The 56,257-nt window shown below is 71.6% G+C and carries 51 protein-coding genes (2 of these 51 only partly in view); 23 read left to right on the forward strand and 28 right to left on the reverse strand.

Annotation, left to right across the window (positions count from 1 at the left end; genetic code table 11):
• Positions 1-769: the 3' portion of a purine-cytosine permease family protein gene (locus OG948_RS30245; RefSeq protein WP_406299478.1), read on the forward strand. 599 nt of this gene lie to the left of the window's left edge; the window shows 769 of its 1,368 coding nt (coding positions 600-1,368); its start codon lies beyond the left edge, outside the window; the stop codon is at positions 767-769.
• A 142-nt stretch (positions 770-911) separates the two neighbouring features.
• Here OG948_RS30245 and OG948_RS30250 read toward each other — a convergent pair whose 3' ends face one another.
• Positions 912-1,235, reverse strand: coding sequence for a plasmid stabilization protein (locus tag OG948_RS30250; protein ID WP_395873915.1), 324 nt, complete (start codon positions 1,233-1,235; stop codon positions 912-914).
• Between the two features lie 161 nt (positions 1,236-1,396).
• On the opposite strand from OG948_RS30250, the gene OG948_RS30255 reads away from it, so the two are divergent.
• Positions 1,397-2,575, forward strand: coding sequence for a MerR family transcriptional regulator (locus OG948_RS30255; protein WP_406299479.1), 1,179 nt, complete (start codon positions 1,397-1,399; stop codon positions 2,573-2,575).
• A gap of 57 nt (positions 2,576-2,632) precedes the next feature.
• Here OG948_RS30255 and OG948_RS30260 read toward each other — a convergent pair whose 3' ends face one another.
• From OG948_RS30260 to OG948_RS30275, 4 genes are read right to left on the reverse strand one after another with little or no spacing between them, the layout of a single operon-like run.
• Positions 2,633-3,442: an amino acid ABC transporter permease gene (locus OG948_RS30260; RefSeq protein ID WP_406299480.1), complete on the reverse strand. Its 810-nt coding sequence runs from the start codon at positions 3,440-3,442 to the stop codon at positions 2,633-2,635.
• Positions 3,439-4,083, reverse strand: coding sequence for an amino acid ABC transporter permease (locus tag OG948_RS30265; protein ID WP_406299481.1), 645 nt, complete (start codon positions 4,081-4,083; stop codon positions 3,439-3,441). The genes OG948_RS30260 and OG948_RS30265 overlap by 4 nt, the downstream gene beginning before the upstream one ends.
• Positions 4,084-4,101: 18 nt before the next feature.
• A complete protein-coding gene (locus OG948_RS30270) occupies positions 4,102-5,088 on the reverse strand; it encodes a glutamate ABC transporter substrate-binding protein (protein ID WP_406299482.1) in 987 nt (328 codons plus the stop codon).
• A 13-nt stretch (positions 5,089-5,101) separates the two neighbouring features.
• Positions 5,102-5,848, reverse strand: a complete 747-nt coding sequence (locus tag OG948_RS30275) for an amino acid ABC transporter ATP-binding protein (protein WP_406299483.1) — start codon at positions 5,846-5,848, stop codon at positions 5,102-5,104.
• Positions 5,849-6,154: 306 nt separating this feature from the next.
• Here OG948_RS30275 and OG948_RS30280 point away from each other — a divergent pair, with 306 nt between their 5' ends.
• On the forward strand, positions 6,155-6,361 hold the full coding sequence (locus tag OG948_RS30280) for a DUF2191 domain-containing protein (protein WP_406299484.1): 207 nt from the start codon (positions 6,155-6,157) through the stop codon (positions 6,359-6,361).
• A gap of 236 nt (positions 6,362-6,597) precedes the next feature.
• A complete protein-coding gene (locus OG948_RS30285) occupies positions 6,598-6,984 on the forward strand; it encodes a hypothetical protein (RefSeq protein ID WP_406299485.1) in 387 nt (128 codons plus the stop codon).
• A 141-nt stretch (positions 6,985-7,125) separates the two neighbouring features.
• On the opposite strand, the gene OG948_RS30290 is transcribed toward OG948_RS30285, so the two are convergent.
• Positions 7,126-7,776 (reverse strand): GntR family transcriptional regulator, encoded by a 651-nt coding sequence (locus OG948_RS30290; RefSeq protein ID WP_406299486.1) that lies wholly within the window; start codon positions 7,774-7,776, stop codon positions 7,126-7,128.
• A gap of 317 nt (positions 7,777-8,093) precedes the next feature.
• On the opposite strand from OG948_RS30290, the gene aceE reads away from it, so the two are divergent.
• Together aceE and OG948_RS30300 are read left to right on the forward strand one after the other, a co-directional pair.
• The gene (aceE, locus tag OG948_RS30295; protein WP_406299487.1) at positions 8,094-10,862 is read left to right on the forward strand and encodes a pyruvate dehydrogenase (acetyl-transferring), homodimeric type; all 2,769 of its coding nucleotides are present in this window, start codon (positions 8,094-8,096) and stop codon (positions 10,860-10,862) included.
• 184 nt (positions 10,863-11,046) lie between these two features.
• Complete coding sequence (locus tag OG948_RS30300; protein WP_406299488.1) at positions 11,047-11,388, forward strand: VOC family protein; 342 nt, start codon at positions 11,047-11,049, stop codon at positions 11,386-11,388.
• Positions 11,389-11,451: 63 nt separating this feature from the next.
• Here OG948_RS30300 and OG948_RS30305 read toward each other — a convergent pair whose 3' ends face one another.
• Positions 11,452-13,122: an FG-GAP repeat domain-containing protein gene (locus OG948_RS30305; RefSeq protein WP_406299490.1), complete on the reverse strand. Its 1,671-nt coding sequence runs from the start codon at positions 13,120-13,122 to the stop codon at positions 11,452-11,454.
• A gap of 59 nt (positions 13,123-13,181) precedes the next feature.
• Positions 13,182-14,879 carry a hypothetical protein gene (locus OG948_RS30310; protein ID WP_406299491.1) on the reverse strand — a complete coding sequence of 566 codons (1,698 nt, stop codon included), beginning with the start codon at positions 14,877-14,879 and terminating at the stop codon, positions 13,182-13,184.
• Positions 14,880-15,175: 296 nt separating this feature from the next.
• Here OG948_RS30310 and OG948_RS30315 point away from each other — a divergent pair, with 296 nt between their 5' ends.
• Entirely contained in the window at positions 15,176-15,733 is a 558-nt protein-coding gene (locus OG948_RS30315) for a DUF4291 domain-containing protein (protein ID WP_406299492.1), read from the forward strand.
• 147 nt (positions 15,734-15,880) lie between these two features.
• Here OG948_RS30315 and OG948_RS30320 read toward each other — a convergent pair whose 3' ends face one another.
• Entirely contained in the window at positions 15,881-16,672 is a 792-nt protein-coding gene (locus OG948_RS30320; RefSeq protein ID WP_406299493.1) for an SDR family NAD(P)-dependent oxidoreductase, read from the reverse strand.
• A gap of 110 nt (positions 16,673-16,782) precedes the next feature.
• On the opposite strand from OG948_RS30320, the gene OG948_RS30325 reads away from it, so the two are divergent.
• On the forward strand, positions 16,783-17,484 hold the full coding sequence (locus tag OG948_RS30325; RefSeq protein WP_406299494.1) for a TetR family transcriptional regulator: 702 nt from the start codon (positions 16,783-16,785) through the stop codon (positions 17,482-17,484).
• Between the two features lie 263 nt (positions 17,485-17,747).
• Here OG948_RS30325 and OG948_RS30330 read toward each other — a convergent pair whose 3' ends face one another.
• The gene (locus tag OG948_RS30330) at positions 17,748-19,070 is read right to left on the reverse strand and encodes an ATP-binding protein (protein ID WP_406299495.1); all 1,323 of its coding nucleotides are present in this window, start codon (positions 19,068-19,070) and stop codon (positions 17,748-17,750) included.
• Positions 19,067-19,720, reverse strand: a complete 654-nt coding sequence (locus tag OG948_RS30335) for a response regulator transcription factor (RefSeq protein WP_395873940.1) — start codon at positions 19,718-19,720, stop codon at positions 19,067-19,069. The genes OG948_RS30330 and OG948_RS30335 overlap by 4 nt, the downstream gene beginning before the upstream one ends.
• Positions 19,721-19,995: 275 nt before the next feature.
• Here OG948_RS30335 and OG948_RS30340 point away from each other — a divergent pair, with 275 nt between their 5' ends.
• From OG948_RS30340 to OG948_RS30365, 6 genes are all read left to right on the forward strand, one after another.
• On the forward strand, positions 19,996-20,562 hold the full coding sequence (locus OG948_RS30340) for a hypothetical protein (protein ID WP_406299496.1): 567 nt from the start codon (positions 19,996-19,998) through the stop codon (positions 20,560-20,562).
• A 10-nt stretch (positions 20,563-20,572) separates the two neighbouring features.
• A complete protein-coding gene (locus OG948_RS30345) occupies positions 20,573-21,946 on the forward strand; it encodes a peptidoglycan-binding protein (protein WP_406299497.1) in 1,374 nt (457 codons plus the stop codon).
• Complete coding sequence (locus OG948_RS30350) at positions 21,943-22,719, forward strand: ABC transporter ATP-binding protein (protein WP_406299498.1); 777 nt, start codon at positions 21,943-21,945, stop codon at positions 22,717-22,719. Before OG948_RS30345 ends, OG948_RS30350 begins: the two co-directional genes overlap by 4 nt.
• A complete protein-coding gene (locus tag OG948_RS30355) occupies positions 22,716-23,957 on the forward strand; it encodes an ABC transporter permease (RefSeq protein WP_406293165.1) in 1,242 nt (413 codons plus the stop codon). The genes OG948_RS30350 and OG948_RS30355 overlap by 4 nt, the downstream gene beginning before the upstream one ends.
• A gap of 749 nt (positions 23,958-24,706) precedes the next feature.
• Positions 24,707-25,747, forward strand: coding sequence for a hypothetical protein (locus OG948_RS30360; RefSeq protein WP_406299499.1), 1,041 nt, complete (start codon positions 24,707-24,709; stop codon positions 25,745-25,747).
• Between the two features lie 254 nt (positions 25,748-26,001).
• Entirely contained in the window at positions 26,002-27,051 is a 1,050-nt protein-coding gene (locus tag OG948_RS30365) for an SIS domain-containing protein (protein ID WP_406299500.1), read from the forward strand.
• A gap of 79 nt (positions 27,052-27,130) precedes the next feature.
• Here OG948_RS30365 and OG948_RS30370 read toward each other — a convergent pair whose 3' ends face one another.
• On the reverse strand, positions 27,131-27,520 hold the full coding sequence (locus OG948_RS30370; protein WP_406299501.1) for a winged helix-turn-helix transcriptional regulator: 390 nt from the start codon (positions 27,518-27,520) through the stop codon (positions 27,131-27,133).
• A gap of 102 nt (positions 27,521-27,622) precedes the next feature.
• Here OG948_RS30370 and OG948_RS30375 point away from each other — a divergent pair, with 102 nt between their 5' ends.
• Both OG948_RS30375 and OG948_RS30380 read left to right on the forward strand, forming a co-directional pair.
• Positions 27,623-28,261: an NAD(P)-dependent oxidoreductase gene (locus tag OG948_RS30375; RefSeq protein WP_406299502.1), complete on the forward strand. Its 639-nt coding sequence runs from the start codon at positions 27,623-27,625 to the stop codon at positions 28,259-28,261.
• Positions 28,258-28,698, forward strand: a complete 441-nt coding sequence (locus tag OG948_RS30380) for a nitroreductase family deazaflavin-dependent oxidoreductase (protein ID WP_406299503.1) — start codon at positions 28,258-28,260, stop codon at positions 28,696-28,698. The genes OG948_RS30375 and OG948_RS30380 overlap by 4 nt, the downstream gene beginning before the upstream one ends.
• A 34-nt stretch (positions 28,699-28,732) precedes the next feature.
• On the opposite strand, the gene OG948_RS30385 is transcribed toward OG948_RS30380, so the two are convergent.
• The 3 genes from OG948_RS30385 to OG948_RS30395 all read right to left on the reverse strand — a co-directional run bounded on the left by OG948_RS30385 (position 28,733) and on the right by OG948_RS30395 (position 31,791).
• Positions 28,733-29,896, reverse strand: coding sequence for an ROK family protein (locus OG948_RS30385; protein ID WP_406299504.1), 1,164 nt, complete (start codon positions 29,894-29,896; stop codon positions 28,733-28,735).
• Positions 29,897-30,004: 108 nt separating this feature from the next.
• On the reverse strand, positions 30,005-30,748 hold the full coding sequence (locus OG948_RS30390) for a GntR family transcriptional regulator (RefSeq protein ID WP_406300369.1): 744 nt from the start codon (positions 30,746-30,748) through the stop codon (positions 30,005-30,007).
• Positions 30,749-31,269: 521 nt separating this feature from the next.
• Entirely contained in the window at positions 31,270-31,791 is a 522-nt protein-coding gene (locus OG948_RS30395; RefSeq protein ID WP_406299505.1) for a hypothetical protein, read from the reverse strand.
• A 244-nt stretch (positions 31,792-32,035) separates the two neighbouring features.
• Between OG948_RS30395 and OG948_RS30400 the strand changes: the two genes are divergently transcribed.
• The gene (locus OG948_RS30400) at positions 32,036-33,274 is read left to right on the forward strand and encodes a carbohydrate-binding protein (RefSeq protein ID WP_406299506.1); all 1,239 of its coding nucleotides are present in this window, start codon (positions 32,036-32,038) and stop codon (positions 33,272-33,274) included.
• A gap of 211 nt (positions 33,275-33,485) precedes the next feature.
• Here the strand turns inward: OG948_RS30400 and OG948_RS30405 are convergent, their stop codons facing one another.
• A complete protein-coding gene (locus OG948_RS30405) occupies positions 33,486-33,917 on the reverse strand; it encodes a GNAT family N-acetyltransferase (protein WP_406299507.1) in 432 nt (143 codons plus the stop codon).
• Between the two features lie 334 nt (positions 33,918-34,251).
• Here OG948_RS30405 and OG948_RS30410 point away from each other — a divergent pair, with 334 nt between their 5' ends.
• A complete protein-coding gene (locus tag OG948_RS30410) occupies positions 34,252-39,039 on the forward strand; it encodes a HEAT repeat domain-containing protein (protein WP_406299508.1) in 4,788 nt (1,595 codons plus the stop codon).
• Here OG948_RS30410 and OG948_RS30415 read toward each other — a convergent pair.
• The 3 genes from OG948_RS30415 to OG948_RS30425 all read right to left on the reverse strand — a co-directional run bounded on the left by OG948_RS30415 (position 38,997) and on the right by OG948_RS30425 (position 41,780).
• Positions 38,997-39,533, reverse strand: coding sequence for a hypothetical protein (locus tag OG948_RS30415; protein ID WP_406299509.1), 537 nt, complete (start codon positions 39,531-39,533; stop codon positions 38,997-38,999). The two genes, OG948_RS30410 and OG948_RS30415, sit on opposite strands and share 43 nt — an antisense overlap.
• Before the next feature lie 71 nt (positions 39,534-39,604).
• The gene (locus OG948_RS30420) at positions 39,605-40,177 is read right to left on the reverse strand and encodes a GNAT family N-acetyltransferase (protein WP_406299510.1); all 573 of its coding nucleotides are present in this window, start codon (positions 40,175-40,177) and stop codon (positions 39,605-39,607) included.
• A 136-nt stretch (positions 40,178-40,313) separates the two neighbouring features.
• On the reverse strand, positions 40,314-41,780 hold the full coding sequence (locus tag OG948_RS30425) for an APC family permease (protein ID WP_406299511.1): 1,467 nt from the start codon (positions 41,778-41,780) through the stop codon (positions 40,314-40,316).
• A gap of 282 nt (positions 41,781-42,062) precedes the next feature.
• On the opposite strand from OG948_RS30425, the gene OG948_RS30430 reads away from it, so the two are divergent.
• The 3 genes from OG948_RS30430 to OG948_RS30440 all read left to right on the forward strand — a co-directional run bounded on the left by OG948_RS30430 (position 42,063) and on the right by OG948_RS30440 (position 45,658).
• Positions 42,063-43,511: an aldehyde dehydrogenase family protein gene (locus OG948_RS30430; protein ID WP_395865872.1), complete on the forward strand. Its 1,449-nt coding sequence runs from the start codon at positions 42,063-42,065 to the stop codon at positions 43,509-43,511.
• A 93-nt stretch (positions 43,512-43,604) separates the two neighbouring features.
• On the forward strand, positions 43,605-45,002 hold the full coding sequence (locus OG948_RS30435; RefSeq protein ID WP_406299512.1) for an NAD(P)/FAD-dependent oxidoreductase: 1,398 nt from the start codon (positions 43,605-43,607) through the stop codon (positions 45,000-45,002).
• Positions 45,003-45,124: 122 nt separating this feature from the next.
• Positions 45,125-45,658: an Lrp/AsnC family transcriptional regulator gene (locus tag OG948_RS30440; protein ID WP_395865868.1), complete on the forward strand. Its 534-nt coding sequence runs from the start codon at positions 45,125-45,127 to the stop codon at positions 45,656-45,658.
• Positions 45,659-45,815: 157 nt separating this feature from the next.
• On the opposite strand, the gene OG948_RS30445 is transcribed toward OG948_RS30440, so the two are convergent.
• The 3 genes from OG948_RS30445 to OG948_RS30455 all read right to left on the reverse strand — a co-directional run bounded on the left by OG948_RS30445 (position 45,816) and on the right by OG948_RS30455 (position 47,614).
• On the reverse strand, positions 45,816-46,310 hold the full coding sequence (locus OG948_RS30445; protein WP_406299513.1) for a hypothetical protein: 495 nt from the start codon (positions 46,308-46,310) through the stop codon (positions 45,816-45,818).
• 244 nt (positions 46,311-46,554) lie between these two features.
• Complete coding sequence (locus OG948_RS30450; protein ID WP_406299514.1) at positions 46,555-47,307, reverse strand: CbtA family protein; 753 nt, start codon at positions 47,305-47,307, stop codon at positions 46,555-46,557.
• 94 nt (positions 47,308-47,401) lie between these two features.
• Positions 47,402-47,614 carry a CbtB-domain containing protein gene (locus OG948_RS30455; RefSeq protein WP_406299515.1) on the reverse strand — a complete coding sequence of 71 codons (213 nt, stop codon included), beginning with the start codon at positions 47,612-47,614 and terminating at the stop codon, positions 47,402-47,404.
• A gap of 344 nt (positions 47,615-47,958) precedes the next feature.
• On the opposite strand from OG948_RS30455, the gene OG948_RS30460 reads away from it, so the two are divergent.
• Positions 47,959-48,540 carry a histidine phosphatase family protein gene (locus OG948_RS30460; protein ID WP_406299516.1) on the forward strand — a complete coding sequence of 194 codons (582 nt, stop codon included), beginning with the start codon at positions 47,959-47,961 and terminating at the stop codon, positions 48,538-48,540.
• A 36-nt stretch (positions 48,541-48,576) separates the two neighbouring features.
• On the opposite strand, the gene OG948_RS30465 is transcribed toward OG948_RS30460, so the two are convergent.
• From OG948_RS30465 to OG948_RS30490, 6 genes are all read right to left on the reverse strand, one after another.
• The gene (locus tag OG948_RS30465) at positions 48,577-48,987 is read right to left on the reverse strand and encodes a PPOX class F420-dependent oxidoreductase (protein WP_406299517.1); all 411 of its coding nucleotides are present in this window, start codon (positions 48,985-48,987) and stop codon (positions 48,577-48,579) included.
• Between the two features lie 64 nt (positions 48,988-49,051).
• A complete protein-coding gene (locus OG948_RS30470) occupies positions 49,052-49,957 on the reverse strand; it encodes an alcohol dehydrogenase catalytic domain-containing protein (RefSeq protein ID WP_406299518.1) in 906 nt (301 codons plus the stop codon).
• 71 nt (positions 49,958-50,028) lie between these two features.
• Positions 50,029-51,417 (reverse strand): aspartate aminotransferase family protein, encoded by a 1,389-nt coding sequence (locus OG948_RS30475; RefSeq protein ID WP_406299519.1) that lies wholly within the window; start codon positions 51,415-51,417, stop codon positions 50,029-50,031.
• Entirely contained in the window at positions 51,410-52,846 is a 1,437-nt protein-coding gene (locus tag OG948_RS30480; protein ID WP_406299520.1) for a trehalose-6-phosphate synthase, read from the reverse strand. The genes OG948_RS30475 and OG948_RS30480 overlap by 8 nt, the downstream gene beginning before the upstream one ends.
• Positions 52,846-53,853 (reverse strand): SDR family oxidoreductase, encoded by a 1,008-nt coding sequence (locus OG948_RS30485; protein WP_406299521.1) that lies wholly within the window; start codon positions 53,851-53,853, stop codon positions 52,846-52,848. The genes OG948_RS30480 and OG948_RS30485 overlap by 1 nt, the downstream gene beginning before the upstream one ends.
• A complete protein-coding gene (locus OG948_RS30490; RefSeq protein WP_406299522.1) occupies positions 53,850-55,205 on the reverse strand; it encodes an MFS transporter in 1,356 nt (451 codons plus the stop codon). Before OG948_RS30490 ends, OG948_RS30485 begins: the two co-directional genes overlap by 4 nt.
• A gap of 133 nt (positions 55,206-55,338) precedes the next feature.
• Here OG948_RS30490 and OG948_RS30495 point away from each other — a divergent pair, with 133 nt between their 5' ends.
• Positions 55,339-56,257, forward strand: the 5' portion of a protein-coding gene (locus OG948_RS30495) for a BadF/BadG/BcrA/BcrD ATPase family protein (protein WP_406299523.1). Its footprint extends 5 nt past the window's final position; only the first 919 of its 924 coding nucleotides appear in the window; its start codon is at positions 55,339-55,341; the stop codon falls past the right edge of the window.

Here is a 56,257-nt window from a genome sequence, read left to right on the forward strand (position 1 = left end):
GATGACCGAGGGTTCGTGGTCCGGGTTCTTCCCGGCGATGGACGCGGCGCTCGCGGTCGCGGTCTCCTGGGTTCCGCTCGCGTCCGACTACACCCGCCACTCGCGCGGTACCAAGCCCGCGTTCTGGGCGGCGTTCAGCGGATTCTCGATCACCAGCATCTGGTGCTACCTGCTCGGCCTGGTCGCGCTGGCCCAGGTCGGCGGCGACGCGGACAAGATCTTCGACTCGTTCCTGGGCGTCACCGCCGGGTGGGTGTTCTTCGCCGTGCTGGTCGTGCGCGAGGTGGACCAGAGCTTCGCCAACGTCTACAGCACCGCGATGTCGATCCAGAACCTCGCGCCGCGCGTGGACCGCCGGGTGTTGTGCCTGGGTGTGGGCGCGCTGGTCACCGCGTTCGCGCTGATGGTGAACGACTTCGACACCTACGCGAGCTTCCTGTCGCTGATCGGCTCGATCTTCATCCCGTTGCTCGGTGTGCTCGCGGTGGACCTGTTCGCCGGACGCGGTCGGGCCGGCTGGGACCTGGGGGACCGCGCGCCGGCCCGCTGGGTGATGGTCGTGCCGTGGGTGCTGGGGTTCTGCATGTACCAGATGATCAACCCGGGTTCGGTCGAGTGGTGGGCGAAGTTCTGGGGCCGGCTCCAGGACGCGCTGCACGTCCACGCGCAGACGTGGACCTCGGCCTCACTGTTCTCGTTCGCGCTCGCGGGCGTGACCGCGTACCTCGCGGTCGCGTGGGACCGGCGGCGGGCGGTCGCGGCGCGTTGAGGTGGGCCGGCCGCGTCGGTGGGTGCCTCCTCCCGACGCGGCCGCGATCCACCACCCGGGCGGCCCCGGTGTCCCGGAGCGGAACGCAGGCGCCCCGACCCACGCCGCCCCGAGCCGACCAGCCCCGCCCCGACCGGGTCGCCTAGCTGCCCAGGGCCTTGGCCAACTGCGCCTTGTTCATCGACGAGCGGCCCTTGATGTTGCGGCGCTTGGCGTCCGCGTAGAGCTGGTCGTACGTGGGTGCCTGCGAACCCTTGTGCGAGTTCTTGCCGCCCCGCTTCGCCGAGGACATGTCGTGCAGCGACGAGCGACTCGCGGTCTTGGCCTCGCCCGAGCGGGCGCGCTCCTTGTTGACCGTGCGGGCGGCGATCTCCTCGGCCCGCTTCTCACCGGTGCCGCGCTGCTTGGCGCTCTCCTTGATGTGCTCGTACTGACGTTCGCGCTTGGGGCTGGATCCGCGTGGCATGGTCGTCCACCTCACTTGTAATACTCGCCACTCGATGCCATGTCGGCCTCATCCGCAGCCGCCTTCATCGGCCTGTTTCGGCTACCCACACTCGCGTCGATCACCCGCGCCGGCCGACCGCAGTTGACCTTCGAGCAGGTCGAAGCCGCAGACTCGCCGCCATGGACGACGACACGAACGACGAGGTACGGGACGCACTGGTGGGCATCGGCGCGTTCGCGCGGCGGGTCGGGCTGAGCCCGAGCGCGTTGCGCTACTACGACGACTGCGGCGTGTTGCGGCCCGCGTCGGTGGACCCGGGGACGGGCTACCGCTCCTACGCGCCGGAGCAGGAGGCGCGAGCACTGCGGCTGCGGGCCTTGCGCGAGGCGGAGGTGCCGCTGCCGGAGGCGGTCGCCGTACTCGACGGTCCGCCGGAGCACGCCGAGGCGTTGCTGCGCACCCACCTGGACCGCATGCGCGAACGCGCCGACACCGCGCGGGTCGTGGTCGAGGGCGTGCTGCGCTCGCTGACCACGGCCGGTACGCGGGTGAGCATCGGCGGCGCCGAATGGGCGAGCGCGGTGCGCCAGGTGGTGCCGGCGGCGGGCACGGGGGAGCCGGCGGTGCTCGGGTGTGTGCTGGTCGAGGTGGCCGACGGGGAGGTGCGCCTGGTGGCGACGGATCGCTACCGGCTGTCCGTTCGTACGCTGCGCCCGGGTCGGATCGAGGGCGGGCCGGGACAGGCGCTGGTCCGGGTGGGTGACCTGATCACACTCGGCCCCTGGGCGACCCGACACCGCGAGATCGACCTCGAACTCGACGCCGACGGCTTCCGCCTGCGCGCCGGCGACGAGGTCCACGAGCCGGCGACGTCCGCCGACACCTACCCGGCCTACCGCGACATGCTCGCCGCATTGGCCGCGCCGCAGACCCGCGTCGTGGTGGACCGCGCGGCCTTGCGCGAAGCGCTGCTCGGCGAGGGCCGGGGCCTGGGTCGGGGTCGGGGTCGGGGCGAAGGCGAGGACCACGACCGGGGCGAGGACCAGGACCGAGGCCGGGAAGAGGGCCAAGGCCGAGACCCGAGCCTCAGCCGGAGCCCGGTCCGAGTGTTGACCACGACCCTCGACGGGATCCGAGTCGGCGCCGGCGCCCTGCCCGCGATCTGTGCCGGCCCCGCGACCCGACTCGCGTTCGACCCGGGCACACTCGTACCCGCCCTGGACGCCGGCGTCGGCCCGGACGTCCTCCTCGACATCGCCGCCCCCGACCTACCGATCCTGATCCGCTCCGCCGACCAGGGCAGCTTCACCACATTGGTAATGCCCACGGCCCTCCCCGAAGCCGGGAACCCGAAATAGGGCCGGTCTCGTTCGCCGGCCGCGGGCGGGCCGAAGCATCGATCGGCCGACGTGGCGTCAGGCGCCCTTGTGGCGGCGGCGTCCGCTGCTTTCCAGGTAGCGGGCAAGGCCGGAGAGGAGCATGCACATGCCGATGTAGATCGGGGCGATGACGATGACGACCGGGATGAAGGGGAGGCTGTAGTCGAGGTTGGTGGCGATCTGCTTGCCGGCGTAGAGGAATTCCTCGTAGGAGATCAGGTAGCCCAGCGAGGTGTCCTTGAGCGTGACCACCAACTGGCTGATGATCGTGGGCAACATGGTGCGGACCGCCTGGGGGATCAGGATGTGCACCATCACCGAGGTCTTGCGCATGCCCAGCGCGTAGGCCGCCTCGCTCTGGCCCTTGGGGACCGCGTTGACGCCGCCGCGGAAGACCTCGGCCAGGACCGAACCGTTGTACAGGGTCAGGCCCGCGATCAGGGCCAGACGGGGTTCGACCTTCATCGCGATGAAGATGAAGAAGATCATCACCAGCACGGGCATGGCCCGGAAGAACTCCACCACCAGGCCCGCGCCCCAGCGGACCACCCGGTGATCGGAGAGCCGACCGGCCGCGAAGAAGGCGCCGAAGGCCAGCGAGAGCACCGCCGCCCACGCGAAGACCTCGAGCGTGTTCCTCAGGCCGCGCAACAACAGCTTCTGCACGCCCACGTATTCGAAGGGTGCCCACTTGTCGTGGGCGAACTGTCCGGTGTCGATCAGCTTGTAGATCACCCACGCCAGCACACAGATCAACAGCGCGGTGACGATCCAGCCGTAAGTGCGATGCCGGGCCAGGGCCTTCGGGCCGGGGACGTCGTACAGCGCCGAGGTCTCGATGCTCATCGGGCCACCTCCAGGCGCTTCTCCAGGAAGCGGAACAGGGCGCTGATGGACAGCGTGATGATCAGGTAGCCCACCGCGATCCACAGGAACGTGACGACGATGTCGTAGCCGAGTTCGTTGAGGGTGCGGTACGTGCCGAGCAGTTCGGTGACGCTGAACGAACCGGCGATCGCGGTGTTCTTGGCGAGCGCGATCAGCGTGCTGCCCACCGGTGGGATCACCGCGCGCCCCGCCTGTGGCAGCACGATCAGTTGGAGCGTCTGGCCGAAGTTCATGCCCAGACTGCGGGCCGCCTCGCCCTGGCCGACCGGCACGGTGTTGATGCCGGCGCGGACCGCCTCGCAGATGAACGCCGAGGTGTAGCAGCCCAGGGCGAGCACCGCGAGGGTGAAGAAGGGGAGCACCACGCCGAATCGCGGCAGACCCAACACGACCGCGAAGAACAGCAGGGTGAGCGGGGTGTTGCGGAGCACGGTCACCCACGCGCCGCCGATGATCCGCAGCGGACGGACCGGGGAGACCCGGCAGGAGGCCATCAGCACGCCCACCACGAGCGCGATCGCCGAGGCGGCCAGGGTCAGTTCGACCGTACCCACGAAGCCCTTGCGAAACAGGGCGAAGTTGTCGAGCAGTACATTCATCGTCGTCGACGCCCTCCGCTAGTACCGGTCCACCGGCGGCGGCTGGGGAGCCGGAACGCCGGAGAGACCGAGGGTCGAGTCGTAGGCGCGCTTCCAGTCGCCGTTCGCCTCGTGCGCGACGATCGCGTCGTCGATCGCGAGGCGGAAGTTCCGGTCGCCGCGCGGAACACCGATCCCGTACGGCTCCTGGGAGAACGGCTCGCCGGCGAGCCGGAGTTGGTCGGGCACCTTCGCGGCGTAGCCCTTGAGGATGGTGTCGTCGGTGGTGACCGCGTCGACCTGAAGGCTGATCAGGTTGTCCACGCAGACCGAATAGCTGTCGTAGGCGACGGCGGTGGCCTTGGGATAGTTGGCCACCAGTCGCTGGTACGGCGTGGAGCCGGAGACCGAACAGACCTTCTTGCCGGCCAGGTCCTGCGGGCCGTTGATGTCCTTGTCGTTCTTGCGGACCAGGAGCGCCTGGCCGGCCATGTAGTACGGCCCGGCGAAGCCGACCAGCTTCTTGCGGTTGTCGTTGATCGTGTACGTCCCGACGTAGTAGTCGACTTCGCCGTTCTGCAAGGACGTCTCGCGGTTGGCGGAGGTGATCGTCTTGAACTCGACCCGGTCCGCCGGAAAGCCCAGTGACGCGGCCACCATCTTGGCGATCTCGATGTCGAAGCCCGAGTAGTAGCCGCTCGCCGGGTCCTGCGCGGCGACGTAGGGCTGATCGGCCTTGGTGCCGACGATCAACCGGCCGCGCGACTTGGCCGCGCGGAAGGTGGGCGAGTCGATGTCGACATCGGTGGCGACCTGGTAGGAGGGCAGGTCCTTGGGCTTGGGGCCCTTGGGCGGGGGCGTACCGGACTTGCCGCAGGCGGCGAGGAGGACGGCCGCGAGGAGGAGGGTGAGCAGGGTGGCTGCTCGGGGGGTGTTTCGGAGGGTGGCGCGGGCGCGGGTGTTGGCGTAGGCGTAGGCGTGGGGGCCGGGGCCGGCGTGTGTGCCGGTGCGGGCGTGGGTGCGCATGTGCGATCCCCCGTCAGTGCTTGAGGATCTTGGACAGGAAGTCCTTGGCCCGGTCGGTCTCCGGGTGGTCGAAGAAGTCCTCGGGCCTGCGTGTCTCCATGATCCGACCGTCCGCCATGAACACCACACGATTGGCCGCCGAGCGGGCGAAGCCCATCTCGTGGGTGACCACGACCATCGTCATGCCCTCGACCGCGAGCGTCCGCATGACCTCCAGGACCTCGTTGATCATCTCCGGGTCGAGCGCGGACGTCGGCTCGTCGAACAACATCACCTTGGGATCCATCGCCAGTGATCGGGCGATGGCGACCCGCTGCTGCTGACCGCCGGAGAGTTGCGCCGGGTACTTGGGCGCCTGGTCGGCGAGGCCGACCCGGTCCAGGAGTTCGCGCGCCTTCTTCTCCGCCTCGGCCTTGCTGCGCTTGCGCACCTTGATCTGCGCGAGGGTCAGGTTCTCCAGTACCGACTTGTGCGCGAAGAGGTTGAACGACTGGAACACCATGCCGACATCGGAGCGCAGCCGGGCCAGTCCGCGACCCTCGGCGGGCAGGGGCCGGCCGTCGATGGTGATGCTGCCGGAGTCGATAGTCTCCAACCGATTGATCGTGCGGCACAGCGTCGACTTGCCGGAGCCGGAGGGGCCGATCAGGACGACCACCTCGTTGCGCGCCACGGTCAGGTCGATGTCACGCAGGACGTGCAGCGACCCGAAGTGCTTGTTCACACCGGAGAGAACGACGAGCGGGTCTTCCGAGGTCACAGGTATCCGACTCGCCTTCGACACGGGGGCGGGGGCCGTGCGCGAGCGCACGTGCCCGGTGCATCCACCTCGACGGGTGGGTTCAGTCGCATCGCCACCGCCAACCCCTCTAACGGCCGATAGAGTCCCCTCGCGTGGATGACGCACGGGTGACACGTGCGTGGTCGGCGGCGGGGCCGGGGCCCGGCGGGCCGGTCGCGCGGGCGTGTGAACGTGTGGAGGTGCCGTTGTGTGGTCGCGTGGTCCTGTGGTCGCGCCGGCGGGTGTCGGGTTCGGATGGAGCGGGTCGAGTCGAGGGAGCGGTCGATGGCGAAGGTCAACATCAGCCTGGACGCGAACATCGTGATCGAGGTCATGGTCCTGTCCGGCGTGCGCAACGCGCAGGACGCGATCGAGGCGATCGTGCTCGACTACATCGCGCGTGGGCACCGTACCGAGGCGCTGACCGGCAACGTCGAGGAGCACCGGCGCACGGTCGAGGAGCGCGAGCGGCGCAACCCGGTCACCGACTAGGCCCTGTCCGGCGGGCCCACCGGGATTCGCCGGACAGGGCCCAGGCGGTTCGGCCCGGTCGGTTCGCACCTGGACCGGCCCGGTATTCGCCGAGTTGTGCTGCCCGGCCGGTCTGCTTGTGCCGAGCCGCTGCGTGCGTCCGGAAGGTTCTGCGCGAGAATGATCCCGACCCCGTGTGGCGCTGAGCCGCTGGTCGGGGTCGAGGTCCGGGTCGGCGGGGGACGAGGTGCTTACGCATGCGGTTGTGGCTGAGTTATTTCGCGTTCATGTCCTCGATAGGCCTGACCAATCGCACCACCGACATCTGGCGCAGCGCGCGGGTGGCCGACGACATCGTGCTCGCGTTTCGTTCGTTGCCGCTCGGTGACCCGGCCCGGCGTGGGCTCGTCCGCGCGATGGCGCTGGTGGCGATCCAGATGTGGTGCGTGTCCGTCGTGATCGCGGTGTCGCCGTGGTTCGCGGCGGAGGGGGAGAGCCCGGCCGCGTTCTGGGGTTATCTGTCGATGGTCGCGATCCTGGTGCTGCTGGCCGTCGCGGTGGTCGAGGCGACGGTGATCCTGTTCAATCGGCCGCGCAACGTGGTCGCGCCGCATATGCGGGCGGAGCGCGGGTTGCTGCGCTGAGGGTGCGGCGGGACGGACGGGCCGGCGCACGCTGAGCGTCCGGCGGGCGGTTCCGCGGATCGGGCCCTGCGCCGCGGTCGACCCGGCGGGTGGGTGTGGGTGTCAGTGCGGATGTGGGCGCGGGTACGGGTGCGGTCGGGCCTACGGCAGCAGCGCGCAGGCGCCGTAGCCGAGTACGTGTTCGCGCAGCAGGTCGCTCGTGGCCGGGTCACGGCGGCGGAAGGCGGCGACGATCGGCTCGTGGTCGGCGGCGTTCTCGTGCAGGTCCATCCGGTAGACCCGGATCGACAGCGTCGTCCAGACCTCGATGCCCAGCGCCTCCCAGACCGAGCGCAGCAGCGCGTTGCCGGACGCGGCGACGATCTCGCGATGGAAGGCCACCCCGTGCCGGATCTGGGCGCCCGCGTCGCCCGCCGCCGAGGCCGCGTGCAGCGCGGCGACGTGCCGATCGAGCGCGTCGAGCCGCTCGTCGTCGATCCGGGGCAGCGCGAGCCGCGCCGCGGTCTCCTCCAGGCCGGCCCGTACCGGATAGATCTCGCGTAGGTCGCTCTCGCTGAACGAGCGCACGCGTACGCCCTTGTTGGGCTCCGACTCGACCAGGCCCAGTTGTTCCAGCTCGCGCAGCGCCTCGCGTACGGGTGCCTGGCTGACGCCCAGTTCCACCGCCACGCGACGCTCGACGATGCGCTCGCCGGGCGCCCAGCGGCCGGCGACCACGGCCTCGGTGACGTACTGGCGGATCTGCTCGCGGAGCGGGCGGCGTTCCAGGGTCGGGCGAGGGGGCTCGGTCATCGGGTCAGTCTAGGGCGCGGGAGGCGTTTTTGCGCAATGATCGATCATTGCGCAGAATGAAGGCGCAATGAGGACGCGATGAAGAGGCTTCGCCGCGGGGCTTCACCCGGAAGTCCGTCTCGGAAGTTCCCACCTGGGGAGTCGGCACCGGACGTCCCGACCTGGGGAGTCCGCACCTGACGTCCCGACTCGGGAGGTCCGCACCGGACCTCCCGCGGGTCCGCACCGGACCTCCCCATCGGGAAGTCCGTACCCGGAAGTTCCACCCGGGGAGTTCGCGCCCGGCGGCCTCACCGACACGAAGGAGGGCGGCCCCGATGTCACACCACACGTCGAGCCGTACCCCGAGCGGGCAGCTCGACCAGCTCCCCGACCGGGACCCCGAGGAAACCGCGGAATGGATCGAGTCGCTCGACGCCGTCGTACGCGCAGGCGGACCCGGTCGCGCCCGCCTGCTGCTGGCCCGCCTGCTCGAACACGGCGCACACCGCGGCCTGGGCCTACCGCCCGTGACGCGCACGCCGTACGTCAACACCGTGCCCACCGCTGCCGAGCCGAGCTACCCCGGCGACCCGGACCTGGAGGAGCGGATCACCGCGTACAACCGGTGGAACGCGGCGGCGATGGTGACCCGGGCGAGCCGGTACGGGCTGGGCGGGCACATGGCCACGTACGCGTCGGCGGCCTGGCTGTACGAGGTCGGCTTCCAACACTTCTTCCGGGGGCGGGCCGACGGCGGGTCCGGCGATCAGATCTACTTCCAGGGGCACGCGTCGCCCGGGGTGTACGCCCGGGCCTTCCTGGAAGGGCGCCTGACGGTCGATCAGCTCGACCGGTTCCGGCGCGAGGTGGGCGGCGGTGGGCTGCCGTCCTATCCGCATCCGCGATCCCTCGGCGGCTTCTGGGAGTTCCCGACGGTGTCGATGGGATTGGGACCGCTGGCCGCGGTGTACCAGGCGCGGTTCAACCGCTACCTGCACAACCGGGGCCTGGAGGACACCTCGGGCAGCCGGGTGTGGGCCTTCCTCGGCGACGGCGAGATGGACGAACCCGAGGCCACCGCGGCGCTCACCCTCGCCGCGCGCGAGGGGCTGGACAACCTGGTCTTCGTGATCAACTGCAATCTCCAGCGACTGGACGGCCCGGTGCGCGGAAACGGGCGCGTGGTCCAGGAGCTGGAGAGCGTGTTCGCGGGCGCCGGATGGCATGTGGTCAAGGCGCTGTGGGGCCGGGACTGGGACGAGCTGTTCGCGCGCGACCACGACGGCGAGCTGATCCGCCGGTTGGAGCACACGCCCGACGGCCAGTTCCAGACCTACTCGGCCGCCGACGGCGGGTACATCCGGGACAACCTGCTCGGCGGCGACCCCGACCTGCGCGGCGTGGCGGCGCACTTGGACGACGCGCGGCTCGCGGAGCTGATCGGGTTCTCCCGCGCGGGCCACGAACCGCGCAAGGTGTACGCGGCCTACCGCGCGGCGATCGAGCACCGGGGCGGGCCCAGCGTGGTGTTGGTGCAGACGGTCAAGGGTTGGACGCTCGGGCCGGGCTTCGAGGCGCGCAACGCCAACCACCAGATGAAGAAGCTGCGCCGGGACGAGTTCCGGGAGATGCGCGACCGGCTCGACCTGCCGGTGGCGGACGCCGACCTCGACGGCGAGCTGCCGCCGTACCTGCACCCGGGCCCGGACTCGCGCGAGGCCCGCTACCTGGCCGACCGCCGCCGCGCGCTGGGCGGCCCGGTACCCGCGCGTCGCGTCGCGTTCACCCCGCTTCCGGAGCCGCCGGCGTTGACCGAGGCGCCGTTCGCCGCGCTGCTCAAGGGGGCCGGCAAGCAGGAGATCGCCACCACGATGGCGTTCGTGCGACTGGCCAGGGAGCTGATGCGCGATCCGGTCGTGGGTCGGAGTTGGGTGCCGATCGTGCCGGACGAGGCGCGCACGTTCGGGATGGAGTCGATGTTCCCGACCGCCGGGATCTACTCGCCGCACGGGCAGACCTACGACGCGGTGGACCGCGAACTGCTGCTGTCGTACCGGGAGGCGGTGGACGGACAGATCCTCAACGAGGGCATCACCGAGGCCGGCGCGGTCGCCTCGTTCACGGCGGCGGCCACCGCGTACGCCACGCACGGGCGGCCGATGATCCCGTTCTACGTTTTCTACTCGATGTTCGGCTGGCAGCGGGTCGCCGACCAACTGTGGGCACTGGCCGACCAGATGGGCCGGGGCTTCCTGATCGGTGCGACCGCGGGCCGCACCACGATGACCGGTGAGGGGTTGCAACACGCGGACGGGCACTCGCAGTTGATCGCGTCGACGAATCCGGCGTGCGTGTCCTACGACCCGGCCTTCGCGTACGAGATCGCGGTCATCGTGCGGGACGGCCTGCGCCGGATGCTGACCGCGACGCCGGGACACCCGAGCGGCGAGGATGTCTTCTACTACCTCACCGTGTACAACGAACCGCTTCCGCAACCGCCGATGCCGAGCCCGGACGCGGCCGAGGGGATCCTGCGGGGCATCCACCGCTGCGCGCCTGTCCTCGACGTGGGTGCCGGGACGGGGATTGGCGCGGGTGTCGGCGGGGCTGCCCGCGCGGGTGCCGACGTGAGTGCCGGCGCGGACACCGGTGCCGGCGCCGACGCCGAACTGCTCGCGAGTGGGACGGCGGTGCGGTGGGCGCTGGAGGCGCAACGGTTGCTCGCCGAGGAGTGGGGGGTGTCGGCGCAGGTGTGGTCGGTGACCTCCTGGACCGAGCTTCGCCGCGAGGCGCTTGCCGCCGGGGAGGACCAAGTCCCGTATATCGTAAGGGTTTTGGCGGAGGCAACCGGGCCGGTGGTGGCGGTGAGCGACTGGATGCGCGCCGTGCCCGACCAGATCGCGCCGTGGGTTCGGCAGGACTGGACCTCACTCGGCACGGACGGCTTCGGCCTCTCCGACACCCGAGCCGCCACCCGCACCCATTTCGCGGTGGACGCCCCATCGATCGCGATCCGCACGCTGAGCGCGCTGGCCCGCCAGGGCAAGGCGAAGCCGGAAGTGGTGAGGGAGGCGATGGAGCGGTATGGACGCACGGAGGGGTGATGCGTGGCGGGTGCGCCCCTCGCGGGGGCGCATTGCGGTGCCTGTTGCGGGGTGTCGGGTGGGCGCGGCGGGGTGGTGCGGCGGGGTAGCGCGGGAGGTGGGCGTGGGGGGTTGGTGCGTTGCGCGAGAGCGCCTCGCGGGTACACCTCGCGAGTGCCTCGGGCGTATGCGTGAGACTGTGTCCATGACGATCACATCGGTGACAGTGCGCCGACACGTACCGGACCTGGACGCGGCGATCACGTTCTACGAGCGGCTGACCGGCGAACCGGCGACCCGATTCGCTTTCGCCGGACTGGAGTTGGCGGCCACCGGCCCGTTCCTGGTCTTCACCGGCCCGCCCGAGGCGGCGGCCCGCTTCAGCGGCGTGGCCGCCACCCTCGGCGTCGAGGATGTGGACGCGACGTTCGCCGACCTGATCGCCCACGGCGCCGAACCCATCGCCGAGCCGACACCCACCCCGAATGGCCGCCGCGCGGTGCTCCGCCACCCGGACGGCGCCGTCTTCGAGTACGTCAGCCGCTGACGCCGACCCTGGCCGGATCGGGGCCGCCACCGCCATCGGCGGCGGCCCCGACCGTCCTTCGGCTCAGCTACCGGCGATGAGTTGTGCGGGCCCGAACACGTTGCCGTTGCTGTCGGGGGCTTGTCCGGGGAAGGTGTAGACGTTGCCGTTGGCGGTGCGGGCCCAGAGGTCGGCCTTGCCGTCGGCGTCGAAGTCTCCGTCGGAGGACACCTGGGGGTAGGCGGCGGTGTCGAATCCGGTGGCGATCAGGGTGGGGGTGCGGCTGTAGGCGCCGAGGTCGACAGTGCCGTCCGCGTTCTTGGCGGAGGTGTATTGGTAGACCTTGCCGTCGGTGCGGTCGCGGGCCCACAGGTCGGCGAGGCCGTCACCGTTGATGTCACCGGGGGAGGAGAGCTCCTGGTTACGGCGGTCGATGCCGTCGAGGGCGGTGGCTCGGGGGCTGTTGCGGGAGTGCAACCACAGGCGGTGTATGCCCGTTGTTTCCTCTTCGACGGTGAAGAATTCCGAACGCGCGTCGTTGACGGCGAGGAGTTGCTTCACCTGGGACCAGTTCTGCCGGTAGCCGACGCAGACGCGATCGGCCCGGTCGAGATCGATGCATCGGGGTGCGCGGTTGACGACCAGGACCTGGTCTTTGCGGAAGTAGCTCGTGGTCGGGTCCAAGGTGTTGCGGTACAGCGAAATGGCCCTGCCGTCGTAGACGTAGAGGTCGTCCGCACGCCCTCCGCCGCCACGGTGGCTGACGAGCGCACCGGTCCAGGTCCGTCCGCCGTCGGGCCGGGCCATTGCCCCTTCGTTCGTTGCCGAAGCGAGTACGCCGCCCGATCCGGATTGAGTCGCCGAGCTGTAACCCTTGAGGGCACCATCGGCGTCTACGACGAGGACATCCACGTTGCCGTCGCCGGTGACGTCACCGGGCTTGGGCGCGGGTGGATTCGGATTGCTCGGTGCGTAGAACGAATAGGTCGTCTGCTGCGAGCGGTTGCCCGCCCGGTCGACGGTCCGTGCGAACAGGTTGTTGGTGCCCCACTGCGGCACGGTCAGAGCCGGGGTTCGCCATGTGCCGGATGGCGCGTCGTAGGTCGCCCGTGCCGCTCCGCCGACCGGGATCGGCCCGTTGAGGGAGTATTCGACGGCGGTGACGTCGGGTCCGGCGGTGCTGGTGTCGAAGATGAAGACGCCTTGTTGTCCGGCGTATTTGCCGCCGCCGTTGGTCGGGAAGTCCTGGCTCGTGACGACGGGAGTACCCGGTGGGGTTTTGTCGAAGGTGAAGGTGCAGCCCGTGGCGCGGATCGGGTCGGGTTGGTTCGCGGAGCCGGACTCGACGGTCCATGCGTAGGTCTTGCCGTCGGTCAGTGCGCTGCCGGGGATTTGGGACTGTGCCTCGTGGGTGCCGTATGCCTCCGAGCCCCAACCGCTGTCCCAGGTGGTCGGGTTGCCGTTGCCGACTTCGTGGAGTTCGAAGTGTGCGCCGACGAGTGGCCCGTTCGATTCGCCGACGGTCGCGAAGAGGTCGACGGTGCCGGTGGTGGGGTCGAGCGCACCGATGTAGCCGCAACTGTCGGCCGAGCCGTTGATCGGGACCGGGTTCATCCGAAGGTTGGTGGGGCCGGCGGTCGTTGAGGCGGCGGTGGCCGGTGCGGTCAGCAGGCCGCAGGCCAGGGCGCCGGCGACGAGGCCGCCGGCGAGGGTGGCAAGCCGGCGGCCGTGTGGGAAGGGTTTCTTACGGGACATGGGTGTACTCCTCGTGTCGCCGGGGTCAGCGGACTGATGGAGATGTGTCGCAGGTGGGCTCAGCTACCGGCGATGAGTTGTGCGGGCCCGAACACGTTGCCGTTGCTGTCGGGGGCTTGTCCGGGGAAGGTGTAGACGTTGCCGTTGGCGGTGCGGGCCCAGAGGTCGGCCTTGCCGTCGGCGTCGAAGTCTCCGTCGGAGGACACCTGGGGGTAGGCGGCGGTGTCGAATCCGGTGGCGATCAGGGTGGGGGTGCGGCTGTAGGCGCCGAGGTCGACAGTGCCGTCCGCGTTCTTGGCGGAGGCGTACTGGTAGAGCTTGCCGTCGGTGCGGTCGCGGGCCCAGAGCTCGGGGATGCCGTCACCCGTGACGTCGCCGGGGACGATGATGTCCTGGTTCTGCCGGTCGGCGGGACCGATCGGGGTTGCCTGGTCGAAGGCGCCCGTGGTCAGGCTGCCCGTGAACAGCCACAGTCGCGAGTGGCCCGTGGCGTCCTCCTCGATGGTGAAGAGGTCGTTCGTGTAGTCACCGAAATCGCCGATGGGCACACCGTCCACGTCGCCGGCCGCGATGATCTGTTTCACCCGGTCCCAGTTCCTCGCATACGACGCGCAGGTTCCTTGAGCGGAGGGACCGTCGGTGCAAGTGCTCGGACGAGGCATGACCACTTGCCGGCTCGTGTTGAAGTAGCCGTCGGCGGGTCGTGAACCGGGCGAATTGAGGTACAGGTACAGCGATCGTCCTGCGAACGTGTAGAGGTCGTCGGCTCGGTCACCGCCACGGTGGCTGACCAAGGCGCCGGTCCAGGTGTAGTCGTCCATCGGCCCCTCGTCAGCCGACGCAGCGACTCGACCACCTGCCGCGGGATCGTCCCCCGCGCTGTAGAACCGAAGGCCCCCGGCCGCGTCGGTACCGAGTATGTCCACCTTCCCGTCGCGGTTGATGTCACCAGGCTTGGGTGCGGGCGGGTTGGGGTCGCTCGGCGCGAAGAAGGCATAGAGCCTCGGCTGCGAGGTGTTTCCCGCTCGATCGACGGTCTGCGCGGAGAGTGTGTTGGAGCCCCAGTCGGTGACTGTCAGGGCGGGGGTCCGCCAGGTACCGGAAGGTGCGTCGTAGATCGCGCGTGCCGCTCCGCCGACCGGGATCGGCCCGTTGAGGGAGTATTCGACGGCGATGATGTCGGGTCCGGCGGTGCTGGTGTCGAAGATGAAGACGCCTTGTTGTCCGGCGTATTTGCCGCCGCCGTTGGTCGGGAAGTCCTGGCTCGTGACGACCGGCAGTCCCGGTGGGGTTTTGTCGAAGGTGAAGGTGCAGCCCGTGGCGCGGATCGGGTCGGGTTGGTTTGCGCGGCCGGACTCGACGCTCCACGCGTAGGTCTTGCCGTCGGTGAGCGTGGTACTGGGAATCCGCGCCTGGGCCACGTGGGTGCCGTATGCCTCCGAGCCCCAACCACTGTCCCAGGTGGTCGGGTTGCCGTTGCCGATTTCGTGGAGTTCGAAGTGGGCGCCGACGAGTGGCCCGTTCGGATCGCCGACGGTGGCGAACAGGTCGATGGTGCCGACGGTGGGGTTCAGGGCGCCGACGTAACCGCAGCTGTCTGCCGAGCCGTTGACCGGGACCGGGTTCATCCGCAGGTTTGTGGGGCCCGAGGTGGCGCCTGCGGCGGAAGCGGGTCCGGTCAGCAGGCCGCAGGCGAGGGCGCCGGCGGCCAGGGCGGAGAGTCGACGGCCGTTGGTGCGGGGTTTCCTACGGGGCATGGGTGTACTCCTCGTGTCGCCGGGATCACCGGACTGCGGTAGGCAACCAGGCGACTGGGACACCCGCAACGGGTATGAGGGGCAGCGGACTTGCCGTGGTGACGGAAGGTGGCGGGAGGGAGGCGTGAAGTTATGTTTGGCTTCCGGGATTTCCTGCTGTGCCCGGGTTGGCGGTGGGCGAGACACTTGGCACGGCCAACAGGTTGTAGTGAGAGATGGCACATTGTGGTGGTGGGTCGGCGGTGGGCGGGAAAACCCGTGGCCGGGGGTGGGGGCGGCCGGCAACGTGTCGGGGCATGGTGATGTTGCGTCAGATTCGGGCCGATTTCGATGCCGCGTCGATTGTGGTGTATCAGGCCTACGCGCCGGCTATTGCCGAACCCGCTTTGCGGGAGGGGCGGTTCGTGGCACCGTTTTCGTTCGGACGGATGACGTGGGTCAAGCCGTCGTTCCGGTGGCTGATGCACCGTAGTGATTGGGCGCGAAAGGCGGGCCAGGAGCGGGTGTTGGCCGTGCGGATCAGTCGGGCGGGGTTCGAGGACGCGCTCGGGCGGGCGGTGTCGACCGAGGGTTCGGTGGCCGGTGCCGACGTGCATGTGCAGTGGGATCCGGAACGGTCTTTGCGTGGGGCGGCGTTGAATCACTACAGCATTCAGGTCGGGATCGGGCGGGATGTGATCCGGACCTTCAACGACGAGTGGATCGTCGGAATCGCCGACCTGACGCCGGTGGTGCGGCGGGTGGCGGGGCTGCTCAAGGAGGGCCGAGTGGCGCAGGCTCAGCGGTTGTTGCCAGTCGAGAGGCCGTACCCGCTGGCCGCGTCGCCGGCTCGACGGGTTGGGGCGGACGGCTGAGGTTTGTGTGCGAGCGGCGTGCGGGATTCGCCGCGGGTGCGGGTGCGGGTGCGGGTGCGGGTGCGGGTGCGGTGGCTGAGCTGGGCTGGTTTGGGGTGCGGGGCCGGGTACGCGGGTGCCGGGAGGCGCGCGCGTACCCGGATGCCGTCAGGCGTGGGTGCCGCCGTCTACTCGGATTTCGGTGCCGGTGATGAAGGCGCCGTCTTCGGAGGCGAGCATCGCGATGACGCCGGCGATGGCGTCGGGGCCGGCCATCGGGGCGCCGCCGGACTCGAGGTCGGTGGCCAGGATGGGGGAGAGCTTGGCGAACAGCTCCCAGTCGGTGTCCGCCGGGAGGTAGCCCGAAGTCGCGTCGGTGATACCGGACTTGATGCTGCCGGGGGCGACGTTGACGGCGCGCAGACCCTGCTTGCCGTATTCGAGGGCCAGGGCGTGGGTGAAGGACTGGATGCCGCCCTTGCTCGCCGCGTAGGCCGCCATGTACGGGTGGGCGAAGGCTGCCGAGGTCGAGCTGAAGTTGACCACGACGCCGTTGCCGGTGGCCAGGAGGGCGGGCAGCGCCTCGCGGGTGACCAGGAACGTACCGGTGAGGTTGACCGTGATGATCCTGTTCCACAGGTCGAGCGAGGTGGCGTGGGTGTGTTCGGCGCGCAGGATGCCGGCGGCGTTGACCAGGACGTCCAAGCCGCCGAGCTCGGTGACGGCGGTACGGACGCCTGCGACGACCGAGGCCTCGTCGGCGATGTCGACCACGAGGGTGGTGAGGCGGTCGGCGATGCCCTCGTCGGTGGCGAGTTCGCGGGTGCGGTCGAGTCCGTCGGGGATCACGTCGGCCGCGACGACCCGGCCGCCTTCGCGGAGCAGCCGGAGGGCCGTTGCCTGGCCGATGCCGGAGCCGGCGCCGGTGACCAGGATGCGGCGGGTGTCGAAGCGGTTCATGGGGGCCTTCTTCCGGGCGAGTGGGGGATTGGTGGGTGTATTTTTATTGCACGCTACGCCTAACCTGCGCGTTGTGCCATTAATTCCCTGCGGGGCATTAGGCTGGGTGGATGGATGCTGCTTCTACCGGCTCGGATCCGGATCTGAACTCGGTGCCGCGGGTGCGTGTCGCGCGTGCCGCGCGGGTCGGGCGGCCTTCGTTGACCGAGCGGCGGAAGGCCGATACGCGGACCGAGGTGTCGCGGGCGGCGGTTCGGTTGTTCGCGGAGCGGGGGTTCGACGAGACGACCGTCGAGGACATCGCCGAGGCATCCGGGATGGCGTTGCGGACGTTCTACCGCTACTTCCGGAGCAAGGAGGAGACCGTCGCGCCGGTGTTGTCGGCCGGGATCGCGGACTGGGTCGGCCGGTTGGCGGCGTGCGACCCGGCGGTGGGGCTGTTGGAGGCGATGACGACCAGCTATCGCGCGGCGATGCGGCACGCGCGGGAGGTGGACGGGGTCGACGACGCGCAATTGCGGGTGGTGCTGCGGACGGCGGACGGGCATCCGGCGTTGCGGGCGGTGTGGTTGGCGGTGCACCAAGACTGCGAGGAACGGTTGCGGCCGGTCATCGCGGAGCGGGTGGGGGCGGAGGCGGACGGGTTGGCCGTGCGGTTGGCCGCGGGCGCGGCGAACGTTGCGGTTCGGGTGGCGATGCAGCGGTGGGCGGCGGCGTCGTCGTCGGGGCGGGCGGGTGTGGGGGGCGATGCGGCGGATCAGGTGGCGGTGGCGTTGGCGCGGGTCGCGGACGGTGGCCTTCTCCGCGCGTGACGGGTGGCCTCAGGCGCCGGCCGGGCTGGGTGGCCTCAGGCGCCGGCCGGGCTGGGTGGCCTCAGGCGCCGGCCGGGCTGGGTGGCCTCAGGCGCCGGCCGGGCTGGGTGGCCTCAGGTGCCGGCCGGGCTGGGTGGCCTCAGGTGCCGGCCGGGCTGGGTGGCCTCAGGTGCCGGCCGGGCTGGGTGGCCTCAGGTGCCGGCCGGGCTGGGTGGCCTAGCCAACCGTCCAAGTACCCCCGTTGGGACCGTCGCTCGGCGGGCTCAGAGAGTTGCCGTCGTTGAGGCCGTCTGTGCTGGTTCGGGGCTCGAGTGGGGGGAGAGGGTTGGTGGCGTGGGTCTTGGAGGGTGGGGGGTTCGGGGGAGGGTTATGGCTATGGTGAGGCCGCCGTGGTGGTTGGCGGTGGTGGTGATTTGGGCTGCGTGGGCGTGGACTATCGCTTGGACTATGGACAGGCCCAGGCCGGAGCCCTTGGAGGAGCCTGTGCGGTTGGGGCGGAAGCGGCGGAAGGGTTCGAAGAGTTCGGGGATGTGGTCGGCGGGGATGACCGGGCCGGTGTTGCGGACGCGGAGGGAGCCGGCCGAGACGCCGACCGTGACGAAGCCGCCCGCGTGGTTGTGACGTACCGCGTTCTCGACCAGGTTGGTGACCAACTGGCGCAGCAGCAGCGGGTCGCCGGCGACCATGCTGCCGGCGAGGTTCGCGTCGACTCGTACGCCCGCCCGTTCGGCCGCCGGGCGGGTCTGGCGCAGGACGTCGGCGGTCAGTTCGTCGAGGGCGACCGGGGACGCCTGGACGTTGCCGCGTTCGCTCACGGCGAGGTTCAGCAGTCCGTCGATCAGGTGCTCGGTGCGACGGTTCAGTGCGAGGAGTTGTTCGCGCGTCGCCACGATGTCTTCCGGGGAGTGCGGGTCGGCCAGGCCGATCTCGATCGCCGTGCGTTGGATGGTCAGCGGCGTACGCAACTCGTGTGAGGCGTTGGCGACGAACAGGCGCCTGCTGTCGAAGGACTTCTCCAGGCGATCGAGCATTCCGTCGAACGTGTCGGCGAGTTGCTTGAGTTCGTCGTCCGGGCCCGGCATGGCGATTCGCTCGTGCAGGTTGTGTTCGGACAAGCGGCGTGCCGTCGCGGTGATTCCGTGGACCGGGCGCAGCACCCTGCCGGACATCCACCAGCCGACCAGGATCGAGGCCGCCGCGAGCAGGAGTAGCGCGGCGCCGAGCACGGTGAGGAGTTGACTCATCGTCACGTCCTGGCCGGTGGTGGTCAGGCGACGCATCGTCTCGGAGGGGATCATGTTGAGTTGGGCCGGCATACCGGGTGCCGGGTAGGCCGGCTGGGCCTCGCCCGTAATCGGCATGGCCGTGCCGTAGGTGGCCGCGGGATCTGTCGCGACCGTCCTGGCCAGTGCGGTCGGCAGCCGCTGCGACAGCCGCTGGTCGACGAACCAGTACACGATGCCCAGCAGCACCGTGCCGACGACGAGCGACATGCCGCCGTACAGGAGCGCGAGTCGGGCTCGGGCCGACGGGCGGCGGAACACGGCTTGGGAGAGCAGTCGAAGATCCCCCGCCCTGCCGCTCATATCAGGTACCCCGAGCCGGGCACGGTCCGGATGACCTGGGGGTCGCCCAGTTTGGCGCGCAGTTTGGACATGGTCACGCGCACGGTGTTGGAGAAGGGGTCGATGTTCTCGTCCCAGACGCGTTCCAGCAGTTCCTCGGCGCTGACCACCGCGCCGTCGGCGGCCATCAGGGTGGCGAGCACGGCGAACTCCTTGTGCGCGAGGCGGACGTACTCGCCGTTGCGGGTGACCTGGCGGCGGGCGCTGTCCAGCACGATGCCGTGCTTCTCCAGCACCGGCGGGACGGCCGGGGTGGCACGCCGGCCCAGGGCCTGGACGCGCGCCAGCAACTCGGCGAACTCGAACGGCTTGGGCAGGTAGTCGTCCGCGCCCAGGCGCAGCCCCGCGACCCGCTCGGGGACCGTACCGGCGGCGGTCAACATCAGGATGCGGGTGCGCAGCCGACCGGCCACGACCGCCTGGCAGACATCGTCGCCGTGCGTGCCGGGCAGGTCGCGGTCCAGCACCAGGACGTCGTAGTCGTTGACCATCAGCCGCTCCAGCGCGCTGTCGCCGTCGTACGCGACGTCCACCGCGATCGCCGCCCGGCGCAGTCCTCGGGCTATCAGATCGGCCAGTAGTTCCTCGTCCTCGGTCACCAGGACTCGCAAGGTCTCGTCGCTCCGCTTCGGCCAGGGGTGGGGTGGGGCGGGGTGGGGCGGGTGGGAGACGTACTCCACCGCCATGGATGGGGATGGGGCCAACCCCACTGTTTATACGCGAGCCCGTGTTAGCTCCGGATAACCAATTCGGGAGACGGCCCGGTAACGCGCTGCCGCGTAGACCTGCTGTCGCACGCCTCGACTTCGACTTCGACGCCGACATCGGTCGACGACGTCGGGGCGGGCACGACCACAGGCCCTACGAACAGGCGGGAGCGGCAGTGATGACGAGGTTTGGGCGCACGGGATCGGGACGACCCCTGGCGCTGCGGTTGGCGGTCGGGGTGGTTCTGGCGAGTGGCCTCGCCTTGAGCACGGCCGGGTGCGGTGACGACGGCGGCGGCTCGGCGAAGAACAAGGTGGCCTCGGGCGGTGGCGGCGGCGAGAAGGCCGGCGGCCAGTCGGATTCGGGCAAGAAGGGTGACGCCTCGGACCGCGAGCAGATGGTCAAGTTCGCGGGCTGTATGCGTGAGCACGGCATCGACATGCCGGACCCGGAGCCCGGCGAGGGCGGTGCGATGAGTGCGATGGGCGTCCCCGCGGACGGCGACATGTCCAAGACCGAGAACGCGCTCAAGGCGTGCGAGAAGTACCAGCCGAAGAGCGACTTCGACCCCAACGACCCCAAGTTCAAGGAGTGGCAGGCCAAGAACGCGGAGTGCATGCGCGAGAACGGCGTCGACATGGGCGACGGCACGGGCATGGTGACGCTCGAAGCGGGTGACGAGAAGACCACCAAGGCGCTCGAAGTGTGCAACAAGAAGGTTCCGCCGTTCGAGAAGAAGAAGTAGGGGCGGCGACGTGGTTTCGATCGACACCCCACAGCACTACGAGTACGAGGACGGAGCCGCGCCGGCCCCGGCGGAGCCGGACCGTTCGGCGTATCCGCGGGAGCGTCGGCGGCGCCGTCGGCGGCGCGCACTCGCGGCGGCCCTGGTGCTCGCCTCGGCGGGCGGCGCGGCGGCCGTTCTGCTCGCGGACGGCGGCGGCGACGCCGAGGCATCCGCGAACCGCACCAAGTTGGACGCGGTGCCGGTGACCCGGGTGGACCTGGTCGAGCGGCAGAACGTGGACGGCAAGCTCGGATACGCGGGCACGTACTCCGTGAACGCGGCCGCGCCCGGTCCGGAGAAGGAGACCCCGCCCCCGGGCGGCGGGAACAAGCCGCAGGGCGGCGGCACTCCGCCGCCGTCGCAGGGCCCGGGTGGCGGCAATCAGCCCCAGGGTTCGGGTGGAGGGTCGGGTTCGGGTGGAGGGTCGGGTTCGGGTGGGGGTTCCGGTCAGGGTGGTTCGCCGCCGGATGCCGGGAACAACGCGGGGCCCGGGACCGTCACCTGGCTTCCGGGTGTGGGCGACACGTTGTCGCGTGGTGATCGGGTGTACGGGCGGGACGGGACGAAGGTGCCGTTGTTCTACGGCGAGACGCCGTTCTGGCGGGCGCTGTACGTCGGGGTGGACAAGGGTGCGGACGTCCGCGAGTTGGAGCAGAACCTCCAGGCCCTGGGGTACGGCGGGTTCACCGTGGACGAGAAGTTCACCGACACCACCGCCGCCGCGGTGAAGAAGTGGCAGAAGGACATGGGGCACAGGCAGACCGGCCGGTTCGATCCCGGCGACGCGGTCGTGCTGCCCGACTCGGTCCGGGTCGGCGAGGTGACCGCGGTCCTGGGCGCGGGTTCGCAGGGGCCGCTGTTCAAGGCGAGCGGCACCGGCCGCCGGGTCACCGTCAACCTGCCGGTCAACAAGCAGACGCTGGCGAACAAGGACGCCAAGGTCCAGGTCACCCTCCCCGGCGGGAGGACCGCGACCGGGACCGTCACCCGGGTCGGCACCGTGGCCAAGGAGGGCGAGCAGTCCCAGGGCGGCGCACCGCAGGGTCAGGACAAGGCCACCATCCCGGTCGACATCGCCCTCGACCAGCCCAAGGACGCGGGCACCCTGGACGGCGCGCCGGTCACCGTCGGGTTCACCGGCAAGGAGCGCAAGGGCGTGCTCACCGTCCCGGTCAACGCGCTGCTCGCGCTCGCCGAGGGCGGCTACGGCGTCGAGGCCCTCGAACCCGACGGCGGCACCCGACTGCTGAAGGTCGAACTCGGGATGTTCGCGAACGGGCGGGTCGAGGTGACCGGCGACGGCGTGACCGAGGGCCTGAAGGTCGGGGTGCCCAAGGCATGAGGAGACATCGCAGAACGCCGCGCAAGACGGCCGAACCGGGACCACCCGGCGTTCACGGCCCGGTGCCCGTGATCGAACTCGACGGGGTCGGCCGGTCCTACCCCGGCGGCGTGCGGGCGCTGATCGACGCGAACCTGACCGTCGGGGCGGGCGAACTCCTCGCGGTGGTCGGGCCGTCCGGGTCCGGGAAGTCGACCATGCTCCAGTTGATGGGCACCCTGGACCGGCCGACCCAGGGGGTGGTGCGCCTCCTCGGGCACGACGTCGCGCGGCTGAGGGACCGTCAACTCTCCGGCGTGCGGGCCAACTGGATCGGCTTCGTGTTCCAGCAGTTCTTCCTCACCGAGCACTTCACCGCGGTCGACAACGTGGCCAACGGCCTCTACTACCACGGCATCCCGGTCCGCGAACGCCGCGAACGCGCCGCCGACGCGCTGGCCCGGGTCGGCCTGGGCAGCCGACTCGACCACGTCCCCCGCGAATTGTCCGGCGGCGAACGCCAACGCGTCGCCATCGCCCGCGCGCTGGTCGCCCGACCCGCACTGGTCCTGGCCGACGAACCCACCGGCGCACTCGACTCCCGCTCCGGAGCGACGGTGATGCGACTGCTGCACGAACTGCACACGGACGGCACCACCATCGTCGTGATCACCCACGACCCCGGGATCGCCCGATCGCTGCCCCGCCGGGTGGAGATCCTCGACGGCCGCATCCACGCCGACAGCGGCGCGAGCGGCGTATCGGCAGACCAGCCGGTGGGGGTGCCCGGATGACGACGCGCGATCACGACACCGCCCCCCGACCGGCACCGGCACCGGTGCCGCTGCCGGGGACGGCCCGGCTCGGGCCCGTCGACGTGGTGCGGGTCGGCCTGCTCGGAGTGCGCGGCCGACCGATGCGCGCGGTCCTGTCCGGCCTGGGCATCGCGATCGGGATCGCCGCGATGGTCGCGGTCCTGGGCATCGGCACCGCCAGCCAGGCCCGACTCATGGACCAGATCCGGAGCCTGGGCACCAACATGCTCTCGGTCGGACCCGGCGACTCCATGTTCGGCGGCAAGGTACCCCTGCCCGAGGACGCCGTCGACATGGTCCGCCGCATCGGCCCCGTCACCTCCGCCAGCGCCACCGCACAACTCGACGGCCGCAGCGTCCGACGCACCGACCGCATCGACCCCCGCGAGACCAAGGGCATCACCGTCGCCGCCACCCGCGAGGACCTGCTCGACACCATCGGCGGCCGGGTGGCGAAGGGGCAGTGGTTCAACGCCGCCACCTCCCGCTACCCCACCGTCGTGCTCGGCGCGCGGGCGGCGGAGTTGCTCGGCGTCGACGGGCCGAACCGACAGGTGTGGATCGGCGAACGGTGGTTCACCGTCATCGGCGTCCTGGCTCCGGTGCCGCTGGCCCCCGAGGTGGACCTCTCCGCACTGGTCGGCTGGTCGGCGGCGCGGGAGGTGCTCGGCTTCGACGGACACCCCACCCGGATCTACGAACGCTCCGCCGAGGACGCGGTCGACGACGTACGCAACGTCCTCGCCGCGACCGCCAACCCGGCCGACCCCGCCGGCGTCAAGGTCAGCCGCCCCTCCGACGCCCTGGAGGCACAACTCGCCGCCAAGAACACCTTCACCGGACTGTTCGTCGGCCTCGGCGCGGTCGCCCTCCTCGTCGGCGGCGTCGGAGTCGCCAACACCATGGTCATCTCCGTACTCGAACGCCGCCAGGAAATCGGACTGCGCCGAGCCCTGGGCGCCGGACGCGGCCAGATCCGCCTCCAATTCCTCACCGAGGCCGTCACACTCTCCGGCATGGGCGGCATCGCCGGCGTCCTCCTCGGACTGATCGTCACCAGCGCATACGCCCACGCCCAGGGATGGCCACTCGTACTCCCCTGGCCCGCCATCCTCGGCGGCGTCGCCGCATCCGTGGCCATCGGCGCACTCGCCGGCCTCTACCCGGCCGGCCGCGCCGCACGACTACCACCAACCGAGGCACTCAGCTCCGGCTGAGGACGGGACGCAGGCGGCGTCGCGAGGCCCGGGCGCCGAGTGCCAAGTGCCGAAGGCACGTCGCGGATGGGCCGGTTCGGGCCCGAGCCGGGTGACACCGGCTCGGGTCGGGGCCGGCCGCGGCGTCGGCTCGACTCTCGACGCCGCCTTAACAGAACCTGGGCAAAACCTGGGCACCAGCTGGGCAAGACTTGACCGCGTTCGCCCCTCGACGGCCCGGGGTACGCGTCCCGCGCCCGACCACTCGACGCGATGCTCGAAGCCGCCCGACCACGGATCTCACCATCCGCGATCGGATGGATTCGGTACGTCACGGGCGTGAATTTCGTACGCCGCACGCCCGTTCCGCCTACCAGCCGTCGAACCAACCGCCGAGCGAGCGGTTGTCGGCGTACCGGGTCGCATCCGGCGCCCTGGGCATCGGTGCAGGTCGGCAGGGCGTGGGGAGGGATTTCATACGACCAGATGATGACCTCGGCATGGTGAAGTCATCGATTCGGTTGACGATGGCCGGCGCCGGCAGTCGGTAATCTTTGGTGTGGAAAGCGGTTCACCACCTACCGCATCGCCCGGCCGACCGGAATCTGTCGCAACCGCGGAGCGTCCGCCCAGCGTCAACACTCCGACCGGTGTGTCGTGTCCTCGTCCTACGATGGCGCAGCTGAGGGCAGGACGTGGTGAATGCCACAACGCCACCGGCCCGGGTCCGTGGCTGTCGGACTCGACGAGTCGTTGGGGGTTGGTCAGCAGTGTTGCGCGTTCTCGACGATCGCCGGGACGACGGCGACGACTGCGCCGGCGGGTCCGCCCCGGCGGGGACGCTCACCCGGGCTCGGGTGCCCGACAGTGCCGAGTCGATGGCCCAGGACACCGTGCGGAAGCCGGTCGGCGAAGGTTCGTCCGCCGCACCGCGCGGCTGGCGCGGCCGGTTGTGGTCCGCGCCCTTGCAACTGCTTCTCTTCCTGTGGCGGACCCTGTGCGGTGAGTGGCGCGGGATCGTCGCCGATCCGGTCCGGCAACTGTGGCGCACCCGCGGCAAGGGGCTCACGCTCGCGGTGGTGGCCAGCTCCGCGGTGATCTTCTTCCACGCGATCGGGCAGACCCCCACCGGCAAGACCGCGGTGCGCCTCCTCGGCGGTGTGAGTGCCGACCTGCCGCTGTGGCTGGCGCTGCTGCGGACGCCGATCTCGCTGTTCGTGCCCGCCTTGAACCTGCCGGTCTGGGCGGGCATCACGCAGTTGTTCCTCGCCTTCGCCATCGCCCAGCTCTCGCTCGGGGCGGGCCGCACGCTGATGGTCGCCTACGTGACCACGCTCGCGGGCACGATGGGTGCCCGGATCATGATCGCGATCGGCCCGGACCACGCGATCGGGCTGCCCTCGTCGGCCGCGCACGTGCTGGACACGGGTCCGTCGGCGGCCGTGGTGGGCTTGTTCACGTACCTCTCGATCATTCACCGCGCACCCATACTCTTCACCATCACCGGCGGGTCGATGGTCCTGGAGTCGCTCGTCCTGCCCAACCTGGCCGGCCGGGAACACCTGATCGCGGTGGGCGCGGCGATCGTCCTGGGTCTGCTCGCGGGGCGTACGCGCCCGCGGTGGTTGGCCTGGACGGACGGCCCTCGGGCGAGGATGGCCGCACTGAGTTCGGGCCCTCGGGCGCGGGCGCGGGTGTTGTGGGCGATGCCGGGTACGTGGGTTCGCGGGATGTTGCCTCCGGGGCGGTCGGGGCGGAGGGCCGAGTCCGACCCGGAGGTCGTTCCCGAGCGAACACGCGAGAACGCCTGATTCGGCTGGATGGTCACCCGCCCGCTCGGCCCGTTGTGGTTGGTGCGGAGGTCGGGGTTTCAAGGCATGGGCGTGGCCTGCTCCGGCCCCTCGGCGTTTTGTGGTTCGAGAGGGAGTGGTCCAGACCAATATTGCGTCTCGTTCGGCGTGGTGGATACCTTCGGTCCACCGCGCCACGCCCTGTTTCGGCGCGGGTCGAGGCACGTCGGGATCACCTCGTGCTCCGCTTCGTCGCAGCCGGAGGTACCGCCGTCATGACCGTTTCCCTCGTGCCCGGGTCGGTGATGGCCGGTGAGATCGCGGCCCAGCCCGCAGGGTTGGCTCGGATCCTGACCGAGGGGCTCGGGGCGATCCGCGCCGTCGCCGAGGAGATCCGGGCGCGCGATCCGAGGTTCGTGCTGTTCACCGGGCGAGGGACCTCCGACAACGCGGGGCTGTACGCGCGTTACCTCACCGAGGTGCTGCTCGGCCTGCCGGCGGGCCTGACCTCGATGTCCACCACGACCGCCTACCGTGCACGGCAACGTCTGGCCGGCTGCCTGGTGGTGACGGTGAGTCAGTCCGGTGGCTCCCCGGACCTGATCGCCTCCGCCCGGCAGGCCCGCGCGGACGGCGCGCTCACCCTCGCGGTGACCAACAACGCCGACTCGGTGCTCGCGCGCGAGTCCGACCTGCATCTGGACGTGCTCGCCGGCCCGGAACTCGCGCTGCCCGCGACCAAGACCTACACCGCCGAGTTGCTCACCCTGTTCCTGCTGGTGGACCACCTTCGGGGCGGCACCGGCGAGGCGGCGCGGACGCTGCCCGAGGCGGCCCGCGCGATCCTGGAGCGGCAGGGCGAGATCGAGGCGCCCGCCGAGCGGTACCGGTTCGCGGACCGACTCGTGGTCACCGCGCGCGGCTACGGGTACCCGACCGCGCGCGAGGCGGCGCTCAAGATCATGGAGACCAGCTACATCGGCGCGCAGGCGTTCTCCGGCGCGGACCTGATGCACGGCCCGCTCGCGATCGTCGACCGGGCCTGGCCGGTGCTCGCGGTGGCACCGGACGGCGCGGGCGGGACCGCGCTGCGGCCGGTGCTGGACCGGCTGCGCGAACGCGGCGCGGATCTGTACGTGATCGGGTCCGCCGAAGCGGTGGCCGAGTACGGTCGGGGCTTCGTGTTGCCGACCGGGGTCGCCGAGGAGGTGTCGCCGATCCTGGAGATCCTGCCGCTGCAACTGCTCGCGCGCGAGGTCGCGCTGGGACGCGGCTGCGACCCGGACGCGCCTCGGGCACTGGCGAAGGTCACCGAGACGCGGTAGTCGACCGGGACGCGGGAGTCGACCGGGACGCGGTGGTCGACCGGGACGCGGGAGTCGCCGAGCCCGTCGGTGGGCGCTGTCAGGCCGTGCGGTCCAGGTCGGTCGCGGCCTCGCGGGCGTCCAGGAGTTCGTCCCAGTTCGCCGCCGCCCAATCGCACGCGGCGGCCATCGGGACCAGCATGCTGCGGCCCAGCGGGGTGAGGGCGTAGGTGACCCGGCGGACCGGGGCGTCGTGGGCGGTGCGGCTGATCAGCCCGTCGCGTTCGAGCGTGCGCAGCGACCGGGTGAGCACCTTCGCGGTGACGCCGCGCATGGGCACGCGCAGTTCGGAGAAGCGCCGCGGACCGCCCTCCAGACAGCGGATGATCATCGCCGCCCATTTGTCGCCGAACCGGATCGGGGACAGGTTCGACGGGCAGACGGGGTCGAACATGTCCGCGGACAGGGGTTCCGTGGTCGCCTCGCTCATGGGCCCAGCGTAGTTGGTATCCGGGAGGTAACCAGGGCCCTGGGTAGCGTTCGCGGCGGTGGTCGAGACAAGGCATCGACCCGGACGAGCGGGGTGGCATCCATGAGCGACATCATCGTTTTCGGCGCGGGTGGTCGGACCGGACGCACGGCCGTCGCGGAGGCGTTGCGCCGGGGGCACCGGGTCACCGCCGTGGTGCGCGATCCGGCGAAGTACCCGGATTTGGCCGACTCGGACGTACGGGTGGTCGCGGGCGACGTGACCGACGCGGACGCGGTGGCCGAACTCGCGGCGGGCCACGACGCGGCGGTCGCGGCGGTGTACGACCCGGCGGCGCCGGTGGGCGACTTCTTCGGGCGGGCGGTGCGGGCGCTGTTGGACGGGCTGTCCCGGGCGGATGTGGGGCGATTGGTGTGGGTGGGCCTGGCCTCGGTGTTGCCGACCGAGTCCGGCGAGTTGCTGATGGATACGCCGGGATACCCGCAGGAGTACCGGGCGTTCTTCCTCGCGCACGCCGAGGGCAACGCTGCGTTGAGCGCGTCGCAGGCCGGGCCGGAGTGGGTCGTGCTGAGCCCGGCGGGCGACTTCGACCACGAGGGCGTCCGTACCGGGCACCATCGCGTCGCGCCCGCCGACGCGGAAAGCCGGGTGTCCTACCCGGACTTCGCGATCGCGCTGCTGGACGAGATCGACACGCCGAAGCTGCGCGGGGTGCACGTCGGGATCGAGGACGGGCGATGAGCGGGTCGGTCGTGGACAGCCCCGATCCGTGGGTGGCGGATCACATCCGGCGCTTCGTGGAGAGCGACGGGCAGGCTCGGGAAGGGATCGACGACCTCCTGTTGACCACCCGCGGGCGCCGGTCGGGGCTGCTGCGGCGGACCGCGTTGGTGTACGCGCGCGACGGTGATCGATGGATCGTGGCCGGTTCGAACCGGGGCGGCGAGCGGCATCCGGCGTGGTACCTGAACCTGGTCGCCGATCCGGCCGTGACGATCAGGATCGGGGCCACGGACGTGCCGGCCCACGCGCGCACCGCGACGGCGGCGGAGAAGCCGAGGTTGTGGGGGCTGATGGTGGCGGCGATGCCGTCGTACCAGGCGTATCAGGAGGGCACGACCAGGGACATCCCGGTGGTGATCATCGAGCGGGCGGCGGCGCTCGCGGGCATCGGGTGAGGGTGCGGGCCGGCCGGGCTCCCCCGGGCAGGCCCTACGCTCTCGCGGAGCCGGTGTGTTCGACCGCGAACAGGCGGTGCTCGACCCGGTCGAGGGCCACCCGTACGGCGCCGAGCGCGACGCCGTCGGCGCCCAGGGCGGACAGTTCGACGCGTGGCATGCGCAGGCACAGCCGGCGCAGTTCGCTGGTCAGCGGCGGAACGGCGTCGGCGAGGCCCGCCGCCCAGCCGCCGATCACGACGATCTCCGGATCGAGCGCCAGCACGAGCGCGGTGACGTCGTGGATCAGGCGCTGGACGAACCGGTCCACCGCCTCGGTCGCGGTCGGGTCGCCCGCGGCCGCGTGCCGGAACACCTCGCCGACGGCCGCCTCGTCCAGCGGCGGCAGCGGTGTGCCGGTGGTGGACAACAGGTTCTCCGGGGTGACCTGCCGGCCGAGCAGGTGCAGCGCGCCGATCTCGCCGGCGGCGCCGCCGAAGCCGCGGTGCAGGCGGCCGTTGATGAACGAGCCGGCGCCCGGGCTGAGGCCGGCCATCACGTAGACGATGTCGTCGGAGCCGACCGCGACGCCCTTCCAACGCTCGCCGATCGCGGCCAGGTTGGCGTCGTTCTCCACCTGGACCGGACAACTGAACGAGCGGCCGAGTCGGCCGGCGAGGTCCAGGCCGGTCCAGCCCGGCATCGCCGAGGACAGCGTGACCACACCCTCGGTGTCCACGATCCCGGGTGTGCCGATGCCCACGCCCCACAACGAACCGCGCGAGATCTGGGCCCGACGCAGGGTCTCGGTGATCAGGCCGCGGACTCGCTCCAGGCGGTCCTCGGCCTCGCAGTCCTCCTCGACGGTGCGCGCGGCGCGGCCGACGATCGTGCCGCCGAGGTCGGCGAGCACGACCCGGACGTGGTGCACGCCGACGTCGACGCCGAGCAGGTGGCCGGCCTCGGCGTGGAAGCGGAAGCGTCGGGCCGGCCGGCCGCGCGGGCGGCTGCCGTCCTCGCTCTCGGCGGTGGTGGTCTCCACGACCAGGCCCTCGGCGAGCAGTCCGTCCACGACACCCTCGACGGTGGGGCGGGACAGCCCGGTGGCCTCCATCAGCGCGGTCACCGTCAGCACCTCGCCACCGCGCAGCGCGCGCAGGGTCGCGGCGGAGTTGATCCGTCGGACCACGGACGAGTCCCCGCCGGTCGCCTGTGCCACAGCTCTTGTCCTCTCATCGCGCCGTCGCGCGCTACGTTCGTCCGGGCGCGCGCGCCCGTCGTGCACGTCGTCGTTCAGGCGCGGATGGTACCCAGATTTCCCGTCGGATCAGGACGCGGGCCGCAACGCGGTCGGCCCGGCTTCGGCGAACGCGAGCCGGCAGGTGTCCGCACGATACGTGGCCACGGTGACCGCGGCGGTCCGGCCGAGCGCGGTGTACGTCGTCGTCACGATCAGCACGGCCGTACCCGGCGGACGCTCCAGGTAACGGGCTTCCTCGGCCTCGGCCACGCCCAGTTCGACCGCGCGGTGCCGGCCCTCCAGGCGGTGGCCGCGCAGTTGGCGAAGCATCAGCGAGGCGCGCTCGAAGCCCGGGACGCGGGTGGACAGCGACGGGACGACGGCGCGCGAGACGTACAGGCACTCCAGGCCGACCACCTGGCGCATGGAGAACTGGCGACGGCGCAGCCGGTGCACCAGGGCCGAGGGGCGGCCCTTGAGGGTGTCCGCGAACTCGTCGGTCACCGGCACGGTGGCGCAGTCGATCACTTCGCGGTCGCGCAGGTCCACGCCCGGCCAGCCCTCGCCGTCGGCGCTGAGCGAGACGTCCACGCGCGGGCCGGCGACGGTGGTGCCGGCGCCGCGCTTGCGGACCAGGCGGCCTTCGAGTTCGAGCTGCTCCAGTGCGTGCCGAAGGGTGGCGCGGGCGACGCCGAAACGGGCCGCGAGTTCGCGCTCGTTGGGCAGGATGTCGCCGGAGTTGAAGTCCTCGTCGATCGCCTTGAGCAAGGACGTGCGCAGTTGCCAGTACTTGGGCTCGCCGAAGACCGCTTCGTCCGGCAATGTCGCCATGCTGCTCACGGACGCCCCCTCGGCTGGCCGACGCCTGCGCGGCGCGGACTTATTGCATGCTCGGTTTAGTAAAGACGGTTGAATATAACCGCGTTGGACCACGAAAGGTCCAGACCAAGTCGGTCGAACTTCCCGGTGACCTGGCTCACACCGATCCGCTCGATGCGGTGTCTCCTGCGCTGACCTGCGCGAATGGTTCGCCGCCCGATCCGGGGGCGGGCGTCGCGAGCGGAATCCGGTGTGACTGCGAAACCGCGCGGGGGCGTTCCGATGACCCGCTCGTTCCACGCCACCCGCGCATCCGGGGCCGCGCGGTGGGCGGTCGGCCGACCCGGTTCGGCAAGGCCCGGCAGGGAGCGGACTCCCGACGAGGGCTCATGCCCGGAGCCTGCCCGACCGCGAAGACGACCCGACGAAAAGACGTCCCCATTCGGGAAACGCGCGGACGAACATCGAACGTCGAACATCGAATGCCGGACCGGACGGACCCGATGTCGGCGCGGACCGAGGCGCGTCGTCCGTCACGGCGTCTCGGTGCGGGGTGGGCCCGGTGGGCCCGGTGGGGTCGCGAGGGGGTGGGGGCAGGAGGGAGGGGTGGGGGTGGAGGGGATGCGCATGCGACGCATCAGGTCGGCGATGAGGCGGGCGGGGTCGGTGTTGTGCCAGGTGGTGCCCGGGTGGGTGGCCTGGAGATGGGACAGGGCCCGGGTGCCCAGGCCGGTGTCGCGGAAGGGCTCGCGCACGCGCACCTCGGTGATCACGCCCAGTGCGCACAGGGGGCAGACCCGGTAGGTGACGCAGCCGACGATCCGCCGCCGGTGCACCAGGAGCAGGCATGCGCCGCCGTCGTGCGCGGGATCGGCGGAGTGCACCAGATCCACCTCGCGGTAGGCGAGCAGTCGTCGGCGCAGGCGGCCCTTGCGGCGTCGGGCTCGGCGGTGGCGCCCGGTCGGTCGGGTGGTCGCGGCCGCCTGCGCCGGCGTGGGCGGTCGGGGGCTCGGGGCGGGGATGTCGATGCCCGACATGGCGTCGATTGTTGACATGCCGGGACGCCTGCCCGCATTGCCCGGAGTGATACCCAACCGTCCGGGTGACGCGTTCGGGTCCCGGGCGTTGCCGCCGAGCGCCCGGGGTGATGCCGCCGGGTGCCGCCGGCGCGTCGCGGTCGGCCGCGAGTGCGCCTCGAAGTTCGGCAAAATTGGTCCAGTCCAATGTATTGACGGCCCGGAACCGGAGGGCCACCCTTTGGCCATTGGTCTATACCACGCCCCTCCACAGGAGTCCCCCGTGGTCCGTCGCTTCGTCCCCGTCCTGGCCGCGGCCGCCGCGTCGGCCGGTCTGCTCTCGATGTTCGCGCTGACCGGCGGTGCGACCGCCGCCGGGCCCGCCACATCCCCGGCAGCCGGCATCGGCAGCAACTGGTACGCCGCCGCCCCCTACCTCATGCCGCTCGACAACGATCCGCCGGACGCCGGCGCGGTGATGGACGCCACCGGCCTCAAGGCGTTCCAGCTCGCGTTCATCCTGGCCCCCAACGGCGGTGGTTGTACGCCGACTTGGGACGGCACCAAGCCGACCGCGACGGACACCGCGGTGGCGGGCGTGATCGCAGCGATCCGGGCCAAGGGCGGCGACGTCTCGGCGTCCGCCGGCGGCTACGGCGGCACCAAGCTCGGCCAGACCTGCGGCACGCCCGAGGCCACCGCCGCCGCGTACCAGCAGGTGATCGACAAATACTCGCTCAAGGCACTGGACTTCGACCTGGAGGAGCCGGAGTACGAGAACGCCGCGGCCATCCGCAACGAGATCGGCGCTGCGAGGATCATCCAGCAGCGCAACCCCGGCATCTACCTCTCGGTGACCACGGCCGCCACCGCCGACGGCACCGGCTGGTTCGGCAAGCAGATGCTGAACGAGGCCAAGGCGCAGGGCTTCATCCCGGACAACTTCTCGATCATGCCGTTCGACGGCGGATTCAACGGGGCCGCGGCGCAGACCTCGGCGCTGACCAACTTCAACACCATCCTGCGGAACACGTTCGGATGGGATGCCGCCACCGCCTATGCGCACGAGGGTGTTTCGCAGATGAACGGACGCAGCGACACCGGCGAGTACTTCCTCCAGGCCGACTTCCAGGCCGTGTACGACTACGCGGTCGCCCACCACATGGCGCGCTTCACGAACTGGTCGGTCAACCGGGACCGCCAGTGCACACCGCCGGACAACAACGGCAAGACCTCCGGCGTGTGCAGCAGCGTGCCGCAAGGGGCCTGGGACTTCACCAAGTTCTCCGTACGGTTCGCGGGTGCCACGCCGCCCACCACGACCCCGCCGACGACGACCCCGCCGACCACCGTGCCGCCGAGCACGTGCACCACGACGGCGTGGGACCGGGCGGCGATCTACGTCGCGAACAACACCGTGTCGCACAAGGGGCATTCGTGGAAGGCGAAGTGGTGGACGCAGGGCGAGGAGCCGGGTACGACCGGCCAGTGGGGTGTGTGGCAGGACCTGGGCGCGTGTTGACCGGAGCACCGATGTCCGGAGTACATGATCGTCGGCGCCGGTCGACCCGGCCGCCGAGATACCGGCGCCGCCGGGCGTGACGACGCCGCGGTGAGCGCGTGACGGACCGGAGTCGCAGATGTGGCGAACTCCGGTCCGTCGGCGTATGCGGCGGTCCCGGTGGGGTGGTGGCGACGCGGCCATCCCGACGGTGGGGCGTGCCGACGCGGTCTCAGTCGGTCGGCAGGTCGAGCAGGTCGAGTTGATACTCGGTGGACCGGTGGGTGGGGCGGTAGCCGAGGGCGTCGTTGATCGCGAGCATCGCGCGGTTCTCGGCGGCGGTGTCGGTGCACAGACCGGCCAGATCCGGGTGCCGGTCCCGGGCTCGGAGGATCGCCTCGGCCTGGGCCAGGAGCGATCGGCGCCCGTCCGCGCGGGCCGCCTCCACGGCCGCGGCCAGGAGCCGACCGCCGGTGCCGCGGCGGCGCTCGGCCGGGTGGACCCGCAGGTCGAGTTCGGCCAGGTGGTCCTGCCCGGGCCTGGTGAACAGCCGCAGGAAGGCCGAGCCGAGCGGGATCCCGTCGGCATCGGAGGCCGGCCAGGCCAGTCGGCGACCGGCCGGGCTCTGCGCGGGGTCGCTCAGCGGGGTGAGGTGCGTGGGCAACAAGACTCCAGCGAAGGGCGCGGGTCGGGAAGAGGACGCTCGAAACCGGTGGGGCCGATTCGGGGCATCCGGGCACTCGCGCGCATCCGCCGCACACCTCCTCGCTCGGCCGGGGCCCGACCGCATGGCGGGCGGTGAGGTGGCGAACGTAGCCGGCGCGGCGGCCCGACGGCAAGGGCGGCACCGCGGACCCGCCGAGTCGGGGCGCCGGTGGGCCGGTGGGCCGGAGGGATCGTGTGTCGTGTGCCCGGTGCGGGCGGGTGTCCGTCGAGCGCCGTCACCCCGGGCGAATACTCGTTCGTGCCCGGATCGGCGGCCTGCCTAGGATCGACCGATGACGACTTCCGACCGGGCCGGCGTGAAGGCCGCGGTGACAAACGCGGCGAAGGACGCGGTGCCGGCTGCCGTGACGGACGCCCTGCGTCGGGGTGACGTCGGCCGGCTCTCCGCCTACTTCGACGGGACGCCGTGCCCGGTCGTGGTGTTGCGGCGGCTGATCGGGCATGCGGACCCGGTGCTGCGCCACCTCGGGGTGGTGTTGCTCCGCGAACGCGCCGGGCGGCCCGATCAGGGTTCCGTCGCGGAGGCGGCGCCCTTGCTGTCCGCGGCGTGGGCGGCGCTGCCGTCCACGATGGCGGCCGGCTCGGAGTCGTCCGCGGTGTCGGTCGGCTCGGCCGAGACGGCGGTGGTGCTGGCCGAGGCGTACGCGCGACTGCGCGTCCCGGTGCCGGAACGGCGGTCGGCGGGGTGGCCGGCCAAGGTTCGGATCGCCTGGTTGCGTGCGGAGATCATCGCCCGACCCGAGGCGACCGTGCGGGCCGAACCACCGGGCGAGGAGCTGTACCAGGTGGTGCGCGCGATCGACGCCGACGCGCCGGCCGACCTGGACGGCTACCTGCGCGGGTTGGTCGCGCGGCCCGATCCGGTGCTGCGCGCGGCCGCGCTGGGCGTGGTTCGGGAGGCGGTGTACGGCGCGCTGCTCGGGCCCGAGCAGGCGCGCGGATGGCTGGTCGAACTGCTGGATCCGGCCGGCGGGGCGCGGGTGGTCGCGGGAGCGCTGGCCGAACTGGCCGAACCGTGGGCCGCCGGCGACGCACCCGCGAGCGTCGAGCCGGCATTGCGGCGGCTGGTGTCGGCCTACCCCGAAGCCGTCGAGACGGCGGCCCGGTTCGGGCTGTCCGGGTTGCTGCGCGAGATCGCGGCCGATCCGAGGTTGCCGGGGCGCCGGCGGCGGCGCGCCCTGGAGTCGGTCGGTGAGTTCGCCGAACGCGGCGAGACGCCAGGGCTGTCGGCGCTCGCGGGCACGGACCCGTTGTTGTTCGCCGAGCCGTTCGTCGCGTGTCTGCGGGCGATGCATCGACGCGGGCACTTCGTTCGGGCCGACGACGTGCCGGCCGTGATCGAGATCGCGCTCGCCGACTACCGCGTGTCCACCGCGGACGTCGCCATCGTGCTGTTCACCGTGCGGCACGAGGCGTTGCGGGTCCTGACCGCGGTCGCGGACGACGACCCGCACGAGGCCCGGCGCGTCGAACTGCTGCGCGCGTTGGCCGCCCAGGGCGCCCCCGACCTGCCGGTCGGCGAGGTGCTCACCGCGCGCCTCGCGGGCTCGACCCGACCCGAGCCGATCCTGTCCGTCCTGCGCGAACTGCGTTACCGGGAGGCGGAGGACGCCGTCCTCGCCACCGTGCCGCGCGCGCCCCGGGCGGCGCTGCGCGCGTTGGAGGCGATCGGCGGCGCACGCACGGTCGAGGCGCTGCGCGAGGCGTTGGGTGTCACCGACCCCGACGGTGTGGTCGCGCCGTACCTGCGTCCGGTGGCGGGCCTCGCGCTGGAGGTGCTGTGGCACCTCACCGACGACCCGGCCGCGCGCCGGACGTTGCGCGCGCGGCTCAACCGTCGGGGGCTGCCCGAACGCGTCGCAGCGGATCTCGGCATTCCCGACCCGGACGAACTCGCGGTGCGGACCTCGGCCCTGGACGTGCTCCGGCCCGGCGTGGCGCTGTGCCGACTCGCCGAGCACGGCGACGCGCGCAGCATTCCCGTGCTCGCGGACCTGCTGCTGCGCGTGGTGAGCGACCTGGTCGCGAACCGCGGCGAGGAGGCCGCCGAACCGGTCGTGCCGGGCCAGGTGTACCAGGCGATCGGCGACCTGGGCGAACGCCTGTACCGGCGCCGCGCGTTGCGTCCGGTGTGCCTGCTCGACGCGTCCTCACCGGAGGCGGCGCGGGAGGCGCTGGTCGTCGATCTCACGCTCGGCCTGTCGGAGCGCAGTGGCGTCACCGACGCCGAACTGGCCGTCCTGCTCGAACTCCTCGGCCGGGTACCGTCCGCACACGTCAAGGATCGTGTCCACCACCTGATCCGACACCGTGATCCGCACGTGCGCAAGCACGTCATCGCACTGCTCGCGCACGACGCCGACCTGGACGCCGCGCGATCCCTGTCCGCGAGCCTGATCCCGCTCACCTCGGCCGCCGACCCGCAGACGGTGCGTCAGGCACTGCTCGCCCTCGGCCACGCGCGGGCGCGGTGGGCGGGTGAGGCGATCGCGGCGTGCCTGGACCACCCCGTGATGAACATCAAGAAGACGGCGGCGCAGGCGCTGATCGACACCGGTACGCCGGCCCAGGTCCCGGCGCTGCTGCGGTGGCTCGGCCGGCACGACAACCCGGGCCTGCGCGAGTCGCTGACGCGTGCGCTCCGGTTCATCCTGGGGCGGAAGGCGTACGCGGTGTGCGTGTTGTCGGCGGCGGAGCGGGCGACGGACGCGCGCGAACGCGGGCTGCTGCTCGACGCGTTGTCGGGGGAGTTGTCCGTGCCGGCCGTGGCGGCCCTGGTCCGGCGCGGATCCCCGCTCGCGGAGCTGCTGCTCACCCGCTTGGCGCGGGGCACGACACGGTTGAAGCGCGGCCGGCTGCGGGACCTGACCGCGGAGTTCGCGGCGTACGACATCGCGCTGCCGGAGCCGGCGGTCGGCGAGGACGCCGACGCCGGGACACGGGTCGACCTGATCACGCTCGCCCGGAAGGGTGAGCGAGCCGATCACGACGACGCGCGCGCGGTGTTGCGGCTGGCGGCGCGGTCGGGGGACCTCGCTGTCGGGCAACGAGCCGACCTGCGGCAGGCGTTGCCGCGGATGTTGGCGGTCGCGCGGGATCGGCCGGCGGATCGGGCCACCGTGTTGCGCCTTGTGCTGGAGGTGTGCCCCGCGCCGTGGTCGGCCGCCGAACTCGGTGCGTTCGCGGACGCGTACGACGTGCTCGCCGCCGAACTCGGCGCCGTGGGCGGGGTGGGGGAGGTGCTGGAAGGCATCGCCGACACGTTGTCCGAGGTCGCGGCATTCGTCCTGGCGGCCCGCGTTCGTGCGTTGCCGGCGCGATCCTTCGCGGGTCGGGCGCGGTTGGCGGTGTTGTGGGGGTGTGGGGCGGTACTCACCCGGGACGACGTGGATCGGGCATTGAGCGGAGCGCGGCCGGGGCCGAATCCGTGGGAGGCGGAAGTCGAGGTGCTCAGGGTCGTGTTCGTGCCGGTGGCGGGAGCCGACTCGGCGGGGGCGGATGCGGCGGGGGCCGACGCGGCGGGGGCGGACGCGGCGACGGCCGAGCCCGATCGGCGTGCCGGCGAGTCCGATTCGGCCGTGGGCTGTGTCGCGCCGCGCGACCGCCGCGTGGCGGCCGTCGATACCGACGCGTCGGCCCGCGTCGCGGCATGGCGGTCCGCCCTGGACGACGCGGTGCGCTCGCTCCCGGCCTTCGTCGCCTTCCGGGCGCGAGCCGGAGCCGGAGCCGATGCCGAGGCCGGCGCCGCCGGCTGCGCGGACATCGACTCCCGAGCGCGCGTCGACGCGCTGATCGACGCCTTTCCGACCGCCGATCCCGCCTGCCGTGCGCCCCTGCTCGACTGGTTGACGGAGCTTCAGCCGATCGGCGCACCCGCGTGGGTCCTGGCCGAACGGGCCGCGCGGGTGGCACGTGCCGCCGCGCCGCGGGTGCCGGATCCGACCGACCTGGACCAACCGCGCTCGACCGCGCAGCGCGAACGCCTGCTGGCCCTGCTCACCACCGCCGAACCCGCGCGCCGCACCGCCGCCGCGCGCACGCTGAGCGGCTGGGACGAGCCGGAGGCGCGGCGGGCCACGCTCGACGCCTACCTGCGGGGCACGCCGGACCTGCCGCCGCGGCCCGGGCTCGCCCGGGCGCTGCTCGGCGTCACGGACTTCACCGACTACGACGACGGTGGTCGGGAACGGGCCGCGAGGCTGTGCGCCCTGATGTCGGTGGAAGAGTCGGAGCGGATGGCGCCGCACCTGGTCTCCTGGTGGGAGAACGGCGCACCGGCGACCAGGGCCCAGGTGTTCACCGCCACCCGGGCCATCCCCACCGACACGCTCGCCGAGGTGTTGCGGACCCGACTCGAAGCCGGCCGCTGGGGCTTCCTGGACCTGCTTGCGGGTCGTTCGACCCGGCGCACCCCGGAACTCGCGGAGACCGTGCGCCGGTTGCGGGTGCAGGGACGCACGGACCTCGCCGACCGCCTGAACCTGACCGACGGGTTCCTGCTCGGTGTCGACGCCGCGACCCGGAGCGGCAGAGCCCTGGCCGCGTTGCGGACCCGCTCGGTACCCGCCGGTGCCGAGCGCCCCACCCGCGACGAACTGATCGGCACGGTCCGCGGCGACGGGCCCGAACAGGCCCGCCGGGCCCTGTCCCGACTCGCCGACGAGCACGGCGGCGACGACGAAGTACGGGACCTCGTGGTCGAGTTGCTGAGCCATCCGGTCCCGAGGGTGCGGCTGCACGCGCATCGCGTCTCGCGCCGCCTGCTCGACCGCTCGGCATACCTGCGGCACACCGAGGGGTTGCTCGCCGATCCGCGTCGGGACATCGTGCGCATGGCGATCCGTACGCTGTCCCACGCCGGATGGGAGCCCGCCGTTCCGGCCCTGGTCACCCTGTTCGGGGACGCCGATACGGTGGTTCGCGAAGCCGCCGCCGAGGCACTGGCCCGGATCGGCGTGCCCGTGCTGCCCGCACTGCGCAAGGCCGCCGCACACGCCCGCCCGGACCGCCGCGCCCGCTACACCGAACTGCGCGACCGGATCGAGGCCGCCCCGAGGTGACCGTACCCGGCCCGGTCCTCGGTACTGCCGTCGGGGAGCGAGTCGGCGAGGTAGGCGTCCAGGTCGGGGCCGTCGGGCGACTCCGGGATGAGAATGTGCCGCACCCACGCGTCGCGTTCGTGCAGGATCGGCGGCAACTCCCAGACGCAGCCGATCAACGACCGCTCCACCCGCACGAAGTTGGTCGGATCACGGTCCGGACAGCCGAGTACCGGCTGGCCCGCCGCGACACCGGCGAAGTGCAGGGTGTTGTCCCACACCCAGCTGTACACATTCAGATACGCCCCGTCGTCCGCGCCCCGATGCAGCACGACGAACGAGGCGGGCGGCGTGCCGTCCGGCTCGGGCAACAACGCGGGCAGGATCGCGTAGGCGGCGGCCTCGACGGCGGGATCGATCCCGTGTGGATCGCGCGTGACGTGGTAGCGCTTGATCCGCCGACCCGCCACCTCGATCGGCGAGTGGACGCGCAGGAGTTTCGCGGTGAAGGACATGGCCGGACGGTAGGCCCGATCCCCTGACAACCCATGTCAGTGGAAACCGATAAATCCCGGTGATCCGGTGATCACGGAACCGGGCGGTGCAACCACAGATCCAGGGTGAACGCACTGCCCCGGCGGTCGCGGACGATCGGCGGCGCGTCGCCGCGGACGAAGCCGGTGGCCCGGGCGACGCCGATACTGGCGACGTTGTCCGGCGGGATGCGCAGCCCCACGGCGGGCACGCCCACCACGCGGTAGGCGAAGTCGGTCATCAACCGGACCGCCTTCGCGGCCAATCCCCGCCCGCGATGGGCGGCCCCGATCGCGTAGGCCAACTCGGCCTGATCCGGGCGCTCGTCCAGGCCGAGGAACAACATGACGACGCCGCACGGTTCGTCGCCGTCGAGCGTCACCGCCAACTGCACGGCGCGGTGTTCGGCCCTGGCCAGTCGGGCCTTGGCGAGGAACTCGCGGGCGGCGTCGGCGTCGAAGGGCGAGGGGAGCGGGGTCCAGCGGGCCGTCTCGACCTCGTCGAAGAGGTCGACCAGCAACGGGAGGTCGGCGTCGGTCCATTCGCGCAGCTGGATGCCGGGGCCGGTCAACGCGACGGCGGCGGGTAGTCGGTGGGCGGAACGAGGTCGCGAGTCGGTGGACATGGGTCGAGTGTGCCTCGTGGGCTCCGACGGGGGCCGTGAACCGGCCGGCGGTGGAGCGGGGCTGGATCCGGGTGTCGACGACGAAACGGGGCCCCGCGCCGGGCGCGGGACCCCGTTCGTTCGTCGTGGGCTCGGGTCAGCCGCGGTGCGTCGACCCGGTGTGAGCCGCGTCGCGTGGGTCCTGGACCTTGGTGCGGTACAGCCACAACGCCACGCCGGCAACCAACACCCCGCAGGCGATCCCCAGTTCCTTGAAGCCGCCGTAGCCGGTGATGGAGAAGCCGGTCGCGCCGACCACCAACACCACGGTCAGGAACGCGGCGAGCAGCCAGGCCAACGGGACGAAGAAGCCCGGCAGTCGGATCGGGCGGGCCAGGTCCGGGCGGTCCTTGCGCAACATCGCGAAGCCCGAGATGGCCAGGATGTGGGTCAGGATGTAGCCCAGGTTGCCGGTCACGATGATCGCCAGCGGCGTCTTGAGCGCGATCAGGATGACCACGTTGACCACGAGCGCGATCATCAGCGCCCGAGCCGGCACGCCACGCTTGTCGAGCACGCCGACCTGCTTGATCGTGGTGCCCTCCTTGCCCATGTTGTAGAGCACGCGCGACCCGTCGGCCAGGCCGGTGATCATGATCAGCAGCAGCGACGCGATCAGGAAGACCACCATCAGGTCGGCCGCGCCGCCCACCAGGTCGTTGAACGCGCCGACGTAGAACGTGGTCGGGTCGAGCGCGATGGCGCCCTCGCCGACGTACCCGGCCAGCGCCAGCGGCAGCAGGATGAACACGCCGAGGGAGAACAGCACGCCCGCGCGCAGCGCCCGGGAGGTGTCCTTGACGGTGTCCTTGTACTCCGGCGCGAAGGTCGCGCAGACCTCGACGCCGAACGAGGTCCAGGCCATCACGTACAGCCACACCAGCGACTCGCGGATGCCCGCCGCGCCGTGCAGGTTCCAGTGCAGGTTGCTCGCGCTCCAGTCGCCACTGGCGAACGGCAGCACGATGAACACCGCGAGCGGCACCAGCAGCATGCCGCCGGTGACGTAGACGACCCACATCGCGACGTGCAGGCCGAACATGGCCGCGCCGAACAGCAGCACGATCACCGCGATGCCGACCACGATCGGGAAGGTCAGCTCGGCGAAGCCCAGGTCCAGCGTCCAGTCCTGACCCTTGAACCACTGGGCCTGGACGAGGGAGCCGATGATGCCCGCGTACACGGACAGCGCGGTCGTCCAGGGGAACCAGTAGCCGATGCTGGCCAGCGGGCCGACGAACGGCGCGCGCTTCTTCCAACCCTCGGTGGCGTAGTGCGCGATGCCGCCGGACGACTCGGGGAACATCGCGGCGAGCTCGGTGTAGATCCAGTTGGCGATCGTGGCCAGGACCATCGACCCGGCCCACAGCGCGATCGCGCCCCACGCGCCGAGGCCGCCGATCGACGCGCCGAGCGAGGCGATCAGGGCGGCGGGCATGGTCAGTGACATCGCGAAGCCGTCGTACCAGCGCATCTTCTTGGCGAGCGCGGGCGGGTTCGCCGCGGAGTCGGTCGTACCGGGGCCGGACGCGCCGGGGGCGGCCGGCTGAGTTGATGCGGACATCTGTATCCCCTTCGCGGGGTGGAGGCGGCCGGTGGGTGAGCCCCGGGGGACGGCCGCTTGGGGGAGGGGGTCGCGGGCTCCGGGGGCGCCGGTGTCGGCGTCGTCGTCGGCCCTGCTGATGGCCCTGTTATAGATGCGAGTTTTCGACCACGTCAAGGGTTCGTCTTTGTTCATTCGACAAATGAGACCTGTGGAAGTTGCTCATTGAGATCTATTGACAGGTCAAAGTTGCTGATGAACTCTGAGTACACGTCGCCCGAGAGCAGAGAGGGATCCCCCCGCATGAGCAGCAACGGCTCCGCCCGCCATCAGTTCTTCATCAACGGCGCCTACGTGGACGGCTCCGGCGCCGAGGGCTACGACGTGATCAGCCCGGTCACCGGCGAGTACGTCGCCACCATCCCGGTCCCCACCGCCGCGGACCTGGACAAGGCCGTCGCCGCCGCCAACACCGCGCAGCGCGCGTGGGCCAAGGTCAACGTCTGGCAGCGCGCCGAGCTGTGTCACCGCATCGGCGACGAGATCACCAAGCGCGTCGACGAGCTGGCCCGCCTCCAGACCCTGGAGCAGGGCAAGCCGCTCGCCGAGTCGGTCGCCGACATCGAGGAGGCCGCGCAGCTCTTCCACCTGCACGCCGAGGACGCGGTCCGGCTGCACGGCGAGACGATGCCCTCCACCGACGGCACCAAGCGCATGTGGACCTTCTACGCGCCGGTCGGCACGTGGGGCATCATCACCCCCTGGAACTTCCCGCTGCTCATGCTCGCCGAGTTCGTCGCCCCGGGCCTGGCCACCGGCAACGCGCACGTGGTCAAGCCGCCGGCCAACACGCCGCTGACCGTGCTCAAGGCGATGGAGGCGTTCGTCGCCGCCGGTGTCCCCGAGGGCCTGATCAACATCCTCCCGGGCGAGGGCGCCACCGGCGACGCGCTGGTGCGGCACGACGGCATCGACGCGATCGGCTTCATCGGCTCCTCCGCGACCGGCGCCAAGATCCAGGCCACCGCCGGCCTCAAGCGCTCGATCATGGAGTGCTCCGGCAACGGCCCGCTGGTCGTGCTGGCGGACGCCGACCTGGACGCCGCCGCCAAGGCCGCGGTGTACGGCGCGTACCTGTGCGCCGGGCAGGTCTGCTGCGCCACCGAGCGGGTGATCGTGGTGGACGAGGTGCACGACGCGTTCGTGGCCGCCGTACTGCGCGCCGCCGAGGACGTGGTGCTCGGTGACCCGTTCGACGCCGCGACCAACCTGGGCTCGCTCAACAACGAGGGCGTCGCCGCCAAGATGGACCGGCACATCGCCGACGCGCACGAGCGCGGCGCGAAGGTGCTGCTGGGCGGCAAGCGCCGCGAGGGCATGCCGACCGACCTGTACTACGAGTTCACCGTCGTGGACCAGGTGCCGGTGGACAGCCTGCTCTCGCGCGAGGAGTCGTTCGGTCCGGTCGTGCCGATCATCACCGCCGCCGACGAGGACGACGCGCTGCGGCTGGCCAACGACGACAAGCTCGGCCTCCAGGGCGCGGTGTTCACGAGCAGCATGCGCGCGGCGTACCGATTCGTCGAGGAGATGGCGGTCGGTCAGGTCGTGGTCAACGACAGCACGTGCTTCTGGGACGTGAACATGCCTTTCGGCGGAGCCGGCAACCGGGGTACGGGTTGGGGCCGGATCGGCGGCAAGCACACGCTGCTCGACATGTCCGACCTCCGCACGGGCGTCATCAACCTCTAGCCCTCGACCGCGCCGGCCGGGAAATCCAGCCCGGCCGGCGCTTGAGGCCAAGCAAGAACACGCATATCGGCCACAACCCGCAAGGGAAACCGCATGACCCCGACCCACCGCACCGCGCTGAGCCGCACCGCCCAGGAACCGTTCTGGCTGGATCGGCCCGAGCGGCCCGAGCCGCTGCCCCGCCAGGTCGGCGACACCCGGACCGACCTGGCCGTGGTCGGCGGCGGGTACACCGGTCTGTGGACCGCGCTGATCGCCAAGCAGCGCGACCCCGGCCGCGACGTACTCGTGCTCGAACAGGGCACCTGCGGCCACGCGGCCAGCGGGCGCAACGGTGGCTTCTGCTCGCCCAGCCTCACCCACGGCCTGGCCAACGGGCTCCAGCGCTGGCCGGACGAGATCGACGCACTGCAACACCTGGGCGCGCGGAACCTGGACGCGTTCGAACGCGACCTGGACGCGCACGGCGTCGACTGCGGCTTCGCCCGCACCGGCAAGGTCGCGGTGGCCGCCACCCCATGGCAGGCGAAGGCGCTGCGCGAGTCCGTACCGATCGCCAACGGCTACGGCGAGAAGGCCGAATACCTCGAACACGACGCGCTGCGGGCGTACGTCGACTCGCCGCTGTGGTCGGCGGGCGTCTGGCAACCCGACTACGCGCTCCTGGACCCCGCCCGCCTGGTATGGGGACTGCGCCGGGCCTGCCTGGACGCCGGGGTGCGGATCGTCGAGCGCACCGAGGTCACCGCGATCGACACCAAGCCCACCGACCTGATCCGGCTGACCACCCCGTACGGGATCGTCGGCGCGCGTCGGGTCGCGCTGGCCACCAACATCTTCCCGCCGCTGCTGCGCCGGCTCGGCCTGAGCATGGTGCCGGTGTACGACTACGCGCTCACCACCGAGCCGCTGACGGACGAGCAGCTCGCCGCGATCGGCTGGACCGGTGAGCACGGCGTCACCGACGCGGGCAACCAGTTCCACTACGTGCGCAAGACCGAGGACAACCGCATCCTGTGGGGCGGCTACGACGCCATCTACCACTTCGGCAGCAAGGTGGAGGAGGCGCTGACCCAGCGCCCGGAGACGTTCGACGTGCTCGCCGAGCAGTTCGCCGCGACCTTCCCGCCGCTGGCCGACGTCGGCTTCTCGCACGCGTGGGGCGGCGTGATCGACTCGACCACCCGGTTCTGCATGTTCGCCGGCACCGCCGCCGCCGGCCGGGTCGGCTACGCGCTCGGCTTCACCGGACTGGGCGTGGGCGCCACCCGCTTCGGCGCGGAGGTGGTGCTCGACCTGCTCGCGGGCACCCGGTCCGAGCGTACGGAGCTGGCCATGATCAAGCGCAAGCCGATCCCGTTCCCGCCCGAGCCCGCGCGCTGGATCGGCATCCAGGCCACCCGCTGGTCGATGGCCCGCGAGGACGCGCACGGCAGGCGCAATGTGTGGCTGCGCACGCTCGACCGCCTCGGCCTGGGCTTCGACTCGTGACCGACGCGAGCGGCGCCGGCGGGCCCGGTGTACCCGGGGAGCGGGAGGAACAGGGCAAGATGGCTGCCGAAGATCGAGAGGACATGCCGAACTCGGCGCCGCAGCACACTCGGAGCAGCCGCATGAACCCCACAGGCCCGTTGGACGACATCGACCGGCGCATCATCGCCATCCTCCAGGCCGATGGCCGGCGTGCCTACAAGCAGATCGCCGAGGACCTGGGCATCCCGGCGTCCTCGGTGCGCTATCGGGTGCAGCGTCTGGAGGAGAGCGGCACGCTCCAGATCGTCGGCATCGCCAACCCGCTCACGATCGGCTTCGATCGACTCGCGATGATCGGCATGCGGGTGCGGCCCGGCAGCGCCCGGGAGGTGTGCCGCGAACTGCGCGAACTGCCGGAGACCTCCTACGTGGTGATGGTCGCCGGGCAGTACGACGTGATGGTCGAGGTGATCTGCCGCGACACCGACCACTTCACCGACCTGCTCAACCGCCGACTGCTGCTGATCGACGGGGTGCTCTCCACCGACTCCTTCTTCGTCCTCGAGGTACACAAGTTGGCGTACGGCTGGGGCGTCGGCGGCGTGGAGTCCTCACTGCTCGACTCGCCGGAGATATCCCCGGGTTCGGGCTTGGACCAGCGCGACAACCGCTGAGGCCCGTCGCCGCCCACCAGCCACCGAGCTCTGTTTCCCGCCTCACCCGTCCGCCAGTTGTGGAAGATCGCCGACTTCACCGTGACGTCGCCCGATCGGGACGTCCGCGTTCGACCTCGGCGGTATGCGCCTTCAGCTGTCGCCGCGCGGGGCCGAGTCAGGGCACCGCCGGGAGTGTGGTCAGCCAGCGGTTCGCGGCGCCGTGGGTGGTGAAGGTGTGTACCGACGTTCCGGAGCCGGTGTGTTCGGTGATCAGGCGGCGCAGTCGGGGGCGGACCGCGTGGCGGTAGGCCAGGACCGAGCGCAATACGCTCGGATTCGCGCCGTCGAGGTCGCCGGGTCCGGGGTGTCGGCGGCGGGCGAACAGGTCGGTGATCGCGGCCGGCGCGCTGATGTCCAGGAACACGACGGTGTCCGCGGCGGTCAGGCGAAGAGCCAGCGTCGGGGCGTGGTTTCCGACCAGGATCCAATCGGGGCCCGCGATCAGCGTGCGTTGTGCGTCGGCGAACTCCTCGGCCGGCTGGGCCGATCGGTCCTCGCGGTGATACAGGGTGTCCAAGTGCGTGACGGGGAGCCCGAGTCGGGTGCCGAGCGCGTCGGCCCACCCGGTCCGGCCGGCTCCGCCGATCCCGACGACGACGATCTTGCGCATGGTCTCGCAGCCTACGGAGGCGGCCGACGCCGCGTGGTGGGAATCCGGGGAGCCGACCCTATCGGGTCGCCCGATGCCACTCGAACGTGTCGTCGGTCCAGGGTGTGCCTTCGGTCCCCCGTCGTGGGGCCCGACGGGGGACCGAAGATGCGCCCTGGCGCCGGCCGGGCCGTGCACGGCCCGGCCGGCGTGGGTGTCATGGCCGGTGAGGGTTGCCGGCCACGACACAAAGGGGCCGACCCGGTCAACCGGCGGCGGCCGGGACCCGGGAGTCGGGTCGCGGATCGGCAACGGGGAAGAGTACGCGTTCCGCCAACAGCCCGAAGACCAGGCCGAACGTGGTCCAGATGACGGTGTGGATGCCGAGCGAGGCCACCCGGAAGCGCCACACCACGGTGGCCGAGAACTCGGCCGGGATCTCGTTCACCGTGGGCATCGCCCACATCGCCACTCCGGCCGCGACCACGAAGGCCGCGATCGCGAGCGGCACGGCGTTCCAGACGCCCAAACGCGGGATCAGGCGCCGAGCGAGCAGTACCGAGGCCGCCGCGAACAACACGGACAGCGCGAGCATCCCGAAGTACAGCGCGGTGCGCCGCCCGATGGTGTCCGGGTCGCCGACCGCCGGCGGGTTCGCCGGGTACTTCAGGAACGGCACCACGATCACCGTCACGAAGCCGAGCAGCGCCAGCAGTCCGGCCGTCGCACGCGGTCGGAACGGGCCGATCCTGCCGTACGCGAAGGCGAACACGAGCGCGAACAGGCCGCCGATCGCGATCCCGTACACCCCCACGCCGGTCAGCATGCCGATCGTGCTCTGTACGCCCCGACTGACGATCTCCTCCTCCGGATGGTCACCGTGCGCGCTCGATTCGTGTTCCTCGAACGCGATCGCGTTGCGGACCTCCGGCTCACCGAAGACCCACGCGAACACCCACGCCAGAACCCCGGCGAGCACGCCGGTGAGCATGCCGCGGATCAACAGATTTCGCACCATGCGTGATGTCGACCTCCTGTGTGGCGACCCGCCGTCGTCGACGGGTCGCTGCTACCTGTTCCGTACGCGCGGCGCGGTGGGACCGCGCCGCGGGTCAGTGGCAGGGGAAGCCGAGAAGGTGGCGCCCGTCGTGCACGAACTCGTGCACACCCGATCCGGAGAAGAGCGCGACCGCGCCCTGCTCGGAGGCTACGAAGTAGATCAGAAACAGCAGGAACGCCCCGGCGAATACGGCCCAGGGCACGATCGCCTTGACCGGAATGGTGATCGGTGTGACGGCGGGACGGGGAACGGCAGCCTGAGCCACGGAGTCCTCCTTCGGGGCAACGCGCCCGGATGCGGGGTGCGTCGCGGGAGGGTCTGACTCACGGCCGCCGGGTCCCGCTCGCGCGGGTCGGCGGCTCGATCACAGTGGCGCGCCCGTGCCGGAGTCTCACCGGCTTCCTCGTCGCGACGCGAGGTCGATGGGAATCTAGGGGTCGCCCGCCGACCGGGTCAACGGGTGCGAGCCCTCTGCTGAAATCCTTGTGCAAGTCTTGAACCGGGCGAACCGGGCCGACCGGGCGTCGGCGGACCGGTTGGGTCGAGTCGGGCGGGCCGCGTCGGGTGGGGTGTTGGGCGGGTCTGACCCGCGATCGGAAGGGCACGTCGTTGAGTACGCGAGTAACCCTGCTGTGCCATGCCGCCACGGCCGCGACCGGGCGGGCGGCCTTCCCGCTGGACGAGCCGCCCACCGCGCACGGTCGGGCGGCGGCGGAGCGGTTGGCGCCGATCGTCGGCGGGAAGCCGCCGCGTGCGGTGCGCGGGCCGGAGTTGCGCTGCGCGGACACCGCGGCGGCGATCGGCTTGGCGCACGCGCTGGTCGAGCCGGCCCTGCGCGACTGCGATCACGGGAGTTGGGCGGGCCGGACGCTGGAGGAGGTGTTGGCCGCGGACCCGACGGGGGTGGCCGCGTGGCTCGGCGACCCGGACGCGGCCCCGCACGGTGGCGAATCGCTGACCTCGGTGCTCGCCCGGGCGGGCGGCTGGCTCGAGGAGCAGGAACGAGCAGGCCGACACGGGCGGGTGGTCGCGATCACCCACCCGATCCTCGCGCGCGCCGTCGCGGTGCACGCGCTGCGCGCGCCCGCGAGCGTGTTCCGCCACCTGGACGCCGGCCCGCTGGCCCGGGTCGACCTCACCTACAACGGCACCCGTTGGGCACTGCGCGGATTCGGCCTGCTCGGCCCGTGACACCGGCCGGCCCGGTACCGGGCGGGCGAAGCGGCTTCAGCGCGCGGCGCTGCCGGTCAGCCGGGTCGGCGTGATCCGAAGGACCACGCGGACCGACTCCGGCGGCAGCGCCACGTATTCGTCGCCCGCGCCGGGCCCCTCGTACTTCTCGGCCAACGCGACCGCGACCCGACGCCCGACGTCCTCGGTGACCGTCGTGGTACCGCGTATCTCCAGGTAGACGTCCGGGTCGGCGGGATCGTAGACGGTCACACTGGCCCGCGGTTCACGGCGCAGATTCCGCTCCTTGAGCCGCCCCGCCTCCGACGAGATCAACACGTCGTTCCCATCGCGCCCGACCCACACCACCGAGGTCTGCGGCCCGCCGTCGACATTCACCGTCGCCAGCACGGCCGGATACGCCGCGTCGAGAAGCGCACGCGCGGCATCGCCCAGAGTAATCGTCATGATCGCGATCCTAACCCGCCCACACACCGACCGGATCGGCGAATCGTGCCGCCGGGCGGGGAGTTCACGGGTGGATCAGGGTCTTGCCGAGGGGGCGGCCGGTGAGTTGGGCGTGGAGGGTTCTGGGGAGTCGGGGGAGGGTGATCTCGTTGGTGATCAGGTGTTCCAGGGGGAGCTTCGGGAGGGTGCCGAGGGCGGCGGTGAAGTCGGTGGAGGTGGTGCCGTAGCTGCCGGCGATCGTGACCGGCCGGCCGGACCAGGTGGTGTGGACGGCGTGTTCGGATCGGCGGACGTGGTCCAGGTCGACGGGCAGGCCCGGGAGTTCGTCGCCGGGGGCGGTGCCACCGTAGAGCAGGGCCAGGCCGGTGGGGACGAGGACGCGCAGGGCCTCGGTCAGGATGTCCGGGCGGACGAAGCTGGTCGCGATCACCGCGACGTCGAACGCCGCGGCCGGCAGCGCGGCCAACGGGCGGACGTCGAAGCCGCGGCTGCGCAGGAACTCGGCGCGGTCCGCGCTGCGGTTGACCAACGTGACCTCGGCCCCGGCGAGTTCGGCGAGGCGGGCGATGAGCAGACCGGCCGCCCCGGCGCCGAATACGACGACGGCCCGACCGGCCGGCGATCCGCCCAGGTGCCGGGTCAGCGCGCTCACACAGTGCTCGGCACACGCGAGTGGCTCGGCGAACACCGCCTGCCGGGCCGTGAGTTCGTCCGGCACCCGGGGCAGAGCGGCGCACAGCCGGTCGGCCGGGCCGGCGGCGTACATCTCGGTCGCGAAGCCGGTGGTGCGGGCGAGGCGCACGTTGGGGTCCAGGGTCACCCGCAGGCCGGCGGGAAGGTCGTTCGGCAGGGTGGATTCGGCGACGACACCGACGAGTTCGTGGCCGAATTGGCTGGGTCCGTAGCGCTCGCGGGCCACCTCCTTGAGGTCCGAGCGGCACAGGCCCGCCAGCTCCACCCGAATGCGCACCCCGTGCTCCCCGCGCGGTGGGTCCGGGCGGCCGAGTCGCAACAATGGACCGTCCGGACCCAACTCGACCCTCATCGCGGCGAATCCGAACCGCCGATGGAGGTGGCCGGCGCGACCTCGGCCGCCCGGTGCGGCAGGCCGGGCGCGGCCGGGACCGGCGAGCCGGCCCGGGCCGTGCGGGCACGCAACATCTCCAGCGCCTCGCCGAACCGGTCCGCGATCAGATGGGCGTCGGCCGGGGTCAGGATCAGCGGCGGGCGCAACTCGATGACGTTGCCCAGGCCGTGCTCGGACACACGGGTGAGGATGCCTCGCGCGTGCAGGTGGCGCTGGAACGCCTGGGCCAACTCCGGTGCCTTCGCGCCGTTCGGGCGGACCAGTTCGACACCCAGCATCAACCCCGGCCCGCGCACGTCGCCGAGCACCGGATGCTCGCGCTGGAGACCCCGTAGCCGTCGGCTCAGGATCGCGCCCACCCGGCGGACGTTGGCCAGGAACCCGGGTCGGCGGACGATCTCCAAGGTCTTGACCGCGGCCGCGGCGGCCAGCGTGTGGCCGCCGTAGGTGAATCCGTGCAGCGAGCGATCCCAGTCGGCCATCCGCTCCTCGGTCAGGATCGCCGCGAGCGGCAGGCCGCTGCCGGTCAGGCCCTTGGAGACGGTCATCATGTGCGGGGCGACACCGAAGTGGTCCGCCGCGAACATCTCCCCGGTGCGGCCGAACGCGGTCTGGATCTCGTCGAAGACCAGGATGATCCCGTGCTCGTCGCACAGCGCCCGCAGCGCCTGGAAGTACCCGGGCGGCGGCACGATGTTGCCGCCCATCCCGCTGATCGGCTCGATCAGCACACACGCGACGCTGCCGGAACTCGCGTAGGTGATGAAGTCCTCGATCCGCGCCACGCACAACATTCCGCAGGTGTCCGGGGTCTGGCGGTAGAAGCAGCGGAAGCAGTACGCGTCCGGCACGTGCACGGCTCCCGCGGCGTGCGCCGGGAACGGCGCGCGCATCCGACTGCTGCCGTTGTACGCGGTGGCCGCGATGGTCTGCCCGACGTGGCCCCGGAACGGCACGATCACATCGCGTCGGCCGGTGTGGTGTTGGGCGATCTTGATCGCACCCTCGTTCGCGGTCGATCCGCCGCTGCTGCGCAGGTTCACCCGGGTCAGGTTGGCCGGCGCCATCCCGACCAGGTCGCGCATCACCCGGTCGGTCGGCTCGGTGCGGAACGACGAGGCGGCGAAGACCAGTTCCTCGGTCTGTTCGCGTACGGCCGCCATCACCTCGGGATGGTTGTGCCCAAGCACCAGGTTGAACGTCCCCGATACGCAGTCCAGGTACTCGCGGCCGGTGGAGTCCCACGAACGTATGCCCTCGCCGCGCACCAACACCGCGTCGCCCAACTGGTATTGCGCGACCTGGGCGGCTCCGGCCGCCCGCTCGTCGACCGACTCAGCCATCGCGGTGGTCCGCGTCGAGCCATTCCAACTGGGTGCGCACCCACGCCTCCAGCGTCCACGGCTCGGCCACCCGGCGTCGCCGCTCGGCCGCCGCCTTGCGATCGGCGGCGGGCGCGGTCAACGCGGCGATCAACGCCTCGGCCTGCTCGACCAGGTCGAACGGATTGACGGTGCGGCAGACCGGGGCCAGGATCTCGGCCGCGCCGCACATCTCGGACAGGATCACGTCCGCGTCCCGCTCGTTGACGAGCGGTGCTTCGAAGGTGCTCAGGTTCTGGCCGTCCACCGTCGAGTTGAACACCAGCACGTCGGCCCGGCGGAAGCACCCGATGGTGTGCTCGACCTCGTTGTCGCAGTGCAACCGCACGGTGTCCGGACCCAGTTCGGCGTTCGCCTCGGCGATCGCGTACTCCACGCGGCGCACGTACTCGGCGTTCGCCTCGACGTAGAGCCGATTGGGATTCATCCGGACCAGCAACCTGGACGAGCGCACCGCGGGCTCGGCGCGATGGGCCGCCACGAAGGCCCGCACCGCGCGTTCGGCGTTCTTCATCGGGTCGGTCCGGCCGCTGTGCACGACCAGTGCCGCGTCGCCCGCCCACTCCGCGATGCCCGGCGGGAGGCGTGGGTGGTCCGCCTCCAGGGCGAGCGGGCTGTAGCCGAGCGGCATCGTGCGTACCCCCGTGCGTCGGCCGCGCCAGTGCACCACGCCCGCGTTCCGGTCCACTTCGGCGTCCGGTATCAGGTCCGCCACGCAGTCCAGGAAGTTGCGGCACCAGCGCTCCGCGAAGAAGCCGATGGTGGTCGCGGGCAGCATGCCCTCCAGAATGCCGACCCGCATCGCCTTGGGCAGGATCCGCCAGTAGTCGGGCGAGGGCCAGGGGATGTGCACGAACAGCAGGATCGGCGCGCTCGCCCGCACCGCGCGCAACCGGGCCGGCACGCCCACGAGTTGATAGTCGTGCACCAGGTACACCGGGTCCGCGACGTCGGCCGAGTCGGCGAGCAGCGCACCGGCGAAGTCCTCGGTGAACTCGGCGAACCGGTCCAGCGCGGTGTAGGTCTCGGGACCGAACGTGGGCGTCGTCCACTTGTCCCAGCCGTAGTTGTTCGCGGCCCACATCAACTGCGCGGTGAGGAAGTTCTGCACCACCTCGAACGTCTCACGGTCGTGCCGGAGCAGTCGGACCCGGATGTCGCGCCCCGAACGAAGGCGAAGCTCCAGGCCGTTCGGGCTCTCCCGGGCCGCCTGATGATCGTCGTCGGTGTCCGCGCTGGCGATCCAGGTCACGTCGAGCACACCCGCCTGCTCGGCGACCACGTTTCCGGTACCACCCGGCGCGAGCCACGGCCGCAGCCGGCCGTGCTCCGGATCCGGGGCGAAGCTGACGGCGGCGCGCTTGCTGGCCAGGAACAGATGACGATCCATCAGGACTGGTCCCTTCCGAAGACGGCTGAAGCGTCGAAGACGGCTGAAGCGTCGAAGGCGGCTGGGGTGTCGGGGGCGGTCGGGGCGGCGCGTGGGATCGACGGGTGGTGCGCCGTCGGCGCCGCGATCAGCGCGGCGTCGGCCGTGTACACGTCGACCGGGTCCAGGCCGCGCAGTTCGGGCAGGTGCGCGGCGCGCTCGCTGTGCAGGCAGGCGTTGCGCGGACGGCACGCGTACGCGGTGTCCCCCTGCGGTACGGCGGTCACCAACTCGGGGTCGACGCCGTAGCCGAGCGCGATGTGCCTGGCCCACTGCACGCGGGAGAGCCGACGCGGCCCGCCCAGGTGCACGACGCCGGTGTGCGGCGAGTCGAGCAGCGCGGTGGTCCACGCCGCGACGTCGTCGATCAGTACGGGTGTGTTCCAGTGCTCGTCCGGGACCGCGACCGGCGCGCCCACACCGAGGCGTTCGGCGCACGTGGTGAAGAAGTTGGGCCGCAGACCGGCCCGATCCCACCCGTACACCAGGCTGACCCGCAACACGAGCGCGTCGCCGCCGGCCAGGTAGGCGTCCTCGGCGGCCGACTTCGCCCGCCCGTAGGCATTGGCGGGCGCGGTGGCGTCGGATTCGGTGGAGCTGTCCGCGTGCCCGGGGAATACGTTGTCGGTGGAGATCAGCACGGTCCGCGCGGTGCGGCCGGCCAGCGCGGCCACCACGTGCCGGGCGCCGGCCGCGTGCACGGCGGTCGCTCCCGCCGGGTCCGCCTCGCACCACGTGATGTCCGAGGGCCCGTGCGCGGCCACCACCGCGTCGGGGCGGACCGCGTCGACGACGGTGCGCACCTGGTGCGGATCGGCCACGTCCACCGGGAGCCAGCGCAACCCCCGGGTCTCCGGGGTGTGCGGCCGGCGGCGCGAGCCGAGCACGACCCCGTGGCCGAGTCGGGTCAACCGGGTGCCGACGTGGCCGGCTATGTACCCCGATCCGAACACCAGGACCCGGGTCATCGGGAAACCCCCTTCTCGTTCGGGTGGTTCGGGTGGTTCGGGTGATTCCGATGGTTCGTATGATTCGGCGGAGTCGGCTCACCCGGTCCGCCGGACGGGCGCGGGTCGCCCCGCTCGCCCCGCCTGTCGCTCGGTGTGCCGGCTTCGTGGTCCGGCCGGTCCGGCCGGTCCGGTCGATCCGTGCCGGGTTCGTCCGGGTGCTCCGCCGGCAACAGCCGGAGCGACCCACTTCCCGCCACCACCATTACCCCGCACAGCGCGACGATGCCAAGGACGGTGCCCAGACCCAGCCGGCCGGCCAGCGTGCCGACCAGCGGCGGTGCGCCCAGGAACCCGGCGTAGGACACCGTGGTGACCAGCGAGATCGCCTGCGGGCGCCGCTCCGGGCCGACCGCGCGCCCGGTCGCGGCGAGCAGCGTGGGGACGATCGGGGCGAGGCCGACACCCGCGAGCGCGAATCCGGCCAGCGTGGACGCGGTGGACCAGGCCGCCGCCGCGAGTGCGAGGCCGAGGCCGCCGAGTGCGCCGCCGACGAGCACCAGGGTGCGCTCGCCGACCCGCTCGCCGCGCCACTGGGCGAGTATCCGGCCGGCGGACAGGCCCGCCATGTACACGGCCGGGCCACACGCGGCGACGAAGGAACCGGCGCCGAGGTCGTCCGTCAGGTGGATCGCGCCCCACTGTTCGACGGTGTTCTCCATCAGCAGCACGATGCCGCCGACCGCGCCGACCACGAGCAGGGCGGTCAACAGGCGGCCGTGCGCGCGCCCGGCACCGGTGGTGCCGGCCGGGTCGGGCTCCCGTTCCTGCCACCGGCGGCCGTCGATGGCCAGGACCGCGCTGAGCGCGACCAGGACGGCGATGGCCACCAGGATCGCCCGCGCGGACGCGCCCAGATGCAGCGCGAGGCCGACCGCCGGCGCGGCGAGCACCATGGCCAGCGGAGTGGCCGCCTGGACCTTGTTGAACAGCCGTTCGCCGGTGAGCGCCTCACGAGCGGCCGTGGTGGCGTTCAGCGCCACCTCGATCGCGCCGCTGGTCGCGCCGATCACCAGCAGCGCGGCCGAGAACGTCCACCGGGAGCCGGCGCCGGCCACGGCGAGCGTGCCGAGCGCGAACGCGGCGGTCACCAGCGGCAGCGTGCGCGGCCCGAGTCGGCGCGCGAGCGGGCCGGTGAGCAGCATCGTGGGCACCGCCGCGACCGGGACCGCGAACAGCGCCAGGCCCAGTTGCCGGTCGTCCAGAGCCAGTTCGTCCTTGAGCGTCGGGATCAACGCGGCCCAACCGCCCCAGAACAGCCCCCAACTCGTCGCGGGAGCCACCAGGCCGAGCACACCGCCGCCGTGCCGCATCGACGCTCCGTTCGTCGGGAGTGACCGAGAGTGTCGCCCACCGTACTGCTCAACCACTACCCTCGGCCGGCATCCCCTACCGGTAGCGTGACCTGCGGCGTTGGATTTCGACCGACTGCGGAGGCTTTCGACTGTGTCGGCTGTGGAGTACTGGGCGATCGACGCCGGTGGCACGCACACCACCGCCGTGGTGCTCGGCACGCGGTACACCCGGGAGTCGGTCAATCCCGCGTCGGCCGGCGCGGCGGCCGAGGAGACGCTCGTGCGACTGCTGTCCGAGATGGCGTCGGACCTGGGCGTGGGACCCTCGGTCGGTTGGTTCGCGAGTTCGACGATCACCATGGACACCCCGCCGCGGGAGATCGACCGGTTGGCCGTGATCGCGCGCGAACAGGGCTTCGTGGGACGGCTGGTGGTGTCGGGGGACGTACCGCCGCTGTTGCTCGCGCCGCCGCTGTCCGGGCGGGGCGTCGTGGTGGTGGCGGGTACCGGCTCGGCCTGCGTGGCCGCCGCCGGGCCGGACGCGGGCCCGCCGGTCGTGATCGGCGGATGCGAGTACCTGGGCAGCGACGAGGGCAGCGCGTACGCGCTCGGTGTGGCCGGTCTGCGGGCCGCCGTACGGGGAGCGGACGGGCGAGGGCGGCCGACCACGCTGTTCGCGGCGCACGGTCCGCGCGAACTGGCCCGTCGGCTGGCCGCCGAGCCGTTTCCCAAGGCCGGGGTGGCCGCGCTCGCGCCCGAGGTGTGCGCGGCCTGGCAGGCGGGCGACGCGGTGGCCGGCGAGGTGGTCCGGGCCGCGCTGGACGACCTGCTCGACGGCGTACGCGCGGCCCGGGACGCGGCCGGACTGAGCGGAACGTGGCGGGCCGTGCTCAACGGCGGCGTCTTCCGTGGATGTCCGCCGTACGCCGCCGAGTTGGGCCGACGGATGGTCGTCGAGCTGGGCGCGGCCGAACCACCGACCGTGATCGCCGATCCGGTCGACGCGGTGTATGCCGCGCTGGTCGCGAACGAGGGTTCGCCGCCGAAGAGTTGGGCACACACCCGCAATC

It is taken from the genome of Embleya sp. NBC_00888, assembly GCF_045207655.1.
In the GTDB taxonomy this organism is placed as follows: Bacteria; Actinomycetota; Actinomycetes; order Streptomycetales; family Streptomycetaceae; genus Embleya.

What these genes read in the sequence shown, in the direction of transcription:
- OG948_RS30415 (WP_406299509.1), bottom strand. Translation starts at nt 39,533, where the DNA reads ATGTCCTTCACCGCGAAACTCCTGCGCGTCCACTCGCCGATCGAGGTG.
- OG948_RS30420 (WP_406299510.1), bottom strand. Translation starts at nt 40,177, where the DNA reads ATGTCCACCGACTCGCGACCTCGTTCCGCCCACCGACTACCCGCCGCC.
- OG948_RS30315 (WP_406299492.1), top strand. Translation starts at nt 15,176, where the DNA reads ATGGTGATGTTGCGTCAGATTCGGGCCGATTTCGATGCCGCGTCGATT.
- OG948_RS30340 (WP_406299496.1), top strand. Translation starts at nt 19,996, where the DNA reads ATGACGAGGTTTGGGCGCACGGGATCGGGACGACCCCTGGCGCTGCGG.
- OG948_RS30300 (WP_406299488.1), top strand. Translation starts at nt 11,047, where the DNA reads ATGACGATCACATCGGTGACAGTGCGCCGACACGTACCGGACCTGGAC.
- OG948_RS30475 (WP_406299519.1), bottom strand. Translation starts at nt 51,417, where the DNA reads ATGGCTGAGTCGGTCGACGAGCGGGCGGCCGGAGCCGCCCAGGTCGCG.
- OG948_RS30450 (WP_406299514.1), bottom strand. Translation starts at nt 47,307, where the DNA reads ATGGTGCGAAATCTGTTGATCCGCGGCATGCTCACCGGCGTGCTCGCC.
- OG948_RS30435 (WP_406299512.1), top strand. Translation starts at nt 43,605, where the DNA reads ATGACCCCGACCCACCGCACCGCGCTGAGCCGCACCGCCCAGGAACCG.
- OG948_RS30430 (WP_395865872.1), top strand. Translation starts at nt 42,063, where the DNA reads ATGAGCAGCAACGGCTCCGCCCGCCATCAGTTCTTCATCAACGGCGCC.
- OG948_RS30320 (WP_406299493.1), bottom strand. Translation starts at nt 16,672, where the DNA reads ATGAACCGCTTCGACACCCGCCGCATCCTGGTCACCGGCGCCGGCTCC.
- OG948_RS30285 (WP_406299485.1), top strand. Translation starts at nt 6,598, where the DNA reads ATGCGGTTGTGGCTGAGTTATTTCGCGTTCATGTCCTCGATAGGCCTG.
- OG948_RS30355 (WP_406293165.1), top strand. Translation starts at nt 22,716, where the DNA reads ATGACGACGCGCGATCACGACACCGCCCCCCGACCGGCACCGGCACCG.
- OG948_RS30350 (WP_406299498.1), top strand. Translation starts at nt 21,943, where the DNA reads ATGAGGAGACATCGCAGAACGCCGCGCAAGACGGCCGAACCGGGACCA.
- OG948_RS30465 (WP_406299517.1), bottom strand. Translation starts at nt 48,987, where the DNA reads ATGACGATTACTCTGGGCGATGCCGCGCGTGCGCTTCTCGACGCGGCG.
- OG948_RS30375 (WP_406299502.1), top strand. Translation starts at nt 27,623, where the DNA reads ATGAGCGACATCATCGTTTTCGGCGCGGGTGGTCGGACCGGACGCACG.
- OG948_RS30485 (WP_406299521.1), bottom strand. Translation starts at nt 53,853, where the DNA reads ATGACCCGGGTCCTGGTGTTCGGATCGGGGTACATAGCCGGCCACGTC.
- OG948_RS30290 (WP_406299486.1), bottom strand. Translation starts at nt 7,776, where the DNA reads ATGACCGAGCCCCCTCGCCCGACCCTGGAACGCCGCCCGCTCCGCGAG.
- OG948_RS30410 (WP_406299508.1), top strand. Translation starts at nt 34,252, where the DNA reads ATGACGACTTCCGACCGGGCCGGCGTGAAGGCCGCGGTGACAAACGCG.
- OG948_RS30365 (WP_406299500.1), top strand. Translation starts at nt 26,002, where the DNA reads ATGACCGTTTCCCTCGTGCCCGGGTCGGTGATGGCCGGTGAGATCGCG.
- OG948_RS30390 (WP_406300369.1), bottom strand. Translation starts at nt 30,748, where the DNA reads ATGGCGACATTGCCGGACGAAGCGGTCTTCGGCGAGCCCAAGTACTGG.
- OG948_RS30310 (WP_406299491.1), bottom strand. Translation starts at nt 14,879, where the DNA reads ATGCCCCGTAGGAAACCCCGCACCAACGGCCGTCGACTCTCCGCCCTG.
- OG948_RS30445 (WP_406299513.1), bottom strand. Translation starts at nt 46,310, where the DNA reads ATGCGCAAGATCGTCGTCGTCGGGATCGGCGGAGCCGGCCGGACCGGG.
- OG948_RS30490 (WP_406299522.1), bottom strand. Translation starts at nt 55,205, where the DNA reads ATGCGGCACGGCGGCGGTGTGCTCGGCCTGGTGGCTCCCGCGACGAGT.
- OG948_RS30380 (WP_406299503.1), top strand. Translation starts at nt 28,258, where the DNA reads ATGAGCGGGTCGGTCGTGGACAGCCCCGATCCGTGGGTGGCGGATCAC.
- OG948_RS30250 (WP_395873915.1), bottom strand. Translation starts at nt 1,235, where the DNA reads ATGCCACGCGGATCCAGCCCCAAGCGCGAACGTCAGTACGAGCACATC.
- OG948_RS30440 (WP_395865868.1), top strand. Translation starts at nt 45,125, where the DNA reads ATGAACCCCACAGGCCCGTTGGACGACATCGACCGGCGCATCATCGCC.
- OG948_RS30270 (WP_406299482.1), bottom strand. Translation starts at nt 5,088, where the DNA reads ATGCGCACCCACGCCCGCACCGGCACACACGCCGGCCCCGGCCCCCAC.
- OG948_RS30280 (WP_406299484.1), top strand. Translation starts at nt 6,155, where the DNA reads ATGGCGAAGGTCAACATCAGCCTGGACGCGAACATCGTGATCGAGGTC.
- OG948_RS30330 (WP_406299495.1), bottom strand. Translation starts at nt 19,070, where the DNA reads ATGAGCGGCAGGGCGGGGGATCTTCGACTGCTCTCCCAAGCCGTGTTC.
- OG948_RS30255 (WP_406299479.1), top strand. Translation starts at nt 1,397, where the DNA reads ATGGACGACGACACGAACGACGAGGTACGGGACGCACTGGTGGGCATC.
- OG948_RS30305 (WP_406299490.1), bottom strand. Translation starts at nt 13,122, where the DNA reads ATGTCCCGTAAGAAACCCTTCCCACACGGCCGCCGGCTTGCCACCCTC.
- aceE (WP_406299487.1), top strand. Translation starts at nt 8,094, where the DNA reads ATGTCACACCACACGTCGAGCCGTACCCCGAGCGGGCAGCTCGACCAG.
- OG948_RS30425 (WP_406299511.1), bottom strand. Translation starts at nt 41,780, where the DNA reads ATGTCCGCATCAACTCAGCCGGCCGCCCCCGGCGCGTCCGGCCCCGGT.
- OG948_RS30480 (WP_406299520.1), bottom strand. Translation starts at nt 52,846, where the DNA reads ATGGATCGTCATCTGTTCCTGGCCAGCAAGCGCGCCGCCGTCAGCTTC.
- OG948_RS30260 (WP_406299480.1), bottom strand. Translation starts at nt 3,442, where the DNA reads ATGAGCATCGAGACCTCGGCGCTGTACGACGTCCCCGGCCCGAAGGCC.
- OG948_RS30370 (WP_406299501.1), bottom strand. Translation starts at nt 27,520, where the DNA reads ATGAGCGAGGCGACCACGGAACCCCTGTCCGCGGACATGTTCGACCCC.
- OG948_RS30395 (WP_406299505.1), bottom strand. Translation starts at nt 31,791, where the DNA reads ATGTCAACAATCGACGCCATGTCGGGCATCGACATCCCCGCCCCGAGC.
- OG948_RS30265 (WP_406299481.1), bottom strand. Translation starts at nt 4,083, where the DNA reads ATGAATGTACTGCTCGACAACTTCGCCCTGTTTCGCAAGGGCTTCGTG.
- OG948_RS30325 (WP_406299494.1), top strand. Translation starts at nt 16,783, where the DNA reads ATGGATGCTGCTTCTACCGGCTCGGATCCGGATCTGAACTCGGTGCCG.